Source organism: Pedobacter sp. MR2016-19, from assembly GCF_014947265.1.
Taxonomy (GTDB): Bacteria; Bacteroidota; Bacteroidia; order Sphingobacteriales; family Sphingobacteriaceae; genus Pedobacter.
Map to the genome: position 1 here is coordinate 57,672 of NZ_JADCNK010000013.1, position 57,671 is coordinate 115,342.

Annotated in this window: 46 protein-coding genes (2 of these 46 cut by a window edge); 18 read left to right on the plus strand and 28 right to left on the minus strand. The window is 40.9% G+C overall.

The annotated features are described in order from the left end of the window. The 3 genes in view from IM793_RS16620 to IM793_RS16630 are tightly spaced (at most 13 nt apart) and all read right to left on the minus strand, a layout consistent with a single transcriptional unit that may run on beyond the window. A protein-coding gene (locus IM793_RS16620; RefSeq protein WP_193423249.1) for a hypothetical protein crosses the window boundary here: on the minus strand, positions 1-2,355 show its 5' portion. Its footprint begins 1,722 nt before the window's first position; the window shows 2,355 of its 4,077 coding nt (coding positions 1-2,355); the start codon lies at positions 2,353-2,355; its stop codon lies beyond the left edge, outside the window. Positions 2,356-2,368: 13 nt separating this feature from the next. Beyond that, the gene (locus IM793_RS16625; RefSeq protein ID WP_193423251.1) at positions 2,369-3,316 is read right to left on the minus strand and encodes a hypothetical protein; all 948 of its coding nucleotides are present in this window, start codon (positions 3,314-3,316) and stop codon (positions 2,369-2,371) included. After that, entirely contained in the window at positions 3,306-4,835 is a 1,530-nt protein-coding gene (locus tag IM793_RS16630; protein ID WP_193423253.1) for a hypothetical protein, read from the minus strand. Before IM793_RS16630 ends, IM793_RS16625 begins: the two co-directional genes overlap by 11 nt. Before the next feature lie 781 nt (positions 4,836-5,616). Between IM793_RS16630 and IM793_RS16635 the strand changes: the two genes are divergently transcribed. After that, positions 5,617-6,789, plus strand: coding sequence for a hypothetical protein (locus IM793_RS16635; RefSeq protein WP_193423255.1), 1,173 nt, complete (start codon positions 5,617-5,619; stop codon positions 6,787-6,789). A gap of 666 nt (positions 6,790-7,455) precedes the next feature. Here the strand turns inward: IM793_RS16635 and IM793_RS16640 are convergent. Together IM793_RS16640 and IM793_RS16645 are read right to left on the minus strand one after the other, a co-directional pair. Then, the gene (locus tag IM793_RS16640) at positions 7,456-8,028 is read right to left on the minus strand and encodes a hypothetical protein (RefSeq protein ID WP_193423257.1); all 573 of its coding nucleotides are present in this window, start codon (positions 8,026-8,028) and stop codon (positions 7,456-7,458) included. Positions 8,029-8,174: 146 nt separating this feature from the next. After that, entirely contained in the window at positions 8,175-8,438 is a 264-nt protein-coding gene (locus IM793_RS16645) for an ankyrin repeat domain-containing protein (protein WP_370629804.1), read from the minus strand. A gap of 302 nt (positions 8,439-8,740) precedes the next feature. Between IM793_RS16645 and IM793_RS16650 the strand changes: the two genes are divergently transcribed. From IM793_RS16650 to IM793_RS16660, 3 genes are all read left to right on the plus strand, one after another. Further along, positions 8,741-9,397 carry a hypothetical protein gene (locus IM793_RS16650; protein WP_193423261.1) on the plus strand — a complete coding sequence of 219 codons (657 nt, stop codon included), beginning with the start codon at positions 8,741-8,743 and terminating at the stop codon, positions 9,395-9,397. Positions 9,398-9,915: 518 nt separating this feature from the next. After that, positions 9,916-10,431 (plus strand): hypothetical protein, encoded by a 516-nt coding sequence (locus IM793_RS16655; protein WP_193423263.1) that lies wholly within the window; start codon positions 9,916-9,918, stop codon positions 10,429-10,431. 10 nt (positions 10,432-10,441) lie between these two features. Continuing rightward, positions 10,442-11,236, plus strand: a complete 795-nt coding sequence (locus IM793_RS16660) for a hypothetical protein (RefSeq protein WP_193423265.1) — start codon at positions 10,442-10,444, stop codon at positions 11,234-11,236. Positions 11,237-11,902: 666 nt separating this feature from the next. Here IM793_RS16660 and IM793_RS16665 read toward each other — a convergent pair. Next, entirely contained in the window at positions 11,903-12,691 is a 789-nt protein-coding gene (locus tag IM793_RS16665) for a M48 family metalloprotease (RefSeq protein ID WP_132397111.1), read from the minus strand. 383 nt (positions 12,692-13,074) lie between these two features. On the opposite strand from IM793_RS16665, the gene IM793_RS16670 reads away from it, so the two are divergent. Continuing rightward, entirely contained in the window at positions 13,075-13,605 is a 531-nt protein-coding gene (locus IM793_RS16670; RefSeq protein WP_193423267.1) for a hypothetical protein, read from the plus strand. 65 nt (positions 13,606-13,670) lie between these two features. Here the strand turns inward: IM793_RS16670 and IM793_RS16675 are convergent, their stop codons facing one another. From IM793_RS16675 to IM793_RS16735, 13 genes are all read right to left on the minus strand, one after another. Beyond that, complete coding sequence (locus IM793_RS16675; protein ID WP_193423269.1) at positions 13,671-14,192, minus strand: hypothetical protein; 522 nt, start codon at positions 14,190-14,192, stop codon at positions 13,671-13,673. A 436-nt stretch (positions 14,193-14,628) separates the two neighbouring features. Next, on the minus strand, positions 14,629-16,188 hold the full coding sequence (locus tag IM793_RS16680; RefSeq protein WP_193423272.1) for a PepSY domain-containing protein: 1,560 nt from the start codon (positions 16,186-16,188) through the stop codon (positions 14,629-14,631). Positions 16,189-16,651: 463 nt separating this feature from the next. Continuing rightward, entirely contained in the window at positions 16,652-17,866 is a 1,215-nt protein-coding gene (locus IM793_RS16685) for a DUF4374 domain-containing protein (RefSeq protein ID WP_193423274.1), read from the minus strand. A 45-nt stretch (positions 17,867-17,911) separates the two neighbouring features. Further along, on the minus strand, positions 17,912-20,407 hold the full coding sequence (locus tag IM793_RS16690) for a TonB-dependent receptor (protein ID WP_193423276.1): 2,496 nt from the start codon (positions 20,405-20,407) through the stop codon (positions 17,912-17,914). A 268-nt stretch (positions 20,408-20,675) separates the two neighbouring features. Further along, positions 20,676-21,173, minus strand: a complete 498-nt coding sequence (locus IM793_RS16695) for a Fur family transcriptional regulator (RefSeq protein ID WP_193423278.1) — start codon at positions 21,171-21,173, stop codon at positions 20,676-20,678. 11 nt (positions 21,174-21,184) lie between these two features. Beyond that, a complete protein-coding gene (locus tag IM793_RS16700; RefSeq protein ID WP_193423279.1) occupies positions 21,185-22,060 on the minus strand; it encodes a cation diffusion facilitator family transporter in 876 nt (291 codons plus the stop codon). Positions 22,061-22,158: 98 nt separating this feature from the next. After that, complete coding sequence (locus tag IM793_RS16705; RefSeq protein WP_193423281.1) at positions 22,159-23,046, minus strand: AraC family transcriptional regulator; 888 nt, start codon at positions 23,044-23,046, stop codon at positions 22,159-22,161. Between the two features lie 80 nt (positions 23,047-23,126). Then, positions 23,127-23,549: a hypothetical protein gene (locus IM793_RS16710; RefSeq protein ID WP_193423283.1), complete on the minus strand. Its 423-nt coding sequence runs from the start codon at positions 23,547-23,549 to the stop codon at positions 23,127-23,129. Between the two features lie 131 nt (positions 23,550-23,680). Next, complete coding sequence (locus tag IM793_RS16715) at positions 23,681-24,541, minus strand: helix-turn-helix transcriptional regulator (protein ID WP_193423285.1); 861 nt, start codon at positions 24,539-24,541, stop codon at positions 23,681-23,683. Between the two features lie 110 nt (positions 24,542-24,651). Further along, entirely contained in the window at positions 24,652-25,515 is an 864-nt protein-coding gene (locus tag IM793_RS16720; protein WP_193423287.1) for an AraC family transcriptional regulator, read from the minus strand. A gap of 361 nt (positions 25,516-25,876) precedes the next feature. After that, positions 25,877-27,175 carry a TolC family protein gene (locus IM793_RS16725; protein ID WP_193423289.1) on the minus strand — a complete coding sequence of 433 codons (1,299 nt, stop codon included), beginning with the start codon at positions 27,173-27,175 and terminating at the stop codon, positions 25,877-25,879. A gap of 10 nt (positions 27,176-27,185) precedes the next feature. Then, complete coding sequence (locus tag IM793_RS16730) at positions 27,186-30,317, minus strand: efflux RND transporter permease subunit (protein ID WP_193423290.1); 3,132 nt, start codon at positions 30,315-30,317, stop codon at positions 27,186-27,188. Positions 30,318-30,376: 59 nt separating this feature from the next. After that, positions 30,377-31,408, minus strand: a complete 1,032-nt coding sequence (locus tag IM793_RS16735) for an efflux RND transporter periplasmic adaptor subunit (RefSeq protein WP_193423292.1) — start codon at positions 31,406-31,408, stop codon at positions 30,377-30,379. 675 nt (positions 31,409-32,083) lie between these two features. On the opposite strand from IM793_RS16735, the gene IM793_RS16740 reads away from it, so the two are divergent. The 5 genes from IM793_RS16740 to IM793_RS16760 all read left to right on the plus strand — a co-directional run bounded on the left by IM793_RS16740 (position 32,084) and on the right by IM793_RS16760 (position 39,872). Further along, on the plus strand, positions 32,084-33,346 hold the full coding sequence (locus IM793_RS16740) for a DUF2268 domain-containing putative Zn-dependent protease (RefSeq protein ID WP_193423294.1): 1,263 nt from the start codon (positions 32,084-32,086) through the stop codon (positions 33,344-33,346). A gap of 532 nt (positions 33,347-33,878) precedes the next feature. After that, positions 33,879-34,217: an NHLP leader peptide family RiPP precursor gene (locus tag IM793_RS16745; RefSeq protein ID WP_193423296.1), complete on the plus strand. Its 339-nt coding sequence runs from the start codon at positions 33,879-33,881 to the stop codon at positions 34,215-34,217. Between the two features lie 132 nt (positions 34,218-34,349). Continuing rightward, a complete protein-coding gene (locus IM793_RS16750; RefSeq protein ID WP_193423299.1) occupies positions 34,350-37,604 on the plus strand; it encodes a type 2 lanthipeptide synthetase LanM family protein in 3,255 nt (1,084 codons plus the stop codon). Beyond that, positions 37,597-38,823: a JmjC domain-containing protein gene (locus IM793_RS16755; RefSeq protein WP_193423301.1), complete on the plus strand. Its 1,227-nt coding sequence runs from the start codon at positions 37,597-37,599 to the stop codon at positions 38,821-38,823. The genes IM793_RS16750 and IM793_RS16755 overlap by 8 nt, the downstream gene beginning before the upstream one ends. After that, positions 38,823-39,872 carry a hypothetical protein gene (locus IM793_RS16760; RefSeq protein WP_193423303.1) on the plus strand — a complete coding sequence of 350 codons (1,050 nt, stop codon included), beginning with the start codon at positions 38,823-38,825 and terminating at the stop codon, positions 39,870-39,872. Before IM793_RS16755 ends, IM793_RS16760 begins: the two co-directional genes overlap by 1 nt. 62 nt (positions 39,873-39,934) lie before the next feature. Here the strand turns inward: IM793_RS16760 and IM793_RS16765 are convergent, their stop codons facing one another. From IM793_RS16765 to IM793_RS16775, 3 genes are all read right to left on the minus strand, one after another. Then, positions 39,935-40,975, minus strand: a complete 1,041-nt coding sequence (locus IM793_RS16765) for an FAD-binding oxidoreductase (protein WP_193423305.1) — start codon at positions 40,973-40,975, stop codon at positions 39,935-39,937. 180 nt (positions 40,976-41,155) lie between these two features. After that, positions 41,156-41,878 (minus strand): hypothetical protein, encoded by a 723-nt coding sequence (locus IM793_RS16770; protein ID WP_193423307.1) that lies wholly within the window; start codon positions 41,876-41,878, stop codon positions 41,156-41,158. A 3-nt stretch (positions 41,879-41,881) separates the two neighbouring features. Further along, positions 41,882-42,115: a hypothetical protein gene (locus IM793_RS16775; protein WP_193423309.1), complete on the minus strand. Its 234-nt coding sequence runs from the start codon at positions 42,113-42,115 to the stop codon at positions 41,882-41,884. 842 nt (positions 42,116-42,957) lie between these two features. Here IM793_RS16775 and IM793_RS16780 point away from each other — a divergent pair. Together IM793_RS16780 and IM793_RS16785 are read left to right on the plus strand one after the other, a co-directional pair. Further along, on the plus strand, positions 42,958-43,248 hold the full coding sequence (locus tag IM793_RS16780; RefSeq protein WP_193423311.1) for a hypothetical protein: 291 nt from the start codon (positions 42,958-42,960) through the stop codon (positions 43,246-43,248). After that, positions 43,249-43,947, plus strand: coding sequence for a LytTR family DNA-binding domain-containing protein (locus IM793_RS16785; RefSeq protein ID WP_193423313.1), 699 nt, complete (start codon positions 43,249-43,251; stop codon positions 43,945-43,947). It abuts the gene before it with no gap. 48 nt (positions 43,948-43,995) lie between these two features. Here IM793_RS16785 and IM793_RS16790 read toward each other — a convergent pair whose 3' ends face one another. From IM793_RS16790 to IM793_RS16810, 5 genes are all read right to left on the minus strand, one after another. Then, positions 43,996-46,185, minus strand: coding sequence for a peptidase domain-containing ABC transporter (locus tag IM793_RS16790; protein WP_193423315.1), 2,190 nt, complete (start codon positions 46,183-46,185; stop codon positions 43,996-43,998). Beyond that, complete coding sequence (locus tag IM793_RS16795; protein WP_193423317.1) at positions 46,186-47,220, minus strand: hypothetical protein; 1,035 nt, start codon at positions 47,218-47,220, stop codon at positions 46,186-46,188. 2 nt (positions 47,221-47,222) lie between these two features. Then, positions 47,223-48,581 carry a radical SAM/SPASM domain-containing protein gene (locus IM793_RS16800; RefSeq protein ID WP_193423319.1) on the minus strand — a complete coding sequence of 453 codons (1,359 nt, stop codon included), beginning with the start codon at positions 48,579-48,581 and terminating at the stop codon, positions 47,223-47,225. A gap of 75 nt (positions 48,582-48,656) precedes the next feature. Continuing rightward, positions 48,657-48,836 carry a hypothetical protein gene (locus IM793_RS16805; RefSeq protein WP_193423321.1) on the minus strand — a complete coding sequence of 60 codons (180 nt, stop codon included), beginning with the start codon at positions 48,834-48,836 and terminating at the stop codon, positions 48,657-48,659. Positions 48,837-48,988: 152 nt separating this feature from the next. Beyond that, complete coding sequence (locus IM793_RS16810; protein WP_193423323.1) at positions 48,989-51,298, minus strand: outer membrane beta-barrel family protein; 2,310 nt, start codon at positions 51,296-51,298, stop codon at positions 48,989-48,991. A 609-nt stretch (positions 51,299-51,907) separates the two neighbouring features. Between IM793_RS16810 and IM793_RS24835 the strand changes: the two genes are divergently transcribed. The 3 genes from IM793_RS24835 to IM793_RS25165 are packed head-to-tail and all read left to right on the plus strand — an operon-like array spanning position 51,908 to position 52,491. Beyond that, entirely contained in the window at positions 51,908-52,096 is a 189-nt protein-coding gene (locus tag IM793_RS24835) for a hypothetical protein (protein WP_227256289.1), read from the plus strand. A 10-nt stretch (positions 52,097-52,106) separates the two neighbouring features. Then, positions 52,107-52,391, plus strand: coding sequence for a hypothetical protein (locus IM793_RS24840; protein ID WP_227256290.1), 285 nt, complete (start codon positions 52,107-52,109; stop codon positions 52,389-52,391). Then, a complete protein-coding gene (locus IM793_RS25165) occupies positions 52,363-52,491 on the plus strand; it encodes a transposase (RefSeq protein WP_227256291.1) in 129 nt (42 codons plus the stop codon). Before IM793_RS24840 ends, IM793_RS25165 begins: the two co-directional genes overlap by 29 nt. On the opposite strand, the gene IM793_RS16825 is transcribed toward IM793_RS25165, so the two are convergent. Then, the gene (locus tag IM793_RS16825; protein WP_193423327.1) at positions 52,468-52,749 is read right to left on the minus strand and encodes a hypothetical protein; all 282 of its coding nucleotides are present in this window, start codon (positions 52,747-52,749) and stop codon (positions 52,468-52,470) included. The two genes, IM793_RS25165 and IM793_RS16825, sit on opposite strands and share 24 nt — an antisense overlap. A 519-nt stretch (positions 52,750-53,268) precedes the next feature. Between IM793_RS16825 and IM793_RS16830 the strand changes: the two genes are divergently transcribed. The 3 genes in view from IM793_RS16830 to IM793_RS16840 are tightly spaced (at most 27 nt apart) and all read left to right on the plus strand, a layout consistent with a single transcriptional unit that may run on beyond the window. Continuing rightward, positions 53,269-54,771 (plus strand): ferritin-like protein, encoded by a 1,503-nt coding sequence (locus IM793_RS16830; RefSeq protein ID WP_193423329.1) that lies wholly within the window; start codon positions 53,269-53,271, stop codon positions 54,769-54,771. Positions 54,772-54,790: 19 nt separating this feature from the next. After that, positions 54,791-57,052 (plus strand): hypothetical protein, encoded by a 2,262-nt coding sequence (locus IM793_RS16835; RefSeq protein WP_193423331.1) that lies wholly within the window; start codon positions 54,791-54,793, stop codon positions 57,050-57,052. A 27-nt stretch (positions 57,053-57,079) separates the two neighbouring features. After that, positions 57,080-57,671, plus strand: partial view of a radical SAM/SPASM domain-containing protein gene (locus tag IM793_RS16840; protein ID WP_193423333.1) — the start only. It continues 785 nt past the right edge of the window; 592 of the gene's 1,377 nt are visible here — the first part of the coding sequence; it begins with the start codon at positions 57,080-57,082; the stop codon falls past the right edge of the window.

The window sequence follows — 57,671 nt, forward strand, 5'->3', positions numbered from 1 at the left end:
ATTCACTTTCCATGATAGGAGATATGGCAGCCATGGGTTTTTGTCCCATTCAACAAAATAAACGGGAGAAGGTACCGTACCACTAATTTTTAATTTGCTTTCCGGACCAATGCCAGCAGAAATGAGAATGTATTGTAAACGTTTGAGTTCATTTTCCGGAAGATTTTTGACCACTAAATTTAACGAATAGCCATCATCTTTCTTCAGGTAAGAACCGAACAGATAATCATAATCTGCAGCACTTACTATACTTTGGATCTGATCCATGGCTGCTAACGAAAGCACCAACGGAAGCGTTGGAATTAAATACTTTTCTCGTTCATTCCTGAGGATCAGTTGAATGTCTTTTTGCTCCATTGTTGATCCGGCAGCCTTACAAAGCAAGCTTGTTACCAAAGGATTAAGCAAACAGCTTTCGGTAAAAAGTGCATAAAACTGGTTGGCATGAGGCAAGGGCATGTTGTTTGGCAGCTGCGGTGCATCCTTTCCTTCAAAAACAAACTCACCTTCATTTCCAACAACATCTTTTGGTATTACAAGCTTGTTCACCAACTGTGATGACAGGCGGCAAACCATGGATTTATTGGCCATGAAACGTCCATCGCCTCCATATCTTTGGGGAGGAGTGATTTCATCGCCCTGGAATAAAACAACTGGTTCGGCTGGTTGCCAATACCGTAGTGCCGAATTCCTGATCAATTCATATTCCTTTGGAATGAGTTTCTTTATGGCCTCAATTTTTTCTTTTATCAGCTCTTTGTCATTAGCATCAGCTTTTGCATTCAGCTCCTCTATCTGTTTAGCAATAAAGCCCTGTACATTGCCTATTTCCAGGTTATCATGATCATGGTTATCTTCATCTTTACGCACCAGCTGTATAAATCTGTACCAATCCATAAAAATCTGGATCCTTGCCGATTCGATTTCATTCAAATTGCGATCGTAATCAAACTGGATTTTGTTCAGTTCGTTAAGCAGGGTGCCTAAACTTTTGTTCAGACTTTTTAAGCCTGTTTTATCTTTGTCACTATCAATTTTAGAGATTTCCCAAAATTCGCCACCTCCGGAAGCGTTAAAACCGTTGGTGTGCAGCTCAATATTCAGCTGTTCAGTGCGGTCTACCTCTTTCAGCAATAAAAGGTCTTTAAGCTTGCCCAATTGCAGTGCATTCAATAACCATTCAACATCTTTTGGATTGGGCATATTACTCACCTTGCCCATGAGGGCGGCCAATGCCTCTGTTGCAGTATTGCCCACCGCAACCCTCATATTCTTGCTAAGCTCCCTAAAAGCAGGTTCTGTACCGTTCCATTTTACATTATTGATTGTGCCTGTATAAAGAGTATGGGTAACATTAGGTAAAGTTTCAGCAATGCTGGATGGAAGTGACCATTTGCACCTGTTCAATAAACCATCTAAAAAATTAAAGCCTGATGACGACAATGCATTAATCACACTCAGTTGTTCCCCTGCATCGATACCTTTTTTTAGCACGTAAGCACCATCCTCAATATAAACCGAATAATAGGCGTTTAAAATTTCCTGGTCTTTTGCCGTCGCATCTTCCAACAGCCTTTTAAAATCAGCCTGGTTAAACTGAAGTGGCAATTGGTTGATGGGATCGTCTTCTTCGTTGTGGTACCAACCAATTACCTGGTACGATAACAGGATAGCACCAGGAAATTCTTTGAGGTCTGCCTGTTTATCAAAAAAGCCGAAAGCACTTTTGCTGGTACTGTAAGATGCAGAAAATGTGGGCGAACCATAACCCAAAGCATTTAATCCGTTGGCGTATTCTTCATTTGTATTTGGTGTTATACCTTTCAGTTTTTGCTGATGGTTTGTCCGCCAGGTTTCATAAGATAAAACACGACCCAGGTAACGGTACAATGGTTTATTCTTACCGGGAGCGTCCGTGTTATAGGGTACAGCAGTTGCCGGCCGGCCTCCCTTGGCCTCGCTAGAGATATAGTTACTTTCTACCACCCAGGATCTGATTTTATTTACCGGACTGGCCGGATTTGAAAGGTCAGAAGCCACCCTTGTCACCAACCAGCGATCTGGTGTTTTTGGAAAGGTAACAGCACCCTCGCCATCCTGACGGGTTGCTCCCTTTGTTAATCCATCGGGCAGGGCCCAGTGTAAATGCACACCAGGGTCCTTTGGTTCTAATTTTGTGCCGGACACTAATGATTCTGTTATAAATGGCCTTTTCTCACTTTTTGACAAAGGCAACGTGCTAAAATCATAAGTTTCTGGCTGAAATTTCGCACCAACTGATTCGGCAACACACATGGCTTCGATATTCATTGGAACAACCAAACCCAGGCCGTCTGCAATTAAATTTGTTTTCATCTGGATATTCCGTTTATTTAATTATGAAATTAACTGCTTCTGCGCCGGCAACCATTTCGAGCGCAAACTCTGCAGCCGTAAACGAATCTTTATAATCAACTCCTTTATTAAGCGCGTTTTGCATGCCAGCCGCCAACTTATTGATTCTTATAATCCCGGTATTTCCTGAACGCATGTACGATAACTTTTCATCCCTGGGGTTGAGCACAATTGGCTTAATAACCTTTTCGTCTATTTGAGTACCAGGTTCCTGACCAACTCCCTTATTAGCCAGGTTCCTGAATGATTTCTGAAGCGTCTCTAATTTCTCAAATCCAAAGTGAAGTACTTCCGGATGCTCATTGATCCTGATTCTGTTCACTATGCCTTCGTACATGCAAAGCAGCACATTTGGACTCAGGTGGTCCATGCGCAGCAATTGACAGGGCACATCATTAGCTCCGAAAGCGGCAACCTGCATGCCTTCCCAATCTTTTACTACACCAGAGCGCAATAAGAAACCGGTAATAGTTTCTGATGCTTTATTAGGCTCGGCATTTAATAAACCAGATTCTTTTTTATTTAAATGGATAGACAGATGCCCTAAAGCTTTACCACGCTCTGATTTTAATGATTTGCGTGCAAATAACTTAAGCTTAGGAAGATGAACTTCATCGTGGGTGTAGTCTGATGAAGCGGTACGGCCAATGCTCAGCGCTCCATCTGCCAAATAACTTAACCAGGTAGTGTCACAGTGAAAAAACCTGATCGATTCCATGGGCAACATCTCCATATCGGGTACCAAATAGTTAAAAGGTACACCATGCAGCAACTTGAGTCGCCCAAGCCAGTCAGATAGTTTCTGCTCGGTAGAATCAGTTGGCGACGAGGAAGCCTTCAACGGTTGGTTATGGTTTAATAAATTCCTTAATTTATCCGGATTACTTAGCGTATCCAGCATCTCTGCTCTATCAATTTTCATCCGAATAGTTATCTTGATTGTTCATAAATCCTGTTAAAATTGCACTTAAACCTGCGTTCATCATGTTCAACATATTGGTTTGTGCATGTAATGAAATCTCATGTGGTGTACCACTGCGTAAAACTGTGAGCGGTTTCTTGTCATTTACAATCTTCTGCAGGGTATCGGTGAGCACTTCATTTTCAAATTTGGCAATGGCCTCCCGTGTATTGCTCCATTTCCAGTTGTAAAGCGTTTCTGCAAAATTGCCGTTCTGTAAGGCCAACAGCTGACCCAGTTGCCAGGCAGCGGCATAAGAAACATCTAACATCCCGGTATCTGGATTGTATGCAGTTGCACTATCCGGACCATTTACCGGAAACGTAACCTCACCAGCCTTTATATCATAGGGCACAAAAGGTCCGCGGTACCAGGATACGGTTTGATCGCCACTACGGGTATGGTGATTTAATGGAGCAAACCCCATCTTAAAAGCATTGTTGATGGCATCACCAGCCTTGCCAGGCTCGTAGTCGGCCGCAAGCTGCAACAGGCTTCCGGTATATTTTTTTTCTTCCTGATTGAGATTGGTGAGATAGCCCAGGAAACTTTCCTTCCTATCTATGGCATAGATATCCCATTGTTTGAGCAATACCAAACGTACATGCGTAATGTTAACCGCTATTTTAGATGATGGTGATTCTTCATTGGGCAGATAATCTTCCCATCCTTCCAGAGATACGAGGTAAGCTGTGGTTTTACCTCCCGGAAGCGGCAACCTATTACCAATAACTGTAGCAATTTCTGGCAATGTCTTTTCATTGGAAATCCCCTTTAAATGCTCAAGGTAACGTAATGATTGAGTATTGCTGGGTTGAATCTGCCGTACATGTGCCAGCCAGGGCAGATCTTGTTTGGTTGGGGCAATTGTATTAAACAGTGCTACGGGAATATCTACCACTAAACATTTATCTGTTAACTTTTCTGCCGTTGGGTTAAGCTCAAAATAGGGGTGAAGATAATTATCCGGAAGCCTGTTCGATTCATTTGTTGCAGTTTTTGCTGAGGCAATCAGTCCGCTTAGATCAATCTGTGAAACTTTTACAGCCTGATCGGTATCATATACACTAAGGATAGCCAACCAGGGAGCCTGATCTGGCGTTTCTTTTAACAGTTTAGCCTTTAGTTTTGTCGTTACAATAGAGCGTTCCCATGGAATAGTAGACCTGTTGAGACAAACGTGGGGCAATACCTTATCATAATCGCCTTGTGCATTTTCTGGCGGAAAAACCGAGGTAATAGCCCCAATTGGCAAACTAAATCGTGGGCCATTTACTGCAAATTTGTGAATGTTCTCATACTTTGTTTCTGGTACTATACCATCTGTGCTAGAACTGTCTTCCTTTTTCTTACTCGAAACAGTTTGCTGTACGGTAATGGTACCAGTACCTACATTTAAAGGTGAAAGCTGGTTTTGTTTGAAGACGATGTTTCCCGTAAGCGGGCTTTCGCCTTTTGAATGAACTTCCTTAACAAACATAAATATAATTGAAATGGGTTAATTTTTTTCGTAAAATCATATTGGGTAGTAATTATACACCGAACACTACTGCACCAATAAAAACGATAATATATTTTTTTAATCTGATGTTTTAAGTATGAGAAAAATCGAATAGTTAATGTGGAATCAACCTGATACCCCGGAAGGTGTACAATCACCTTTTTCATGGTAGTGGTTAAGGTATTGCAGCTTGAGCCTTTTGCATGGTTTGTAAAATTAGCGTGTAAATTTAGACTACTATATTGCTTTGATTACCCAAATCTAATTAATTATACTAAAGAAACAGGCTGACCGGAGGCTGGAGTTGTCTCCAATTATAGTACAGGACAAAGTAGTTTAATACAGCTTGAACCATAAGCTTATTTAAACAACTATTTGTTATTTTGACCTTAATGGCAATAGCGTTTATGCACAGAAGAATAGTTACAAATATCGCTAAAATCAGCAAGAGTGCGTTATGCTCTTTTATGGAAAGCTGCTGCCGTGAGCTTTCGATAATGCGTGCCTTCCTAAATAATAAAGGCCCATAAGCTATTTAATTATGGTTCATAAATAAAAGAAGCCCATAACAAAATATGAACCCTACTATCAGCACTTTTGGCACAGAAAACTGAAAGTAGCGCAAAGTGATATCAAATCTGAATAGGAAATCAGCGACGCAGGTTTACTTATCCAGATTACTTTATTTGGTAAACAAAATGCAAATATCTTTGTTTCGCGTATATAAAATACGCTAACCTTTAATAAACCAACAAAATCAATGCCCATCCACCACAAAAAAATATCCGGTTCAATCATCCTTACCTTACTAACCGCATTGCTGATATCGGCCTGCGGTAACCATTCCAATAGTACAGGTACACAACCACCAGCGAAAGACATTTCAGCCCCATGCCTTTCTTGCATAAAAGACATTTTAGCTATCCCTAATTTATATCACACTGTAAGTCTTGATGGTACCAGGCTAAATATTGACCTGCCTTATAATTATGAGCTGGAAAGTAAAGGTGGTACCTACGAATTTAAGTGGAAGTTATGCGACCTAAATATCGACAGTAATGATCCGGACTATTACTATGCAGGGTTCAAAGACATGTTACCATATAAGCATTTCCAGGGCTTTGATGGACGATTGCATATTGTAAAATCAAAAGATCCGAATGCTGTTACTACAGAGAAGTTCAAGTCAATGCAAAAGGATGGCGACGTCAAAATACTCTATTCAGACAGTAGCAGCGTTATCTACATTCAGAATGGTATGTATTGCACGTTATACTTTCAATACCTGAAAGCGCAACATGCCTTCGCCATCTACCTGAACGAAGAAAAGACCGTTACCTATGAAGCTTCACCAAAACAACTAACAGATCTCGCAGCCGTAAAACTGCGGATGGCTAAAAACTTATTTGTTAGCCACAAAAATCCGGAAGCATTTAATTGGGCGGCCTATAAAAAAACACTTTCTCTGCTGGAGTCTGGACTTTTTGATAGCATCAGTGACCAGCTATACGGCAATATTAATTTTCCGGACAAAGAAGAAATGTTCTCTACAACCCTTGAAGGGAATTACCAATTGGTTAGCATGATCAAGAGCCCTGCAACACTAACCTCTTTACGTAGTAGCCTGGATAAAATCCCCCAAAACAGTTTTGTAACGACAAAGGCTACTTTTGATCAGAAGGCTGTTTCCTCTATAGCCTTTCTACGTGGTGATGACGACAAGATACGGGTGGCCTATAAAGACAGCCAGGCTTACATATTGGAATTCAAAGGTTACAATGGTTATATCAGTTACTTTGTCTGTTGTTTCACTTCTATACAGGCAAAGCCCGTGCTACTACTAACAGGGAACTATGCCAATACCCAGGAATTACCCAACCTTGCGGCAGCCCGCTTATACTTAAATTTCTTTAAGGAAGGTATCCGTAAGTAAGCTCTTATATAATTTGAGAAAAATAGCTAATGGCGAATTCGTAGGTTTGGTAGTTTGTTATTATGGTGATTAAATTAGATTGCACATAAATTAATGGTAGTTATGAAATTGAATTTGTTTTTAAAGTCTGTCTTTACCATTTATAATAACATCAATAGAAATGAAAATAGGAGAGAAGCAACCATCAATCTTTTAAAAACTATCTGCTTATATCTATAATGACAAATGAAATTTAGGCCAAACAATACAACAGTGCAGCATATCAGAAAAATCTGGATCAATAGACTTGGTTTAACGATGCAATAGTACAAATCTATTAGGGTATGCTTACCGTTAAAACCGATGTAGGTAAATTTTAAATAGGTATTAACAAAAGGTAAATCATCTTTTAATATTTTAAAGTAAACTGGTTTATCATTGTAAATAATGGCTGGTTTTAACAAACTTAAGAGGCCATTCCCCTTGTTCTCAAAAGTGCATTTATATCCACTTAAATTAAATTTAAAATAGGATATCCGATTTGTGGACTTATTAACTTCGCTCAAAACACCTTCAATTGGTACCAATCGGTTATATTGAATCAGCATCGTAATTGGCAGGAACGTCAATCCTATAAAAGAAAGAATAAATGTTATGGTTTTTAGGTTTGATTTCATCAAATACTATTTATTTTTTCGATTTGTTTTTATTGTAAAGTGCAATGCATTTAGCCTGATAATCAAAATTTATCAAATCGCTAAACGTTTCCAAATAGGTTTTCGGAAACACTAGTTCAGCATTAATAATGGACTTAATAACTTTGCCCTTAATCTTGGTTCTAATTATACCCACATATTTATTAGTAATTAGGTTTACACTCGATTCGTAAATTCCTTCGTTAGCATGATCTCTTCCCAGCATATCATCACTTCTGCGCATTTGTACTAACCGCATTTTCTTAGCTATTTTATCGTATGCAAACACACTGATAAAACCTGAGCGATCGTAATCGTTCCAAAACTCAAAACCTTTGGTGGTTGCCACCAATGTATTACCGAAATTTAGGTGTGTGATTTCTTTGCTTTCTACTCGCTTATATTTTTGTGTAGATAGCCAAAGCATTAAAATATCTTTATCGCTATCTATAAATACGCTGTCTTTTTTTCCATCTCCGTCAAAATCTTTTACAATTTTACGGGTGGTTTGTGCGAAAGCACTGTTTACTAATAAGAGGAACAAGAAGGTGCTGAAGTATTTCATTTTTATTTTTTTTAGTTATTTATTAGGACGTTCTCAATAGGCGGGCTATCTACTAAATCTTTTTTATGAAGAATAAAAAAGGATATCGTTTCTATCCCTAACGCAAAAATGTATGATGTAGAAAACAAGTTTTACAGCACTACTTTTTACTTCAGTACTTCCACTATTTCTTCCAAATTATTGGCCTTCGCAATTTCAATGGGCAATTTACCGTAATAAATGACATCACCGCAATCAAAAGTTTCTGTTTTGTTTTTATCTACATCTATTTTTATCAGGTACTGTACCATTGCTATATTATTATTATTTATTGCAATTATTAATGCAGTTTCTCCATTGCATTCGTTAAAATCTAAATCATCCTTAGTTAATTTCAAGGCATTCAGTACTTTATAATCCGATCTGATGATTTTAAGGAACGAATTCTACCAATCATTCTTCAGCTGATTTCAAACTACGATTTATTTATCACTAGCTTATAAAACTATTATGAATAAAGACTGTTGTTAAACCATCTATGATTTATTCGAACTTCAACAAACAATGAATACGTTTAAATGGAATTTAATATACCATTAATAAATCATTAGCAATAATTGAACTTACAACCGGAATAGAGATTAAATTAATTTGAGTCATTAAACTCATTTAAAGTTAATTTCTCCAGCTTCCATACTATTTATCAAATCACCATCTATTAAAAATTAAACAAATGAAATTATTTCTATTTTGCGCTATTTTTTGCTTAGCCACGCCTTTTTATACAAAGGCACAGACAACTGCCGATATTGTCCAAACACTAGAGGAAAAATATAATTGGTCAAGGGCTAAGGTTATAGAGGAAAGCGTCACCATTAATGGCCCATCGGAAATGTTTACCAGAATTATGGCTGATAAGCGTTCTTTTGACATTTCAACTTTTTCTTATTTAAGTTCATACTTAGGCAAGTATTTTGATAAAGTTTATGGCACTGATATATTAAACTCTGCAGAAAAAACATCCGTAAACACAACAGCTGAACAAAAAGCTGCATGTGCCAAAGAAATTTCCAAAATCGCGGGCAAATTTCATATCACATTAAATGCAAAAGGTGTCAAATTAACAGATAATAGCTACGAACTCAGCATGACCACTTTAACCACTATAGGAGAATTCCTGAATCCTGAAAGAGGCGTTGGGGTTGCGTTAGGATGGAGGCCGATTGCGAAAAAAGTTGCGATAACTATTAATACGCTTAACAGAACAGGGCAACCTGTAGTTAAGTGGAGCAAGGACTTCAGTGCTTGTACAATAGATCTGCCTATAGTAGGAGACACTAATTATTCCAGTATAATCCTGGCTGGTTTGAAAAAGGGCGGGAAAATCTAGCACACAGCAACTGGCATTCTCTTGATAGCCTCTAAACCACTTAAAACAAATATTTTAAGTGGTTTTTCTTTGCACTCAAATTTTCCCTTTTTGTGCTTCTTTGCATAAATTTGTTTCTTATTTGTTCACGATCATCAGATTTTGTTCCCCGAACGTTTTAGCGCGGAAATGACTTGAATTATTTACAAATGGTATTAAAGATACCTACAGAGCCAATCTGTGGAAATTTCCATTCGGCACCTGAATTTTGGCTGTCAATGGTGGTCACGCGGGGGGGAAGCCGAAAGTAAGAGCGCATCCATCTTAACAAAGATTAACTGTGGAGGACTTATTTTTCCAATTGGGAATTAATTTTCATTACAGCTTGTTTTATTGCGATTCCATACCAAACATTTCGAATATAATTTGTTTATTCGTTTATGTACAATAACCTGATACCGGCGACGCGAAATTATTACTTTTCTTTACTATTACTTATTTTCGTGAGTTCACAAGCTATAGGGCAGCCTCCTCCTAAAATGAAGGTTGACGTTCCGGCTAGTTTAAAATCTTTTATCCCACGAGGATACGAAGCTCTCGACCTTTCTACGGGCGATTTAAACGGCGATGCATATCCTGACGCGGTATTGATACTTTACAAAAAAGGCGAAGAAAAAACATCAGATGTGATCTCTCATCCTGAGAAACGACCACTTCTACTGATGATTGGCCAGGCAAATAAAACCTATAAAATTGCTGCCCGAAGCGATAATGCTGTATATTGTTTCGACTGCGGCGGACAAATGGGCGATCCGTTTATGGGAGTAACCATCAAGAATGGTTATTTTTCCGTAGAACATTATGGCGGCAGTGGCTGGCGATGGACCCGCATTGTGACCTTCAAATATTCGCCAGCAGATAAAAACTGGTTCCTTCATAAAGATGGTGGGGAGCGATTTCAGGCCATTAGTCATGAAGAGGTGAAAACTACAGTTAAAACCGTTAAAAACTTTGGCAAAGTTCCGTTTCAAAAATTTGATATTTATAAAGAATAAACCAGCTAAAATGAAGATGATCAATCAAGCCATGCGTTATACGCTACTATGTACAATAGCTACGCTGCTTTTTATCAGCGGAACACATGCACAACCAGCCGGCACTACCAACTTTTATCCTAACATTAAGGTCTACAATTTATCAGCTTTATGGCAGAGTGATAAACTTTTGCTGCTTAGCCTGAACAAATATGAACCCTTCCCTCAACCATTGGGGATTATTGGAAAAAACTATCAACGGTTTTATATCCATTATACTTCAGTAATCAAAGACGCTGGTAATCCTTATCAGTACAAGGTGCAGGGAAAAACAAGGGTAGGTACCCAGGTTAGACCATTTACCGGCACGATCAAAATTTTGCAGGCTGGTATTTACAAATCCGGAAATGCCTACGCACCCGAAACCTATAAAGGCTATAAGCGTGGCCAGATGATTTGTAATTTAACAATCAATGAAGATAGTAAAATACCTGGAAGTGGAACCATAGCTGGGAATCTGACCACAAATTTTTGTTTGAATGCTAAAAATCAACTTCTTTACGATACATTGGATTTTGGGAGCGATGGTTATGGCAACAATCAGTTCAGCGGCAATTGGATCGCAAATGGCAGTAAACAATCGCAAAAGCTGCAATTCGGTGATATTACCATCTATGATTCTCCGTTTAGCGATATTGATGGCATCACGGTTCCGCCACAATATGAAAAGTATGGCTGGCAGAATTATGTAAGCGCAATCTCTAATGATAATCGCCCGGCCAGTAAAGCGGCTATAACTGAAGAAAAACGACAGTGGTGGAAGTAACTGTGCCATTTCTCAATATGTTTAGTTTGAAAGTTTTAGAACGCCATCATACGTGTATTCATTAGCCATCAAATGGCTAAAGATATCAAAGCAGTCCAATGCCCGAAGTGTGGCAGTGTAAACAAAAATAAACAGCTGCTGCCAACTTATAGTGCATATCCCAGCTGCAATGAAAGCGAGTGCGGATCAATCAGCTATATAACAATTCGCAGCGGCGTAATAGGATGAGTTTTGGGATCACTAGAAAAAAAGCTGGCAAACCTTAGGTTTGCCAGCTTTAAATTGCCATTAAGAGTACCCATCAGGTCTGTGGCATGAAAAAAATAGGAATGACATCCTGTATGCGCTTTCTAACTTATTAGGTTTAAGATTTTGCATCCTGTAAAACTCATTGAGCTAAGATGTCTAAGGTGGTCGTAGAATTAAAGACTACGCTGTTTAATTAACCACCTTAGACACCTAAGAACAGCTAATTCATTAAATAATCCTATAGGCTTTCACACCGTATAAGAAATATAAGCTTATATGGTCCTTAAATGTCTTATATGGTCAAAAAAAATAATACTGAATATCAGTTGTTTACATAAATGTCATTATAAGCAGAAGTATTTTTTAATTAGCAGAATTTTAAAGTGCGTAACTAAAAAACACGACTTATTACTGTATCTATCCTGCTAAACCATCTTTTTTCGCTCTTGCAAGCACTTTCGCAGCACGGTCGGCGCTATCTGGATGTGAGCTTAGCATCTTTTCTGAATTGCTCTTTTTGGTACCTGAAGAACTTTCCATTTCAGCAAACTTATTAAAGGCACTGGCCAGGGCTGTTACTTTATAGTTGTGTTTCTTCATGAAATTGTATGCATACTCATCGGCTTCACTTTCTTGTTTACGGCTATATTTGCTATCTAAAATCGCGGTAGCAAAACTTCCTAACTGACTTTCTGATAAGCTGTTAATTGCGCCGGATTGCGAGGCTGCTGCATCCATCATTGCTTCTCTTTTATAAGCACTTTTCACTGCATCACGAGAATCTTTATTGGCAACATGTCCAATTTCGTGACCGATAATTCCTAACAATTCGTCGTCGGTCATGATATCCATCAATGATGAAAATACGCGCACACTACCATCTGCACATGCGAAAGCATTGATATCTTTTACTTTATACACTTTAAAATTGAGCGCCAATCCACCTTCATTCTTGTGTTTGGCGAATATTTTTTTAAGTCTAATGGTATATGGATCTTTTTCCGACGCTACAGTATTGTGCGTATCCATGTAACCCACTGCTTCTTTAGCAAGCCTCGATGCGTCTGCATCTGAGAAAGTTGCTGCCTTTACGCCCTTTTCAAGTGCACCAATACCTTTGGAATTTAATTTAATTTGTGCCGATGCAAATGATACGGAGCCAAGCAACAATGCGCTAAGTGCTAAATGGGTAATTTTGTTTTTCATAATGATTTCGTTTATATAAGATTGATAGGATAACAGCGACATGGTATAAATGTTTGAGTTGTAGTTCGTAATCATCATTAAAAAGGCAAGGAAAAGGATAAAATTTTAAAACGGTTTAGTTGCTGGTTAAAGTTTTTTTGGAATTGAAAATATTTCCATGGTTTTGCTTCGGCCTTTCAGTAGATTTTGTAGTATGGCGATCGCCAGTGAGGGGTTGATTATGATGGATTTGATTAACCACAAAAAGTAAAACAGCACTTTCTATACGGTTAAATAGGGTAGGTACAGGTTTTTTAAAAGAATAGGTCGACAGCCTTTATTGAGAACGTTGAGGTAGTGGAAAATTAATTAAATCATTTTTGGACTTAATCTGTTTTAAATTCATGAAGAGGGTATTTTTAATCAGCGCAGCAAGTTTGATCATATTGAGCAGCTGCAGGGAAAAAACGGTGAGTCAGGATGCAATTCAGGCTCCTGCAAGTTCATTTTTTGCGACAAGTTACAGCGATCATAACGCCGAACAGCCATCTGAACAAAAAGCTGAGTCTACCGATGCGGCAATTCCATCAACCTGGGTCGGCAAATATTCTGCCTATTTCAGTTACGGCGATATCGCCGGGCAAAACGCAGGCTGGGAATTAGACATCAGGATCACAAACAAAAAGATTACTGCGGAAGGAAACGGTTTCCAAATGGCGTTTTTTGATGAGTTAAGCGCTACAGCAAAGGGTTCTAAGCTAATTTTAACTCATCTTAAAAATGTATCTGGCTATCAAACAGGTAAAAGCATGAATCCCGAATTTATTTTAATCAAAGATCATGGTCAATTTTATGTCCAGTCAGAATGGATAGATGGAGATGTGAAAGCAAAACCAGGACGATTTGGTCATAAAATCGATAAAACTGGTTTATAACCTATGAGCTGTATTGATCCTACGAAGGAAATGCCATCCACAAGGTGATAAATTTGCAGTCTCCATTATTTACTCACCAGCATACTATTTTTAAAAACCTTGGCCCATTTTTCTACGAACAGCACGCTCAGTGATGGTTGCTTCACAGCTACGAAATTGGAGTATAAAGCACTTTTACCCTGAATGATGTAATAGAGTTGCGACTCTGGGATGGCGCTATTGTTGAACTTTGGCGACTCGATGCGGAACAATATCCAGGGTGAACCCGATTTGGTTCCCTTTTCAATCATTTTGAGCTTTGCCTTAGGAGCGTTTTTTAGGGTTCGGTTATAGGTTGCGTTCATGGCCTGTTCTACCGAAACGGATGTAGACCCCATCAACGACAGCATGGTGCCGATGATGGTCCAGTTTTTAAAAGACTCATTTCCAGCTAACAGTTCAACCATACGCGTATTTCCACTTTTTTGGTCAGAACCTATTTTCCATTTGTACTCACCCGGCCATGCTATTTGTAAGTTTTCCTGTGCCTGGGCAGTGTTAACTATACCAGTTAAAACTAAACAGACAATAATGAATTGCTTTCCCATAATTACTTGTGTTTTATTGAATAACATTTTTATTATCATTTAGTGTTAAATTATTCACACACATGATGCTACTTCGTCTTTTAAAATAATCAACGATGGAATGAAAAAACGAAATAGCCTGGCCGCTTTCAACTCCATACCCGTTTTGCCTTAACACCGAATCACTCACCAATTTTTGTGAATTCGTGCGAATTTTGGTAATTCCCTAAAAGTATAAACCACTGCTAATCGTGCGATTGCAGGGGTTTATACGTTTTGATAGTCTTTGTTGTAATCCCGCTGGGATAATATCTTAATATTCCAATCCTTAGCCAGCGCAAGTAGTTGTCATGCAAACCGAGGCTAAAAAATTTTCAAGCCATTTAAAGTTCATTGCATTATTTAATATGGTTTTCCGAAAGCTTGAGGTGAAGTGTTACCACATTGGAGAATAATCTTAAAATTCAGTAATGCCACATTTATACAGAACAAAGAACAGCGATAAGCATACTACTGAAATTGAGAGCGACAATGCAAAGTACCTTACTGATCCAAATATGTCAAGCCTGGAGCGAAACGACACTATTCCTTTCGCCGACAATACCAGTATCAACGTAATTAAAGCCACTGCAAAATTCAGCATTACAATGCTGGTTACCAGGTAAAATGTTAATAAGGCAGGTTCGATAATCACTTTGGAGGGCAGGCCGTATATCGCTCCGGTAACCAGGCTGATTAGCGCAATCCATAAACCGTACCCACCACCCTGTTTGCTTGCCTTAAACCATGTTTGTCTGTAGGATTTTATTGTAGGAACTTCTCTATGCACTGATTCCTTAAGCGGGCCGGTAGTTGTTCCTGAAAAATTCTTAGGCTTTTGTTTATTATACCTCGGCCACCAAATTATCAGGCCGGAGATCATTAAAAGTAACGGCGAGAGTCCACCCACAAAAGCGAATATCTTGGTTGGCATACCACCGAAATTGCCATAATGAAGGGGTTGTACCCATCCCAGATAGGCTTTGCCTATTTGCTGGAAATCCTTTCGGCTATTGAAAAGTATTTTTCCCGAATACTGATCAATCAGTACGGCATCTCTTTTAGCCCATCCAATCTTACTTCTGGCATGCATCTGGAGGGCAAATGAACCTGCTGAGTCAGTGGGAAGAAATACTGAGATTACCCGTGCATCTGGCATTTCTTTAGTTGCACGATAAAGTATATCCTTAAGCGGCAACGGTGCGATTCCTTTGATGTAGTGAGATTTGGTTTGGATGAGCTTTTTTATAACGCCCAGGTCCTCGCCGCTCACTTTCATCAGTACGGGTGCCCCTAAAATACCCAGGTTCATGCAAAACCCGGTCAAACACAGTACAATTACAAATGGTGCGGTATAAAATCCTATGGCATTGTGCCAGTCGTAATTTTGCCTTTTCCAACTGCTTTTAAAACTGACGGTTAGCACCGATTTAAGCTGTTTCCATTTTTGAGGAATCCAGAGCCGTAGACCTGAAATAGTCAGTATAAGCAGCACTAATGTAGAGAGTCCGACAATGATTTTTCCAGGTAAGGAAAGCATCAGGTTCGCATGCAGCTCATTTAGTATCTTCACAAAGGAACTCCGATAAATTCTTTTACCGCATAGCTTCCCGTTATATGGATCGATAAAAGCTTCAATCGCCTCACCGGGTTTCCCCTTAGCAGAAAGCATAACGATATAGGCATCACACAGGTCATCTTTTTCACTTAGACTGATACTGGAAATTTGCCTCGCAGGGTAGCTACGTTTCATTATATCAAAAACCTCATGGAAAGCCAGCTTTGGCTTTCCTTCCAGAGTGCGGAAGAGGCCAGGATTTAAGGCACGGTCTATCTCATCCTGAAATACCAGTAAAGACCCGGTTGCAGCGATAAATGACACGACAATACCTGCGATAATCCCCAGGTAGGTATGCCATTTACCAAACCACCTTTTTTGGTGTTTTGCCCACCGTATAGTATCTATCTTTTTTTTCAATGTGATCTGTTTACTTCAATGAATAACTTTTAATAGCTTATTTTAGAAATGGCGCTAAAAAGTGCGACACCTTTTATTTCCGCTTCTTTCTTTGCCGATATAGAAAACACCATACGCATGAATGGTATATACTAGTTCTATTAAGCCGTTTTCGTTGCTGCCCATGCTAATTCCCCTTTTTGTAATAAAATAATTGCTCATTTTAGTTATCCATTCTTTATAGAAAATGAGAAAATCTCCTTGCCTGCATTTCCCTTTTATTTTTGACCGTTTCCAATGCACCAAAATCCGGTAACACGATGGGCTAGGCTTTATGGGACTTCCCCTGTAACTGCCGGGTGTGCAATTCTTTCTCCCCCGTTTTCGTTTTTGCAATGGAAAAAATACAACCCTAAAAAAAAGCTAACCAGGCCAAACTTACTGTCCTGGATACTTTTTTCATCTGCTGCATATAATTTACACCCTAATAGGTAAGTTTATTAATGGCATAAATATCCGCTGCGCCATTTACCACAAGTCCTTTTGTTATTGTAGCGTTGGAACCGTTAACCTGATAGATAGCGACCTGTCCGGTTGCGTCTTTTATCGGGATATTAACGGTATTCTTGTCACCTTCTACGTAAGTGGGTGTAGAGAAAAGGGATGGCGTATAAATTGGCGAATTGGCAACCCAGGTTACCGTTTTTGCGGCCACATCCAATATAGCGAGCTTTACCGTACCTGTTGATGCTCCTGCTTCAGCATACATTTCAGCAAGGAAACGAGTACCGCCTACGTAAGTACTCCTGGCGTATTTATGGCCACCAGAAGCTGTTTCTATATCGAAGAAATAACTCTGGTCAAACTCTTGCGAATTGGTATTTATTTTCAGTCCGGCTGAATGTTTGGTAGAACCTGTTACTGCGGTGGAAAAGGCATAGACCTCGCCATTGTCAATCTTGTTAAGCCCATTCTGTCCAGAGTAAGAACCAATGTAACTTGTGCGGTTATCCTTGAAGACCTTTTCAAGCACCATGGAAGGATAGCTGAACACGGCAACCCAGCTATTGTCAAGGTAATTGGAACCAAAAGTATTGTCGGTAGTTCCTTTAATGCTCATAAAAGGAGCATATATTTTATTGCCAATTTGTACTAAATGAGTAAAGTAAGCCAGTTCACCATTGTTTGCTACTGTTGTCAGGTTTACGCTGCCTGTACTTTTTATCTGGGGCTTTACTGCATTGACTACCGTAAAGGTAGCCGTTGGGCTGTTAATATCTCTGGGTATATTTGCAAACAATATATCGTCGTTATTAACAGTTGCCATGGCATGGGTTGTCATCATGTTGAGGGTGGTTCCCTGTACAATATGTCCCTGATTATTAAAATTAAAAGCTGTTAACGGCCCCTGATTGCTAAACCCGTAAACCTGGCCGAACAGCGTGTTGTTTTGGACAATATAACCGTAGTCGTCTGTCTCTGTACCATTGCCGGTCGTTGAGGTGGTACCCTTTGAAAGATGATCAGCAGTGAGCAGATAAGTGGTGGCGCCTCCGGCAGTTGTTGTTACGGCGAGTACATATTTAGCATTGCCAACCGGTTCGGGACCTGGTGAAGTGTTGTCATCATTTTTACTGCACCCGGTCATAGCAAGGCCAAGGAATAATCCTGCAAGCAGGAGAAAATTAAATCTATTCATATTATTTGATGTTTATGGATTAAAAAAATTAATAAAATGCTTTCGTTATTTTTGATTTCCGGCAATAAAATACCGCAACTTGATATTGAATGACCTGCCCGGTTTTTGCAGGCTAAAATTGTCGTAGATTTTTGCATCAAAGAGGTTTCTGCATTCCAGGCCAATATTATACCGTCCGTCTTTTATGCTATATACAGCATTAACATCGTGCTGGAATTGTTCAGGAATATTCAGCTTGCTGCCGGTTGACCCCTGGCTGGGCCAGTTTAGGTAATACTCATGCACATACGTCAGGTTGTAACCAATATTCAGCACATTGGTGGCACTTCCCAGCCCTTTGATGGAATATTGCGCATTCGCATTTCCATAGAGATAGGGCATATTGGGTATCCTGTCCTTGTATATCTGGCTGACCTGTGTTTCATTGGCTTCATATTTTGTCTGGTTACGGATGTTCTGCCAGGTCATGTTCACCCCCACAACCAGGGCATCCTTAAACGTGTACCGGATTTCTCCATCAATTCCCGTTGTCCTTACATCCTGTTGGTTGAGCATCTGTATCATGGCAACACCACCTACAGAGGTCAGGTTTGGCCGGATAAAATCCTTAGAGTTGCGATAAATGAAATTGGACTCTATATGGAGCTTATGCTCTTTAACAGGTATAAACTGATAGGCCAGCCCCAGGTTCGCATTTTCAGAACTTTCCGGGCGAAGTGAAAAGTTTTCAATCCGGTCTATGGTCGGATTACCGAATAGCTCATCGTTTTCGGGCAAACGGTAAGTCTTTTCGTAAGAAGCTTTAGCCTGTAAGCCGGTATTCAAAAAATAGGAAGCCGCTGCGCCATAGCCGGTTTTATTTACTGATTTTTGTTGTTCGGTGTAAGTGGGGAGCGTACCCCAGGGCGCATTAGGTGGTGTATAGCTTTGGAATGCGGTTGTGGATTGGTTGTAATTTTTCAGGAATACGGAAGCATTGAAGCGTTCATTCATGTCGTAACGGTAGCCCAGGCCAAAAATGTTTTTAAAGTTTTCTCTCGGCTGCATGTTCAGTTTATTGTCCGGGTCCAGCTCGTCCTTTCCTTTTCGGTTGAAGCCTAAAAAGGTGTTATTCAGTGCTAAGGAATGTTTATCTAAAAACTTATAGCCAAGGTTGGCGGTAACATTGGCATTGTTATTTTTATACTTGTACAAAGTTCGTCTGAGTTCGCCTCCAACTGCATTGGGGTCTGTAGACTTATCTCTGGATTCCCCCAGCCAGTTATATTGCTTAAAAACGGTATCCACCAATTGTTCATGGCCAAGATTGTAATTTGCGTTGAGGCTCAGGTTAAGGTCTTTTATGAAAAGGTTGTTTTTAAGGTATTTTAAGGAGGGCATGATGATATCGCCATTCCGTTTCCGCGCACCATACACGTCGAACATCCGGTTACCCGTCTGTATATCGGCTTTGTTTTGGCCAAGGGTAACCCCCAAAAGGAGCTTGTCGGCATATCGTTTTCCCACAACACCTATGTTGGCAATTACGGTCTCATTCCTGTAGGTATCGTGGAAGCGGCTTACCCGCATGGGTGTGTAAACCCCGGTGGTCAGGTTGGCTACGTCCACATCCACCTTATAATTATTGTCTGAATAATTCTGAAAGGCACTCATCTGCGCGGTAAAGCCCGATTTGGCAGTATATCCCGCATTAATAGCAGACTTGTGCGTGTTAAACGAACCATAGGAATAGGATACATCGAGGTAATCCCTTTTGTTGGGGTTAGTTACAATGTTAATAGCGCCACCAAGTGCATCGGCACCCAGCCATACCGGAACGACCCCTTTATACACCTCTATCCGGTCTGCCATATTGATAGGGATATTGTTCATCTGGAGGGATGTTCCGAAGTTGTCCATAGGGATGCCGTCCAGAAAAAATTTGACCTGGTTTCCGGTAAAACCGTTCAGGGAGAAATTAAAAGCTGAGCCAAGCCCGCCGCTTTCCCTTATTCTTACGCCGGAAACTTTGTTCAGCGCCTGGTTCAAGTCATAAGTGGTATTATGGAGTTTGCGTGCATCAATGGCGGCCACGTTATAGGCCTGTTGCCTCACTTCTGCAGCCTGCGTTATGCCGGTTACGGTTACCGATTCCAGAACAGTAGATATTTCGGCTAGTTTTACCTCTACTTTTATGGATTGTCCGGCCGAAAGGCTTATTTTTTGACTATGTGGCTTATAACCCAATCCATTGAACAGGAATTCATAATTGCCGGGTTTCAGATTGTTCAGCTCAAAAGTTCCATCTTCTTTCGACAGGGTTCTTACCTCATTGCCCTTAATCCTTATGTTGATACCAGAAACTGCTTCTCCCGAAATGCCGGTTATTTTTCCCGTAATGGAAGTTTTGTTTTGTGCCACAGCATATTTTGCTGTAAACAACATGAACAGCGTAAAGAACAGTATTATGCTGTTTATTTTCTTAGCGCAATTTTTCCCCCGGACAGTATGATAAAATACACTATTTTCTATTGTGCGTTCTATGATGATAATACGTTGCATTTTTTGTATATTCCACATGATGATTAGAAATGGTAAAGTTTTTACAACTGCTTTTGTGTTTATTTAGACTCAATATAAATACGGTGCAAATGTATGGCTCTACTTTTCTTTTTTAATCTCACCAATCACGGGATAAGTAGGACAAATGGCAGTTGTTTCTTATAGAAAACAAAGCACGAGGAGGGATAGAACACCGTAAAGCGAACTAATACGAGCTTCTTAAAGCCCTGAAAGATGTGTAGTAAAGTTAAAAAATCGCAATTTCAGACTACGTCAAAGGCATTTTCAGTTCTCTTCTTTTTTTATCGCAGAAGCCATTTGCATGGTTCATACATTTACCAAAAATATTAAGAACCTGTTGTTGTATCTCAAACCCAAACCGGGGCACCTGTTTTTCTTCGGCACTTAAGCGGGGAAACTCCTCATTAATATCCACTACCTCATGGCAATCAAGACAAACAATGTGGCAATGCTCTCCTTTTTTTGTCGCATGTTCATATTCAGCCATATTTTTGTTGAAATGCAACTCCACAATCAGGTTACAGGCAACCAGGATTTCGAGTGTATTGTATATGGTTGCCCTACTTACCCTGTATTTTTTGTTTATCATGTCGATGTAGAGTATTTCTGCATCAAAACGTTTGTTGAAATAATAGATCGCTTCCAGTATTGAAAAACGTTCGGGGGTTTTCCGATAGTTGTTCTTCATTAAATATGCCTCAAGGATTTCCCTCATTTCTGCCAATGTTTTTTCCCCTGTATTCATGCGATATATTTTTAGCAGTGTATCAAGGCACACGATTCTCCTTCAAATTCAAATTGTAGGGTGGGATGATGTATCTCTAAATGGGAAAGTACATGATATGCCTCATTTCTTACCTTACGCAGGTCTTCCATATTCGCGTCGCTATTCAGTACCAAATGAGTAGTCAGCACATTGTACTCGCCGTCCATTGTCCAGGCGTGCAGGTCATGTATATTGGTTATACCTGGTATTTTAAGCAATGCGGCCTTTATTTCCATGTCGTTAAAATTGTCGGGTTTTACCTGCAACAGTATTTTTATTGTCTGCATGATGTTTCGTAGGGTATTGTAGAGGATAAAGACAGCCACGCCTACAGACAGTAAAGGATCTATCCACATCCAGGAGGTAAAATACATGATAAACCCGCCGACCAGTACAACAATCCATCCCAGCGCATCTTCCATCAAATGCATCATTACGGCTCTTTGGTTAACGGATTTGCTCTTGCCTTTGAACAGTCTGAAGAATGCCAGCCCGTTGAATATCACACCGATTACCGCCAGCCACAGTACGCCTCCCGTATTTACGCTTTCCGGATGGAAGAAACGGGGAATCGCCTGTGTGAGGATGACCACCGAACCGGCAATCAGTATGAGAGAGGTAAAAAATGCTGCCAATACCGAAAGCCGTCTTTTTCCGTAGGTGAACAGTTGGGTTCTTCCACCTGTCGATTTCTTTTCCAGCACCAATGAGCATACGATGGCAATACTGTCGCCCAGGTCGTGGATAGCATCAGATAATATAGCCATCGAATTCGTCATTATTCCCCCGACAAACTCAATGATGGTAAATGATACATTGAGCAGTAAAGCAATGCGCATGTTCTTAACAATGGGGTGTACATGCATGCCTCCTGCGTGATGGTGATGGTCATCTTCGTGTCCATGTTCGTGACTGTGGCTATGCTCGTGGTTGTGTGCTGTTTCTTTCATGATTTTTATATTTACTATTTTGCCCTATTTATTTCCTGTTTCCGAAAGGCTCCGGGCGAAATCCCGGCAACCTTGCTGAACAGGCGGTTGAAATACTTATAGTCCTCATATCCCAGTGAAACTGCGATTTCTTTCACGCTGAAATGGGAATGGTACAATAACCGTTGTGCCTCCCGTAGCACTTCCTGCTGTATAAGGTAGGTCAACGAAAAACCCGTCACAGCTTTTACCGTGTCATTCAGGTGGCTTACCGAAAGGTTCAAAATTTCGGCATAGTCGCCGGGACGCTTTAATGCCTTGAATTGTTGTTTCAACACCTGTTTAAACTTTTTGGCAATATAGATGCTATTTGCGGAATGATGTAACGTAAAGCGCTGTTCCCTTCCCTGGTAAACGAAAGCCACCTGCTGTATAAAAGCAGTTGCCAGCGTGACCTGTGCCTGGGAATTAATGACCATACCCAGGTCTTTTGAAGCAGTACCTGCTATTAATTCCAGGATGTTTTTAAACCATCTCGATTCTCCGGGCCCTAGCTCCAGGTTGATGACTTCTGAAAGCGATTGTTGCAATATTGAACTTACGGTATCATCCACGAGCTTGTTATCTATAGCAAGCACCCAGCCCGTAACACCCGTTGATTTTACCAACTGGTGTACCTGTCCGGGATAGGAAACAAAGAGCGAGTTTTTACGGATAATGGTTTTTCTGAAATCAACTGAGTTCTCTATATAACCCTTTTCTACCAGTATGCAAATGTAATGTTCATGCCGGTGCGGTTCATGAAAATCTGAGGGCGTATTAATGATACCGTCGTCTATCGGCTCTGTTCGGATGCCACTGCCGTCATGGTCGTTTTTCGGTATAGTTGGTGAATTTTTCATCTTCAATTCCTTCGTTATCATCCTCACTGGCATTTAGGAAATCATAAAAGTCTTCATCGCATTGGGTGCCCATTTTGCTGCTCTTTCCATTTAAACAAAAGTTATATTGCTTCCGTTTTGCCAGTAGAAACTTCCCCTAATATTTGTTCGGCCTTTTCAATTGCTTTTTCTTTTGTTTCGGCAAAAAGAAGTGGATTCCCCCAAAATTTCTCATATACATTTGAAAAAAGTCTCATACCCATACGCTTTACGATGCTCGGCTCTACCTGTATGGTCGCCTTTGTATATTTGAGTTCTTCCTTATGGATTTTCCTCCAGGCATTTACCTGTTTGGTTTCCTCCCTTGAAGGTTTGTGCTTTTCTTTGGGTGTCTCGCCGGTGCTGATCATCACAAAAGGTTTTTTCCGCTCGAAAAGGCTGGTAAATGCCGCAATGCCATTCTCGTGGCCATGGGCTTCATCTACTGAGTGGCTGTGCTGAAAGTTCACAAAAACAACCGGAAATTTTGAATCGTCTATAATCATAATTTTATAATCTCTAACTGATTACAAATTTAGAATGAATATAAATAGCAAAGGTAGACGAAACGGTGTTTGTATTGGACGAATGGCGGTTTTGCACAAAAATGTATCTCGTGCAGAACGCTCTTTATGCCCTAATGAGTTATTTTATTTCGAAAGGCCAAAGCCGTTGTTCCGGTTATCCTGGCAAAAATCCGGCAAAAGTAGGGGTAATCGTCGTAACCCAATTCGGTCGCGATTTCTTTAACTGATTTATCGGAATAAAACAGCAATCGTTTGGCTTCTAAAATGACGCGTTGGTAGATATGGTGGGAGACAGGTAACCCTGTGGCGTTGCGGACACATTCATTAAGGTAAGATGTAGAGATATTCAGGGCGTCAGCATAATCCGAGGGTTGTTTAATCAGGATAAAATCCCGTTCCAATAATAGTTTAAATTTTTTGGTAAGGATCTCATAGCGTGAAAGGTTGTCTGTACTTTCTATTTGCTCCAGATACTGTGAAACGATCAAACCTACAAAAGCATTACAGCAATCTTTTAGTACGGAAGCAAATAATTTATCTGTTTTCCGTTCAAAAATACTTTTACATAAAATGATGGCTCGGTCTAAAATTGTATAAATAGCGGATTTTACCGGTAATGACCTTGCATGTAGAATAACTTGTTCCAATTTTCTTAAATAATCGGGATTCAGGTTCTCACTATTTATTCCAAGAAGAAAAACATCCGCTTTTTCAATCTTTATGATGCGATGAATCTGGCTGGGATGAATGTAAAGTACTGCAGGCGCTTTTATTTCATAACGCTCAAAATCGATTTCAATATGAAAAGTTCCTTTCCTTACTAATGAAAAGATATGATAATCATGCCTGTGTGCATGTTCTGTTTCATTAAGGGCACTTAAATTTTCAGGCGTTACTTGTTTAACAACAAAATCTTGCTGATATTCTTTGGACAAAGAATGGATAGGGATGGATGTTGTCTTTTTACTCATTTTTTTAATCACTACACAAAGATAGTTTTTCGGAAAGCCAGTTAACCTGATTTAGAAATAATTTGAATTACATTAAATGGGAAAACCTTAATAAGCATACCGATGCATATCTATTGAACGGAGCTCCCCCGAAAGGAACCCGGAGATTGTCTGGATGTCTTATTGAAGACACGATGAAAATAGCTATAGTCGTTGAATCCCAATCGGTCTGCGACTTCTTTTAAGGGTAGGTTCGAATAGACCATTAGCCTCTGGGCTTCCTTGATCACCTCGCTATGTATTAAATTCGTTACTGAAAACCCAGTCACTTTTTTTACTACATCATTGAGATAACCAGTGGTGATGTTCATTTCAGACGCAAATTCGGATGGCTTTTTCATGACAGTATCCCGTCGTAACAGTTGCCAAAATGTTTTGGCAATTTCTATATGTCGTGGTGAATACTTAATGAGTTCCTTGTTTTCCTTTAATGCATATACCGAGGAAATCTGATAAACATAAGCCATCAGCAAAGCCTGTATGGTCTGCTTTCTAAAAATATCTGTTCTTCCATCATGATAGACCGTATCCATAGTACCAAGCATATTTCTTATTAGTGCTGCCTGACTGGTGGACAGATCCATTGGTATCGTTTCGGCCAGGAATTGATCGAGTAATGTCCTGGCTTTTTCACTAATAAGCGCATGCTCAAAAAAGAGCACCCATCCCAGACACTCTTTTCTTGACACGAACTGAAGTACCTGTCCAGGATAAGATAGGAATAAAGTATTTGCCTTGAGGGTCACTTTGTTGAAATCGATCAGAAATTCCATCTCTCCGCTTTCGAGCAGGATACAGAAATAATGGCCATGTCTGTGCGGAAGCGAAATATCGTGTGGTGTCACTAAAGATTCTTCAGGTTCAATTTTCACGATGTTCATTCCTGAAACAGATTCGGTGACCGAATGGGTCGGAATCTTCTTGTTTTTAGCCATTTCTATTGATCTTAATTGCCTGTGACAAATGCTGATTTTGTGAATACGCAAATATACTTTATGATGGGGATCTTTCCGTCAGTAATAACCCGGTCAAAATTAGATTGTTTCTATTGGGAGCCAGGGCGCTGAATAGTAGTGGTGCCCGGTACTATAAAGCGCTACCTAATCTTCCATTCTGTTATGCCTCCAGGCAATGTAAATGCCTGGAGGTTCGTTCCAGGGAACCATTAAATATAACGATACCCATTTTGTGATATTTTTACTCCTAATAATTTATTGTTTCCTGTTAATGCTTTTCCTGGTATAGACCGTTCTTTTGGTTTTAAATGGCATCCGTATTATTTACACAACATTGATGTTAACGTTCTATTGAACCAGTTGCTTTCTGGTATGCGGCCGCATCAATTTTATATTGAACCTTTGCTTCAAGCAGGTTACTCTTTGCCTGCTGCCAAATTGTTAGTGCTTCCAATACATCCTTGCCTACGATCGTTCCGGCCTTGAAACGGTCATTACTCAGTTTAAGGTTTTCCTCTGCCTGGCTTAGTGATAGGTTAGAAAGTCCTATCCGTTTTACACTCTGGCCAAGTTGAAGAAATGCTTGCTGTACTTCAAGAGTAACCTGTTCTTCCCGTTCCTTTAACTGATAGCGTTGTGAGGAAACTTTGAACTGTTGTTCCTGTATTTTTTTTCTTTTTCTACCCCAGTCGAAAACAGGTATGTTTATGCTAAGCATACTGTAATATGAAGCCATGAAATTATCTTTATTAGTGGGATTGATCCCGCTTTTTCCAAATGCTGTTATCCCGTTCAATGCCAGGCTCACACCAGGCCTAAGATCAGCCGCTAACATTTTTTGTTGCAGCTCTGCTGTTGATACCGACGTTTGAAGGATCTTTATTTCCGAACGATTGCTTGGCGCCTGTTGCATCGGGGAATTATCTATTACAGTATTTATTGGCGCGTCCAGGAAATCCGACACTGTAAAATCCGTGCTGTCTGTCAACCCCGTAACCTGTGCCAGGTATAGCTTTGCCATGGTCAGGTTGTCCTCTGCACGTGAAATATCAAGCTCATTTGCATTTTGTTGTACCTGAGCCTGCAATACATCATTTTTATAGGTAGTTCCGGCAGTGAAATTGTTATTGAGATCGGTATAAAGGGCAGCCAATTGTTTTTTAGTTTGCAGGGCGAGTTTGATCCGTTCCATGGCAGATACCACCAGCCAATAGGCTCTTTCGGTGGTGAAGAGCACCTCAGTTGTAACAAGAACTTTCTGCTCCTGCCGTATCTCTACACCATTTGCTGCAATCTCCTTGCCAAGTCTAACTTTGCCACCTGCATAGATGGGCTGAGTGATCCCCAGGCCAGAGCTTACCCCATATTCGGGAATAATAGTATTTAATGGTTTCCCGAAATAAAAACCGGTTATCGAGCCATCCACGGAGGGCCTGCCACCAACATCCTGTTGTGCCTTTTGCGCCCTTGCAGCATTGATGTCTTCCATTGCTGCCTTGATGTTATTGTTCCTTTCCAGGGCCATCTGCCTGCAGCGTTCCAGTGTCAGAACCTGCTGTGCCCTTGTTATTTGCGGGAGTACGAAGCCGATAAACAGCAGGGGCATATAGGCTAATATTTTCTTTATCTTGAATTTCATTTTATTATTTTTAGTGATGTGCCGGTTTATACTGTATGTGTTCATCTGCATCAGGTTGTCCATCTTCTTCGTGTGCCTTGACCGGTTTGATGAATTTATAATAAAGCACCGGGACAATGAAAAGCGTCATGACCATAGAAACGATCACACCGACAGCCAGCACACTTCCAAGTGGTGCCCACATTGGCGATTGGCTTGCGATCATCGGTATAAGGCCAATGGCAGCAGCAGAAGAGGTAAGGAAGATTGGGCGCATTCTTCTTTTTGCAGCGGATAAGGCAGCGGCCTTTATCGTATAACCATGTTCAAGTATGAGCTCATCCGTATAATCCACCAGAATAATACCGTTGCGGACCACGATGCCCATCAGGCTGATGATTCCCATGAATGCAAAGAAGCCCATAGAGTTGCCCGTTAGATACAGTCCCAGCATGGCACCTAAAAGACTCAGTGGAAAGGTAGAAAGTACGATTAGTACTTTGCCCATGCTCTTGAACTGGAATAATAGCACCAGAAAGATCATGATCAGACTGATCATAAGGGAGGTGCCCATGTCTGGCCCGCTCTCCTGGGAAGCTTCGTCTTCACCACCATAACTGATCCTGATGCCTTCGGGCAGCTTCAATTTGTCTATTTGAGGACGTATTGACGCGATAATGGCACTGGCCTTTACCCCCATCTGTGATTCTGATGAAACAGTAAGGGTACGCAGCCCATTACGGTGAGCAATAGCACCAGTGTGCCAGGATGGCTGAAGGTCAACTACCTCTTTCAGTGGTATCTTGGTATTGTATCTGGACGTGAGGCTAAGCTGTTCCAGGGAGCCAAAATCCGATCTGTTGCTGGTATCCAGTCGCAGTAGTATATCGACCGGTTTATCTCCTTCCCATAATCTGGATACCGGGTAACCGTTTATTTCGGCACCCAGGGTTTGGGTAATCAGCGCCTTACTGATACCGAGCCTGCTAGCCTGGTCTTCCTTGATGCGCGCATTGATACCGAAATAATCACGTTGGTAATCTGTCCTGATCCAGTTTGTACCCTTAGCGTTGGATAGGATGGACTTGACCTGAAGAGCGACTTTTTTCTGATCGGCCAAATCCTCACCGATGATACGTATCTCGACTGGTGCCGGCTGTTCTTTGATCGATAACTGGCGTACGCGTACATAACCATTCGGCAGGAAGTTTTCAAATTTCCTGAGATATTCTTTGATCATCTCTTCAGTTGCATCTTCACTTACCGTATTGATGAAGATCTGCGCATAGTTTTCTCTGGCTGGTTCCGGTGCATAGGTCGAATAGAAACGCGGCGAGGATGTGCCAATAAAACTTGCGGTCGTCACGATACGTTTATCTCCCTTTATAGCAGCCTCAACCTTTTGGACCGCTTTCTCCGTTTCAAGGACACTGGTTCCATTCTGCATCCATAATTCGAGGTTAAACTGGTTCCTTTCTACGATGGGAAAGAACTCGGTTTGTACATGGCCACCGATAAAGAAAGCAAGGAAGACTGAAAGAACCCCTGCTGTAAGTGTACTCTTTGGCCAGCGCATACAGAATTCCACGGCCTGGTTATATCCGTCTTGTAAACGATCCAGTATATTCTTTTTTAAAGGACGTTCACTTATCTTGTGTTTGAGTCCCTTTTTCAAAAAGATATAACAGAGATAAGGAGTCAGGAAAATTGCCACCAAAAATGACGCGGTTAGTGCTACACCAATGGCAACAGGCAGTGCCTGGATGAATTCTTTCGACATGCCATGCAGGCAGATTGCTAGCGGGGCAAAAGCAAAGATAATGGCGGCCGTGGCTGTAAATACGGGTACCATTAACTGTGTAGCACTTTGCCAGGCAGCTGTCCATGAAGCTACACCCTCATCAAGTTTTTCGATATAATTATCTACGATCACGATGGCATCGTCTACGACCATGCCGAGTACAATAATTAATGCTGCAAGCGTGACCTGGTGGAGTTCGATGCCAATTATGTTAAGCACAGCAAATGTAATCGCTATAGAAACAGGTGCCGCAATGGCGGAGATCGCGGCAACACGTAGTGGCAGCAGCAGCATTACAACCAATATCACGGATAGGATGGCGATACCAAACTCCAACATGAAATGGCCAAGGCGTTCTTTGACCACCGTAGGTTGGTCCACAATTGTCTTTACACTGACATCACCAGGAAGGTTGCTTCTTACTTCAGCGACCTTTTGCTCCAGTTGCTTCCCCAGTTCCACGATGTTGCTTCCAGGCTGCATTTCCACAGTCAGCATCATCACATCGTTGTTGCCAACTTTGATCTTGTTTTTGAGTTCCTCATAACGGCGTTCGATCCTGGCCACATCTTTTAGCCTTACCACGATTCCCGCAGGTGTACTGTATATGATCTGGTCGCCGATGGCAGTTTCGTTTTTGAAACGACTGCCTGCAAAAATAGGTATCTTGCTCGCTTCCAGGGTAAGGTCGCCAGTAACCTGGGTCACATTTTGCGCCTGTAAAACCGTTGCTATAGTATGTAGGTCAAAACCATACTGCCGTAACTTTTCATCCTGTACTGTGATGTATATCTGTTGCCGCTGCCCGCCATAACGTTTGATCTTGGAGACTGCCGGAATCGTTTTGATACCATCCTCCAGCCGGTCAAGATATTTTTCAATATCGGCATAAGAGCGCCCTGGGGCAGTAACGGTTATCATCTGGGCTACCACATCCCCAAAATCGCTGTTGACCACGGGGCCAAGTACCCCCTCGGGTAGTACGCCCCTCATATTCATGTTGAGGCCATGCTGCAGGGTGCTCCAGAACTTCTTAGTGTCTTTTACATTGTCGTTCAACTCCGCGGTAATGATCACCTGACCTTCCTTCGTTTCCGATTTGGTCTTACTTTTCCGGATTTCTTCGAAACTAAAAAGATATTGTTCTATTTTGTTGGTAACTTCTTTCTCCATCTGGATCTCATCTGCTCCAGGGTAGGCGGCTATGACAAGCGCTTGCCGGACAGTAATCCTGGGATCTTCGCTCCGGGGCATGGTAAATAGGGCAATGACGCCTGCCATAACCAGTATTGCTGTTATTGCTAACGTTATCTGAGGGTAACGCATAGCTGCCTCGATAACATTTATTCTTCTTTTCTTCATTTTAATGAGCTACAATTGATGTGCACTGGTGAATAGGTACTTGTTGTATCCGATAATTTTTACAGGCCAACTTTCTGGCCGTCTTTGATATTGTCCTGACCTGACACGATGATACGGTCGCCGGCCTGAAGTCCGTTGGTCACCAGAATGGAACGGTCTGACAATCCCCCTGTGCCGATACGTTTGCGGATCGCCCTGTTTTGGCCGTTCACTGTAAAAACATAGGCCAGGTTGTCGGCATCGTGTACAACTGATTCGATTGGAATGGTAATAGCGTTGGTCTTTCGGGAAGTGCCGATACTGATATCAGCAATCATTCCCGGCAACAATGTGCCCTTTGGATTGTCAAGCCTTATCTTTACGGAAAAGGTTTTTGATGTGGGATCTGCAAGCGGATTGATGATGGTGATAGTACCGTTGAGCTGCTGGTTCAATGTCGGGATAGTAATCCTGGCGATCATCCCGTTTTTCATTGCACCCACTTCGCTTTCCGGTACGGCAATCCTCGCATAGACCTGATCCGTCCTGACAATGGTAAACGCTGCGACACCCGGTGCGGCAGCGCTCCCGTTTTCGATCATTTTTGCTGCGATGATACCACTCATAGGTGAATAGAGCTTGCTGTCGGCAATATGCTTTTCGTTTATCCCTTTATTGGCCCTGGCCTGGGCTAGTCTGGTCTTGATATCCATATAGTCCTTTTCCGGAAGGCTGCCTTTCTTATATAGCTCATCTAACCTTCTGTATAGATCTTCGGCCTGTTCCAGGCCAGCTTTAGCTATGGATAACGCGTAGGTATATTCTGTAGCGTCAATACCGGCCAACAATTGGCCTTTAACTACATGCTGTCCTTCGTTAACCATGATCCGGTTTACGGTTCCGGCTACAGAAAAACCGACCTGAGCGGTATTGTCTGGTTCGATTGTTCCCGAATAGCTCAGCATTTGCTGACTGTCGATTGAAGCTACAGTCGTTACCGTTACTTTGGCAGGGAGAGTGCTTTGCTTTATCTCGTTTTTTTGTGTACAACCAACTAGAGTAATCAGTCCGGCAGACAACATCCCCAGGCAGGCATGGTTTGTTATTTTCATTTTTGTGATTTTATTAATTAAAATTTATAGCAGATTTTCATCCCGGCAATCAAGTATTGTTAAGCTTTGCATTTGAGGCAGGTTTAAAAAATGTGCTGTTTTGACCCGGGCAAAGGTCATGTTTGATTTAGTAAGATTTGGTGATAATCACGGGCATTCTATGGACGAATCACGTTTTTTAATACCTGGTGGAGATACCGATTAGGCATCAGGGAGTAGGAGTCATAGGTATTATAGGATTTCAGTCGACAAGGAAGGGAGGGGATTAGTTTGGTGCTTTAAGAAGCATACGACGACCGATAGATTTTGAATCGTCTGGAGAAGGTGAAGTTGGGTCTTTTATAGAACTTTCCCTTTAAGATGGTTTGTCAGATATTGGGTATTTCATTAAAAGTGTGCGCCAGATTCATTCCAAACTATGTAGCCAGCTTTTTACCACCAGGCGTCTCGTCCTGAAATTACTTGTGGTTTTTGAGTTGTAATACTAGAATTAGTTTACATCATTAAAGTCCGAAAAATTGCGTTTATAAGCTAAGTTTTTTGCAATTTAGAAGGACTAAATTGATCACCATAAAATAAATTTCTTCCTGGAAGCAACGTTGAATAAATTAGATTGTCTTTTTAAGATATAATTTCTGAAAAATGACTTTTATAACCATCTCAATAAAAAGGCTTATGCTTAAACAAATCTATTTATCACTTTTATTATTACTTAGTACCTGCGCATTTGCGCAAAACATGCAGAGCAGAAAGGCTGATAGCTTATACGCAGTCAAAAGTTATATTGCTGCAGGTCGTTATTATTTGCTTGCAGCCGGCACCGACGAATTTAAATCCTTAAAACGTAATGAATATTACAATGCTGCCTGCTGTTACGCGTTAAGCGGTAAAGCAGATAGCGCCATGCTGCTGCTTAAAAAAGCGGTTGAAAATGGTTATAAAGATGGAGCACACCTAAAGGTAGATACCGATCTTGATGCACTGCATTCCATGCCCGAATGGACTACATTAGTTGCCAGGATTGGAAACATCAAGGCCAGTACAAATGATCCGATGAAAGCTAAACTCGTTACCACCGACATCAAAAATTTCTGGAAGGCATATGACCTTGCACATCTGGACACCGCCAACCGTTTAGCTATTTATAAAAAATATTACGTAGAGCCAGGCACTGTTGGCTTGCAGGACTATTTTGCCATAAAGGTAGGCAGCGTAAAAAAATTCGTGGAAACGCACGATGGTAAGCCTAATTTTTACGCCGCAATCCGTAAAAACACTTTTATGGTTGAGTCGCAAAAGCCACAGATGATAGCTAGCTTTGTGAAGTTTAAACAACTCTATCAAGCGGCTAGTTTCCCCGACGTTTATTTTGTGATTGGCGCGTTTACATCGGGTGGTACATCGACCGAAAGCGGGCTACTCATAGGTCTTGATCAGGGCGTGCGTACGTCCGATATCCCGGTAACAGAACTTACGCTTTGGCAAAATAACAATTTTAACAATCTATCCGGTTTGCCCAACACAATAGCGCATGAGTTGATCCATTTTAATCAGAATGGGATGAAACGAGATACTTCGCTTTTACACGGTGTAATGGTAGAAGGCATGGCCGATTTTATTGGCGAACTAATATCGGGTAACAATGCTAACCCACGTTTGCACGTATGGGCCAAAGGTAAAGAAAAACAAATATGGACCGATTTTGAAAAGGAGATGTACTTGAAACGCAGTTATAACTGGATAGCAAATTCGAACCAGGAAACTGCTGATAAACCGGCTGACTTAGGTTACTGGGTAGGATATCAGATTTGCAAAGCTTATTATGATAAAAGTGTCGATAAAGCCAAAGCCGTAAATGATATGCTGAATATCAAAGATTACAAAGCTTTTTATCAGGAAAGTGGTGCGCACATGCTATTTATGAATGCAGCAAATTGATGAAGTAATCAACTTGTCAGAAGAAAATGGCTAGTCTGCAATGCCTGGCAGGGATGTCGCGTTTTGGCATTGGTCAAAATACTTATCTTTTAGATGTTAACGACCTCATTTGCGTCAGTAGCACCTCGATCGGATTATAAATACAAATTTCTGGGAAGATGTCTACATTGAGTTAGGCCTCAAAAAGCAGTGAGATCGTAAAATTGGTATATACCGTCTTTCAGAAACACATCGATTTAACCAGTTTTTTATTCACTGAGCAAAGAGCTTACATAAATCTTTTACAAACGCCCGATAACAATAAATTTGAATTCGATGTTGACAATTTAATTGGGCTTTACATATGTCAGATGCTAATTTTTTATACTATCTAAACTATCTGCTTAAATATTTAGCCCTAAATTTTCCGCTTGATCCTTAGTGTTTACTTGTCCTGTTTTATTTTCATCCAATTTCTTGTTAATCAAATAGATTTATTTGGTATTGATCCAATAAATTTTTACTTTCAAGTAAAATTAAAACTTTCAAATTTATGGATTCACTAGACCGTGCTTCAGCAGAAGCGCAAATTATCAAAAAAGCGATGAAAGACAGTACTTTCCGCGCAAGCCTTATCGCAGACCCAAAAGCAGCAATTGAACAGACCTTAGGCATTACGTTGCCTGCCAATGTTTCAGTTAACGTTTATGAGGACACTGCAACTTCCTTCAACATGGTATTACCGGCAGCAAGCGGATCAGAGCAAATGGGTTCCGATATCGGTAGCGCAGCAGATTGCAGCGGCTGGTCGTCAGCGGCTGAGTGTGCTGTTGAATGTACGCAGTGCGGCAACAACGATACCACTTGCCAGCCTGGCCCAACTGAAGAATAATTTCTTTTTTCTCGGTTTAAGTAGCACATAGCCTCTCTTTTCAGCGAATTTGATTAATTGTCGCGTTTAAAAAAAGTGGAGTAGTACTGTTTTTGCCATTTTTTATCAGTCCGCGATTAACAGTTATTTTTAATGAACGAACAATTATATCATACAGATACCGCAATCAAGGCTCTGAATTTGTACGAGCGGCTTATCTTACTAAAAAATACAGACGATGCGTTATTGGCCGATTCTTTGGAAAAGGACCGCATTGATCGTTGGCAGCAAGTATCCGCCCTGGGTGATGAAGCAAAATTTAAAAAAAGGCTGAGCCAGGATGGTATTGCCGAATGGGAAGCTTATGCTGTATTAAATCCCGAAAACCTTGTCTGGCCGGAGTCAGAAGACCCGGCCTGGCTTGCTTTTTTCGATGAGGTAAGCAAATTGGCCAAACAATTGCAGCCTATCGAAATTTTTCGACCGGAGCATGATAAACATGCTTTCTTTCATATTGCTTTACCTTTTTACCTGCACGCATTGCGGCAGGTAGAGAGATTTTTTGGCCATTCTGATGAGATTCCTCTTGATGGTGCTTGTAACTACCTGAAGAGCCTGCTTACGGGTTGTTTGGCTAATGCTGCAGCACTTGAATTCAATATATTTAAAGCCGGGCGTGAAAGCGGGCTAGGGGCTTTGCTGCGCAAAGCAACGGCACCGGAAAACAATAAATCATTATACCGAAGTTTCATTAGGGAGATATATGTCAACCGATGGGCCACTTTTTTTTCTGAATATACGGTGCTTACACGACAGCTGTGCGAAGTTGCCCAAAATTGGATTACCTCCATGCATCTTTTCATGGAGCGGTACCGATGTGACCGTTCCGGTTTGGAACAGTTATTTAATAATGGGCAGTCGCTTGGACAGATCAGCAAAATCAGCTTTGGTTTGTCAGACAGGCATAACGGTGGAAAAACGACTGCAATACTGACATTTGACAACGCTGTTAAAATAGTATATAAACCCAAACCTTTGTCTACCGAGTGTGTGCTTGAGGCCATAGTAAACTGGGTTAACCTTGAAGAAGAGCTTATCGGCCTTAACGTAGCATCGGTGATCGATAAAGGCGATTACGGCTGGCAGCAGTTCATTGAAAACAATGGTTGCGATACGGAAGAAGACGTAAAGAGATTTTACATCAGGGCCGGTTACCTGATGGCGATTGTATATGTAATGGAAGGTTATGACTTTCATTATGAAAACCTTATTGCAGACGGTGCTTTTCCATTTCTCATCGATACGGAAACCATTTTTAACCCTTACAAAGAAATGGAGATGGCAGAAACCGGCGTGCTTAACGCGGCCCAAATGGCCAGCGAAAAAGTTTACTATTCGGTATTGCGCACCGGGATGCTGCCGAGTTGGAATATTCGTAAAGAAGGCGCAAAAAAAGACATTAGCGGATTGGGCGGTGAGGAAGGCGCAGGCATTGAAAAGATGCAGCGCTGGGTTGATGTGGGTACAGATGATATCAGGTTGGAACCGGTAGAAAGGCCGGTAAGGAAGATGGGCAACCAGCCTTTTATTAAAGGGGAGGACCCTGGCTCATCGGAAAATTACATAGACGAGATAACAAAGGGCTTTTCCGATATGTACACCTATATCATGCGGAATAAAGAAAGTTTTGGCGAGTTAATACGGCAGTGGGAACACGTAGTGGTACGTTTCGTGCGTAAGCCTACCAGGGTATATTCAGACATGATCGCGAAACTGACAGAACCAGAATTTTTGCGGGATGGTATGGATTGGAGCATAGGGTGCGAAAGTATGGCGCGACTATACCTGGCGGCCGACCTGGGTAATTACGGCCAGTGGAACCTGCTAAGATCGGAATATGAATCTTTGATCAGGTCAGATATTCCTTATTTCAGACTAAAAGCAGACAGCCTTGATATACAAGATGGCGAAAACAAGACACTGGTAAAAAACTATTTTACTATGCGGTGTTTTGAACGCATTATAGAAAAAACGAAAGCACTGAACGAAAATGACCTGGCCCTGCAGGAGCGGTATATTCGCTATGCTTTTTATGCCAGGGCTGCCAAAAGCTTCCATGACGATACACGTTCAGCGATCTTAAATAATGGCTCTAAAAAGCGGGATATTGGTGATATACTTGCAATTGCTCCCGATGATTGTATCTCGGTTGCCAAAATCATAGCGTCTGAACTTGAACAAGAAGCGTTAAGGTCTTCGGATGGCTCCATGGCGTGGATAGCACTTGAATACCTGAAGGAGGCCGATATTTTTCAATTTAAACCCATCTCTTATAACTTATACAGCGGCGCAGCCGGGATAGGTTTCTTCTTTGGTGCATTGTTTAAAGTCACCGGCGAAGAAAAATATCATCTTTTGGCAAAAGCGGCCATGACCCCGATCATGCGTATTGTTGATGAAGAAATGAACGAACTGGTGCGCTACAGTGGCGTAGGTGGCGGCATAGGGCTTGGCTCCCTGATATATGCTTTTGCATCGCTTGCTGTTTTTTTTCAGGATGCGGAGTTCGGCAAAACTGCAACTGATTATGCGCTCAAATGCATGACACGCATAGACAGCGAAGTGCTTGAAGCTGATAAAAAGCTTGATATTATTTTTGGCTCGGCAGGCTTGTTACTTGGGCTGATCAAATTATTCCGTGTAACAGGCGATGCTGAAGTCATGCATAAAATAACGATGACCGCAGATCACTTGTTGAAAAACTGTAGAGACACGGCGCAGGGCGAGGGCCTGGTGCCAACTTATGGCAACAAAGTTATTACAGGCATGTCACATGGCGCATCGGGCGTTGCAATTGCATTAATGAAAGCATTCGATTTAACTAAAGATGAGCGTTACCGGGCGACAGCAATGGCCCATATCGATTTTGAAGAAAAAATGTATGATGCCAATGCTGCAAATTATCCTACTTATCAAAGTACACCTACGGAAAATAAATTTATTACGGCCTGGTGTCATGGTGCACCTGGTATCGGCCTGACGCGGTTAATAGCTTACCAAATAACCCATGACGAAAGTCTGAAACCCCAGATTGAAAAAAATATGCAGTTTACAACCGCATTTTCACTGGAACACCTGGATCATATCTGTTGCGGCAACTTTGGGCGGCTGGATATCGAGTTAGAATATGCCCGGTTTATTAAAGACGAAGCATCGATCGGCCGGATTAAAAGAGAAGCGGCTTATATTGTGAATCGCTTCTATGAAAATGATGGTTTCCGGCTTTTTATAGACGCGCCGATCAAAGTGTTTTCGCCCGGCCTTTTCGTTGGCGCAACAGGCATCGCATATAGTTTATTAAGAATTGGTTTCCCTGATCAACTTCCAAGCGTTTTGGCCTATGAATAATCAGTGTGATATCAATCAACTTTTTGGAGAAATCTCCTGGCAAGGCTTCATTGAGCAATATTGGCAAAAAAAAAGCTACTATGTACAAGGGCAAAACACTGAATATTTCGCCAGCCTGATATCGCGGCAAGAAATAGATACCCTCATCAAAACGAATGGAGGAAAGACCGATTTCGTTATTTCCCTGATCGGGGGGAAGATTGTCAACCCGGAAAAAGGCGTGGGTCACAAAGCACCAAGTTACTGGACCGCCGAAAATGTGTTTGAAAGCTTTGAAAAAGGAAGCACTATCAGGCTTGGAAACATCGCAAGTCATTGCCTAAGCATACGCAAATTGCAACAGCATTTCGAAGCCAATCTTCAAACTGATATTAATATTAACCTTTACCTTACACCTCCCGGTTCACGCGCATTTGGAGCGCATTATGACGACCACGATGTTTTTATTGTCCAAATAAGCGGCAGTAAGATCTGGAAATTATTTTCACCTGCCGAAGAGTCGCCTGTCGAGGTACTTCACCGCGGCAGGGCAGGGTGGTTGAAAAAAGAAATGCCTGGCAGCAAAAAAGTGCGTCCGCTCCCGATACCGGATGAAGAGTGGTCTGTTAAGATGCAGGCCGGTGACTTGCTGTATGTACCCCGTGGGCATGTGCACCAGGTATATTCGGAAGATGAAGAATCGCTGCATCTTACTGTAGCTGTTACCGTAGTTACCTGGTATGAGGTCGTGGTACAGGCGCTGCTCGAAACTTTAAAAGAAAGCGATGCACTGCGTGAGGCGCTACCGCCTGACATTAGCAATAGAAATTTTAACACACCGTACTTCAACAACCGGATTGCTGAGGTTAAAGCGGATCTTGAGAAACACCTCACACCAGAGATCATGCGAGATTCAGTTAATGAAATAGCTCGTCGTTTCGTTGTTTCCAGGAACCCCGTGCCTGACAAGTCGGCGCCCGTACCTGAGTTCAGCTTAATAACCAGAATGCGTATCCGGCCAGACATGGTGTACCGCGTTGAAGAAAATCGGCGCGAGATGGTATTTTATTATTCGGGCAGCTATTTGTTAGTTCAATATGAGTTGTCCGGTGTGCTGGAATATATACTGGCTCAAAAGGAATTTATGATCGCTGATCTGCCGCAAGAGAACAGTGAGTTGGTAAGGATAAATTTTATCCGGAAGCTGTTTGAGGGCGGATTTTTAGAGATAACAAGCTGATGCGCGACGAACGGATGCTGGATGATTATTTGCGGGAACTTGTTACGCAAACACCTCAAGATCTGATAGGAAAAAAATCATTTAAGGGTATATTGGGAACAGCGCATTTGTTGCCAGGCTCCGTGGTGCTAAGTACTTTTGGTTTCGAATGTCCCTTGAGTAGCAAAGAAGCCGAGGCCGATTTCCTGGTGTCATTCCAAAAGAAAAATAATGGACCGTTTCTGTTAAAGTTATCGGCGGAGAAAAATTTCGGACGAAGCGCCGTTTGGAACGATGTTGGCAAGTTGGCCGATTTCTGGGCCGGTAAACAATTGATAGATGATTTCTGGCTTGAGTTTGATATACAAGGGGAAGCACCCTTGGTACCAAGTCTTTTTTTTAGGCCATTATACAATAGTTTAGCCGAACTCGAAATTATTCTCAATTATTCTTTGAGCGCGCTTACCGGCAACGAAAGCACAGTACAACTCAGCTCACAGGTATTGCAATTGGTTGCTTTATTACCCGATCGGGCACGGGTATTTCAGATTGGCGCCATGCGTTCGCGCCCTGTTCATGGTATCCGCTTGTGTATTCACGAAATTTCGCTTGATGCAATTTTAACTTTCCTAAAAAAGATACCATACCCCGGTTCCGTCGAAGAGCTCAAAGAGATATTGATATTTCTTCAGCCGCTAGTGCACGACGTTGCCTTCAGTATTGATTTGAGTGAAGGTATCGGTGCAAAGATCGGCCTGGAATGTTATGTGAACCCCAATTTTTCGGCAGTTGAGAAACAGTCCGCCTGGACGAAAATGATAGATAAGTTTGCAGAACGCGATTTGATAGATGCGGCAAAGAGTATTGCTTTGAAAGAATTTGGTGCTTATACTGCCACCGGGCAACTATTTAAGGAACTGCCGGAGGAGCTTGTTCGGGCTATGGCCCTGATGGAACGCCACGCGGTAAGTACCATGTGGCAATACTTGCATCATTTAAAAATAACCTATGATCCGCGTCGCCCCCTGCTGGCAAAGGCTTACCTCTCGGTGCAGCATACGTGGCGTTAAGTTATTGCTTTACAGTTTAATGTGCTTATCTAAATGACTTTCAGTAGCTCGGCCTATACCTTTTATCGTATAAGGTTTGTGAAAATTCCCTGCGGATCGAGTTGATGTTTTACCTTTTTGAAACCTGATACCACATCGCTACCAAAGTATCCTGTATAATCAAAATCTTCAAATGTAAACTCAGCCTGCACATATCGGCGGAAATATGGTTTTTCAAGAATGAATTCGGCAAAATCAGCTTCGAGCAAACGTAACAGCCTGATATCAAAACCTTTGTCATGCCACGGCTCTCCCCATATCCCGAGAGCCACCAGGCTTTCTTGCTGCGGGTAAATAAGCGGTGGATTGAACTTTTTGAAAGCGATATCATACCTGTATAAGGGCAAATTTACCCAGGTACGTTTGTGCACATGGCTGATCGTTTTCAATCCCTGAATGGCTTCTTCTGCGTGCTCAGGCGTGGTGAACAGGTTATACCAGGCCAGTTTATTCCAGTGATGATTGTTTGAGGATATTTCACCAGTAATGTCCTGCGGATATTTTTCAGTGCCTTTGATTGGCCTTATCTTCAGGCATACTTCATAAATGTAACCCAATTGGCTCATTGAGCCAAAAAGCCATTCAAATACACCATCACCAAAAGAGCTGCGTACAGCCTCTCCACAACCGTTAACCAGTATCACGTGCTCGACTGTTTCCCAAAAACCTCCGTAACGCTGACTTGTAGCGCCAATACCGCCTGCTGATAGATAGCCGCCCACTGTAGAAGCCGGTGCTGTACCATCGTTGTAAACCAATAGCTCATAACCATAATTTTTGAGTGTTAGGTTTACGTTCCATATCGCTGCACCGGCTCCTACCGTAATCGTACCTGGTTTTTCAAAACGAAAATGCCTGATAGAAGTTGTCAGTAACAGTAACTCGCCATCCCTGGGTAAAGACGAACTGTTCATAGAATGCCCATTGCCGCGAATGCGAAGCGGTCGCTTTTGACGATATGCCTCTGCTATCACTTGGGTAATGTCCTCTAAAGTTTGAGCATTCGTTGTATCATAATTAGCAGAACTTTGATGATGATCGCTGTAATCGGTTAGTTTTTGCATGATAAGGAAAATTTTAATCATATGTACGAAAATATTGTCGACTTAAAATATGGAGCGGCTAAGGTTGGTTTTATTTCGTCAGGCCCAAAGAGCTGGTAATCTCCGGTATATATTTGCTTATTGATCAGCTGTAATAGTTTAAATCAAGCTGGATGAAATAGCGTATTACACAAGATCTCTTTACTCCAGAAAATAGCTCAAAATCTTATATTCTCCGTTTATTCTGCCAAAGTCAAAGTGGACATGATTGTATTTAGTTTTTTGAACAGGTATTTCGATACTAACAGAATAGATACTGCTTCCTTTGTCAGTATAAGCCTGTAATTGAGCTTCATAATCATTATCAGGCTTTACATCACCAGGGAGCCTTCCGATGATATCTTTTTGTCTAGTTTCAGGGATGTTTTCTAATATCTCATTTGTGAAAATTTTACTATACTGCTCATTAAATTGTTTTTCGTTCATCATTCTACCTTTCCAATTTTCTGAGCCTACCACCTCGTATTCATTGTTTTTCTGATTGTATTTCAATTTTTCTCTGGTGGTTTGGAATGGAAAATGGATCATCGCTGAGATTTTTACTTTATCTTTAGTTTTAGCAGCAGCCATGAACTTTAAATAAAATAATGCATAATGATAACCATCGCCAGCTGTGGTGTCATATATGTAATTTTCTACTGGAAACATACCTTTTTCAAATTTAAGATCATCGACGGTTTTATAGAACGATTTTACGTTCATGTTAATTTTATCTGTTACTCTTTTTACTTCCTGAAGACTATCCTGAACATGTGTTTGGGTTGTATTCGTTGTGCCATTTTCAATGGGTATGGTTTGTTTAGGATGATTATTGCATGCTATAATGAACAGAGGCAATATAAAAAATAGGAGTTGATATTTCATAATTTAACTCTTTGCTACAGTCACTTTACCCAGTTGCTCCATTCGTTTAAGTATCACAGCTGTACCTAGTTGATCGGATATTTTATCACCATACCACTTAGTCTTATAATTATTTTCTTTCAATTCTAAATATGCGCCTTTGCTGTAAAAATCTGATCCACCCCAAAGGTATGGAGAATTTACTTTGTGGTACATCTCATAACCAAAACCATTATATTTTTCCAATCGTATTAGCATGTTTTTAAGATCCCAATGATCGTTCCAACCGTCTTTTTTCCCTGGAATATAAGCGCATCAACAGCAACTTTCTTCAAAACTAAATGGGGGAGCGTGCAGAACATAAGGTCTATGCGCTGGTACTTTTCTGGTAAAATTCTTTAAACTATCACCATTATGCAAATGCCTTGAGAAGTCATTTCAAGATTCTCTATAATGTACAAGTGCTATAAAATACCATGGAATTATAGCACCGAGTGTATCAAAGTTCATCATCGGTTTGCCGTTAATTCGTGTTTTTAGTTCAAGGCTTAAAGGATTATATTTTCCGTCTTTACTATCCGGCGGGGTTTCTGGTAGTCCATGCAAGGTTCTATTTATTTTAATTCTTTCGTCCACAGGTATACTGGGTTTAGCGGATGGGAATAATGGACATCTGTACATGCTTGGGCGGTTTAACTCTTCTCTTACAAGTAAAGCAATCTCTTGGTATCTACGTTGATTTGGCAGTATTGAGTTCTGGATAATGTTGTCAGCCTGCCCCTGAGTAGCAAGGGTAGCGAGCGAAGCGAAGACATTAGGTTTGAAAGGTTTCCGGCAGCCCGCTACCTTAGCTGCGCTTTTGCCATTTCGCCTGGAAAAAAGTACTTGCCGGAAAACTCACCCAACTACATCATCATATCCTGCTTAGAAACAGCTGGACTAAAAGCGTTAGGGATAGAAGAGGAAAGCCCACAGCGAAGCGCGGACTTGGAACGGATAGCCCGCCCTATAAGGGAACGGGCTGAAAAACAGGGAATAATTACGTTAGGTTAATTGATAAAAATTATTAATTTTAAAATATAATCTAACGCCCTCCAGTAATGTCAGAAAACCTATTTCTTTTTTCTCCAAGAAGAGAAAACAACGGCACCTTATTCAACAATAACATTCATATCCTGGAAGACGCTCTGGAGCTTACTTGCGGGTGGGAAATAGGCGGCATCCAGGACTATGATATTCATAGATTCTTAAGTAAAAGATATACGTGGGAAAAGAACATTGTCTATTTCAATACCGATGTATGCACGATAGCCGAAACGGGGGATATTGCCTTTAATGATGCTGCCGGTAACGACTTAAATAGAATTTCTGAATACTTTTTTAGTTCATAAATGATTTGTATAATAATTGATGATGAGCCACATGCACGTGAAATCCTAGAAGACTATATCAGTCAGATACCTGGTCTGGAATTAAGAGGGAGTTTTAATGATGCTATTGGGGCTATTGCGTATTTACAAGAGCACAGCATAGATCTGGTATTCAGTGATATCTCCATGCCTGAAATGAGCGGTACTGATTTTTTGAGATCACTCCAATCCCCACCGCTTGTGGTTTTCATCACTGCTCATTCCGATTTTGCAGTTGAATGTTTCGAGCTGGATGTCTTAGACTATATTTTAAAACCCTATTCTTTCAGCCGTCTTAATAAAGCAGTGAATAAAGCACTTGAATATCTCCGTCATCATCATAGTACTGGATTTGACCAAGACTGCCTGAAGATTAAAGATAGGAACAAAACGGTCATCATAAAATATGATGATATCCACTACATCGAAGCAATGAAAGATTATGTCAGGATCATTAACGCTGATAAAACTATTATTACCATGTGTACAATGAAAGAACTGGAAAAGATTTTGCCCGGGAACAGGTTTATCCGTATCCAAAAATCATATATCATCAGTATAGAAAAGATCAGGAGTGTAGATAAAATCAAGGTGATATTAAAGGAGAATAATAAAGAGGTTCCAATTGGGTTGCAGTATAGAAATGCCTTTTTTAAAAAAATAAATATACAGCAAGATTAACTAATTAGAAGAAAATTTAATTTACCGGATAGGCATTGTCAGACGAAATCAGTTTCCCAGTTCGAGCTGATTCCTGACCAGATCAAAGTAATCTGATTTATTGCTAACCAGCTCTTTATGGTTACCCCGTTCCACTATCTTTCCCTCTTTTAACACGATAATCTGGTCCGCATTTTTCACCGTACTTAGTCTGTGCGCAATAATCACTACAGTCTTGCCGCTAAAGAATTCCTGCAGGTTATCATGTATGATTTTTTCGTTTTCTGCATCCAGCGCACTGGTGGCCTCATCAAAGAATATATACTGAGGGTTTTTATACACCGCACGTGCTATCAGTATCCTTTGTTTTTGTCCGCCTGAAATACCATTTCCAGCAGCACCTATTTTTGTATGGTATTGCAATGGAAGTTTATTGATAAATGCTCCAATATTAGAAATTCGGACAGCATCCTTTAACCTTTCCGGATCAATTACTTTATCACCAGTAGCAATATTCCTATCGATCGTATCTGAAAATATAAATCCATCTTGCATAACTACCCCGCACTGCTTGCGTAGTGCTCTCGGAGATAAATTCAGGATATTCGTTCCATTATAAAAAATTTCACCATTGGTGGGATCGTAAAACTTTAACAGCAATTTTAGTAACGTAGATTTACCACTCCCGCTTGCGCCTACTATAGCTGTAATCTTCCCTTCAGGGATATTGAGATTGATGTTTTTCAATATATAAGGTGATTTTGGCCCTTCGTATTGGAAAGAAACATTCTTTACATGTATTGCTGTAGATACTGCTGAAGGGATTAATTGGCTGCTGTTAATTAGTTCTTCCGGTTCATGTTCTTGGACCTCCGTTAACCTTTCCAAACTTAACCTTGCTTCCTGCAGTGAAATGAAAAATTGCAGTAACTGATTGACAGGCGCATTCATTTGTCCTACAATATAAGAGACACTTAGTAGTTCTCCCAGGGTCATCATACCTCTTACTACAAAGGTTGCGGAAAGGTAGGTTACCAGAATATTTTTCAACTGATTAATAAACTCGAAGCCAGCTAACTGAACCTGCTCAATCTTTAAAATCCTCATATTTATTTTGAACAGTTTTTCCTGTATTTGTTCCCATTTGTTGCGCTTAAAATCTTCAAATTGGTTAAGCTTGATTTCCGTTACCCCGTTAATGATTTCAAAGATGCTTTCCTGATTTTCGGCGCGGTGCTGAAACTTAAAATAATCCAGCACATACCTTTTGGTGAGCCAATAGAGCGACCAACCTACAGAAAGTGCCGTAAGCAGCAGGTAGACCAGTAAAATCTTAAAGTCGTAGTACCATAGCACTCCAAAAAATACAAAAAAGGTCATCATAGAAAAGAGTGTCAGCAAACTTTGGGAAGTCAGGAAATTTTCAATCTTTTCATTGTCCTGTATCCTTTGGTTAAAATCTCCCATCAACTTGGTATCAAAATACCTTACAGGCAATTCCAACAGTTTTTTCAGGAAATTTGAAATAATGGAAATACTGACTTTTGTACCTACAAATAGCATTATCCAGTTACGTAACACCTGGAAGATCAGTACTCCGCAGAAAATAGATAGTTGTGAAAGCAGGATAATCGTAATGAAACCCAGGTTTTGCGCGTTAATCCCCCTGTCGATCAGGCTTTGCGTTAAAAAAGGAAGAGCCAAAGTGAGTAAACTACCAAGCAGCATCAGGCAAAACACACCAACCAGTTGTTTTTTGAACGGAGTGAGAAAACCCATTATATATTGGAGTGTAATTGTCTTTTTTACCGTACCCTCATATTCATGAAACTTTTCAGATGGCGATAATAGCACAGCAATGCCTTTATGGTCGTCAGTAATCCATGATTTTTTGAAATTTTCACTACTTAAAACCAGTCTGCCGTGCGCCGGGTCACAAACATGAAAATGGTAACTATTGGTCAGTACCCGAAATGAAATCTTGTGCAATACTATAAAATGGTTTTGGTTCCAGTGAAGGATAAGGGGCAGCCTTTCCTTTTCGGTAATCAATTGTTCTACAGTTAGTTTGACCGCTAAAGTTTCGAACCCGATTTGATGCGCCGCTTCGGTTAGGCCCAGCAATGAAACACCTTCTTTTGTTAAAAACGAGTGTTCCCGAAGATATTGCAATGAATAGTGTTTTCCGTAATAGCTTGCCACCATAGATAGACAAGCCGGGCCACAGTCCATCTGGTCGTGCTGGTGCATAAACTTCATTTATAAAGAATTAGCTGTTACCGGTACTTTTCTTAACTTTTCATCCTGGAGCAACCTTTGAATGAACAGGCTGTAAACCTTGCTTTTTTTGGTAGACTTAAAAAAAAGGATTGCCTCTTCATAAAGCTGGCTATCGCTGTTGTAAAGCCTCTCAACGATCGTTTTGTAAAAAATATAGGCGAAACTATTGCAAGTATTTTTGTTCAGTAATTCCGCAGGCAGATTTACTATCATTGTAAAGAAGTCCATATCCGCTTGCCGGTAAATCATTTCCAAACCCTTAAACGTCATCAGCAACTGAGTATTTACCTCGTCTTTCACCGGTACCACTAAAACACGAAGCATCTGGTCAATAAAACTTATAGCCACCTCTTCATTTTTCCGAAGCGTATGTTTATTAATCAACAGGTACGCACTGCAGATATCAAACAAGTAGTTGAGGTAAGAAACCAGTTCCGCTTCGCTTAGGCAAACCGCTCTGAAATTGCAGTCAAAATGATAAAAACCATCCTGCGAAATGATATTGGTCACCAGTGTTTCGATGATCCATAATGCCTTATCTATCTCGCCCGTATGGATAAAAATCCTGAACTCATTAATTTTTTGTTCAACAAAATTGAACACTACATTTTTGTAACCTTGTTGGTATAAAACATCAAACTTCGCATAGGCGGTTTTCAGGTTATTGTCCGCATTTTCATAATCCTTTTTCTTATAATAATAATAGGCGACTACCGGGGAATAGAGACTTTCCATGCAAATCGCAGACCGGCTGTTGGAGTATTCAATCTTTTTGTCCGCAATATACTTCAGGTTGTATTCAGCCAGTATAATGTCGCCCACCCTTAAAAAGTGAAGGATTTTTTTATACTTATTATACTCAAAATACATCTTGAAAATATCCTCCTGAGTTGATTGTGTTTTAGAAAAATCCAGCAGTTCCGTAAAGATACTTTCCCGGTCAAAATCTTCCACTTGTTCAAACGATGGGAGTGTTGCGATAATGGTATTAAAAAGCGTACTGTCCGTAATCATATTTATAGAATTAAAGCATGGTTTTTGTTTAAATAATCAATCAGTAACCTGTCGCTGAAATTAAATTTAAAGCTCGGGCAACCCGTCTCCTCGTTGTACCAGTTTTTAACGCAGCCGCCGCCGCATACAGGTAGCAGTTCACATTTATTGCAGGTAGCAAAATCATCTTTTCTGATATCCGTATACCAGTTGCGGGTGGTGGCAAACTCATTCGGTGTAAAATTCTCATCCAGTAAGTTCCCGACCTTATGAATATCATCTTTATAAGCAGGGGTATACGTGAATTCATAACAAGGGTATACGTTTCCAAAAGCGTCAAAAACCTCAGAATCTTTAGCTACGACCATGCAAGGCATATATTCTCTTTTTGGGAGCAGCGAACCACTGATGAGGAAACCTTTCTGGTGCGCATACAGCATTAGGTCAATTTCTATAGCGGCAAAATCTTTTTTCGTAAAGCCGTCGGACGACCCATATTTTTTATCTCCCCAGTCTACTATCGGCGCAAAGCTAAATTGTATTTTTCCCTGTGCACCGTTTGCTGCAAATAAGTCCACCAAAGGCTTTATCCCTGCAAGATTGGTCTTGTCGATATTGGTCCGAATTAAGATAGGCTGCGAATTTTTTTCTTGGTAAAAAGGCAGTTGGATGATATCGATGATATTTTTAAAGATGATATCAAAGGTTTCTCCGCCAAGCTTAAGGATCCTGCGCAAATCATGATATTCCGCCGTACCATCAAGCGTAATCTGGTAATTGAGAACGTTGTGCTGTAGATACAATTCTTTAAATACCGCAGGTTTCAAACTTAATCCGTTTGTGATAATAGAACCATCATAAATTACTTTATTCTTCTCACAGAGCCCAATGATTTCGGTACTGATCCTTTTTAGCTGTGTAAGAGCGTTTAATGGTTCACCTCCATACCAGGTCACAGACAGGTGCTCAAATTTTTGTGATTCAAGTTTGGAGCGTACGCGTTCCAGTGTTTTATCATAAACATCATCTGCCATATTTACCTTAGAGTGTTCCTGTGCACAATAGTGGCAACCAAGCTGGCAGTTCGCCGTAGGCTGAATAGTTAGATCCAGATGAGAATTGACGGTAAGCATTGAATTATTCTGGACCATTACTTCCTCGAACTCATTTTCATTTTCGGGAATGATGATTTCCATAGAAAACAGCAGGTCGAGCAATTCGCTGTCAATATCATTAAAGTTGTTAATCAGTAATTTTTCAAAAACTATTTCATCAATTAGCGCTGTTACCGATGTCCTGGTAGAGTAGATCAGCCTTTTTTCCCGGTTAGTTTCTTCAAAAGGCACAGAGAAGGCCATATATCTTGATGTTACAAAATTCATATCAATTCAATTAAGTACATGTACACTTATAATTGAAACATTGGGCTTTTTTATCAGCCCAATGTTTCCGGATTTTTAGCTTTGAGTTGTCGGTGGTGTGACAGTTTGTTTCTTTTTACAGTTCGAACAACCAAGTGGTGCAGTGTAACCACCTTTTACGGATTCTAAAGAACTAATTACCTCAAAATTTTTAGCGCTATCTTGTTTGATTGCACTCAGTGAGCTTAAAGCTCTTTTTAAAATTGGATTTTCCATTTTGATAAAATTTGACATTTTCGACTGTGAATCAAAGTTTACATACATTAGATTCTTCATTGGTATCGCTTGCAAGCAGTATTTTTATCCATAGCATTCCATGCATGGTGTTTTTAGTCACTATGCTTTACCTGGAAATAGGGTTTTATCATTTAATTTGTCCGCTCTTTCTCCTCTGCATTGCCGACTTCCTTTTTTTGCACACTGACAGACTTGTTGCCAAAAGAGTAAGAGAGGGATAGGCGGACAGACCTAAGGTCGTAGTAATTTTTATAATCGATTCGGATTTGATTGGTATAACTTGTATAAACCGGCGTATTACTCTTAAAAATATCAGTCGCGTTTAATGAAACCTGCAATTTTTTGTTTGGTGTTATGTATTTAATAGCCGCATCAAACTGGCTGTAGGCACTATTCCTGTCTAAATCTGATGTACCTTTAAAATTGTACCAGTATGAGACGTTCAGCAATAAAGCCTTATTACGGGTCAGGATAAAATCGTTGTTAGCAGAAAGGTATGCATTTGCGCCATCCAGGTTTTGATTCGTGATAGGGATGAGCGATTTAGAGCGGCTATAATTCCAGTCGAACGACAAGGTGGCCGACAACCATTTGAGCTTGGTAAAAGTATACGATTCAGTAACCCCTAAAACAGCAGTATTAAAAAAATTCTGTGCTACAGTCCGCTGAATATTAGTCTGGTCGTCGATAATCGTAATTTGCTCAAACCCATTTTTTGTATGGGAATAGTAGACACTGCTCGAAAAATTATCATCTAGCGTATAATTCAACTCGATATTATCACTGAAAGAAGGTTGCAAAAAAGGATTCCCTTCAGTATATGAAAACGGATTGCTATACCACCTGAACGGGTTCAATCTACTGTAGGAAGGCCTGTTGATCCTCTTATTGTAATTGATTGCAAAAACGTGTTTCTCAATGGGCGTGTACGTCAGGTAAAACGTAGGGAAAAGCTTGGCATAGTTGTTTTTAATTGATGGTTCGGCTAACTCGGATATGCCTTTGGTCTGTGTATTTTCTATCCGGACACCCAGCTGTGTTTCCCAGGCCTCATTTATTTTTTTATCTGCCTTGATATAAACCGACTGTGTGTTTTCCGTATAATTGAACCGGTTACTTTGTAATGGATCAAACACCGGTATGCCTGAAGTGGTCTCAAAATATTTCACATCGTTTTTCGTCTTTACCGATGATACCTTTGCTCCATAGCCGAGTATGACCCATTTTAGAGGATGTTCAAAATCTGCCTTTGCGGAAAAGTTCTCTATCTGCTGTGCACTTATATTATTTGCTGATAACAAACCTGCGCTATTGAAATTTCTGTAATCATTGTTATTAAACTGGAAATAATCCAGGTTAAAAATCGCCTTTTTGCCTCCTGTATCTAGATCTACAGTGGAATTGATATTAAAGGAATTACTGTTGTTCCTTCCCTTGTTTTGCGCTACGGTATTGATATACGAATCAATTTGTGTATAGGCGGGATTATAGATAGAAGTTACGCTGTTTTCTTCAATCCGTGGCCTGTTATTGCTTCCCAGGTATTGCATGCCTAGGCTCCATTTCTTTGTTATCTGGTAATCAGCACCAATCCTGCTATTGAAAAAACGTTGAAAGACCTGTCTGTGTGTTTCCTCATTCCAGCTGCCTGCCGGATAATAGATCCTGCTGGTTTCAACCGGGGCGGTTGAGCCATCCTTGTAATTGAGGTTGGTATAAAATGAAAGTTTATTTTTTTGATAATCAAAACTGCCGCCCAGTGATCCGGTCTGCTTTGCGCTTTGGATATAAGAACTTCTAAAAGCGGCATTCCACTGGTTCAGCTTTGATTTTTTCAAATTAATATTGATCATGCCGCTATTGCCCTCCGCATCATATTGAGCCGGGGGTGCGGTGATCACCTCTATGCTCTTTATCTGGTCTGAAGGAATACTTCTTAGGAAATTCAGCAGGTCAATCCCTGATAATAAAACAATTTTTCCATCTATCATCGCCGACATACTCTTTTTACCGATCATCGAAACCTGCTCATTCTGTATTTTTATCCTTGGGGTTACACTTAATGCATCCAGTGCAGTTCCCCCTGTAGCAGCCGTAGAATTTTCAACATTAAAAATCAACCTGTCAATTTTCCGCTCAATCAATTTCTTTTTTGAAACGATGTTTACTTCCTGCAGGTCTTTTGTATTGACCACCTGTATTGTTCCTAAATTTATATCCTTATCTACCGTTATACTTTTATTGAAAAGTACAGCGCCCATTTGTCTGATCTGTATCCGGTAAACACCCGCAGCTGTAATGATCTCAAAATCTCCTTTTTCATCTGAAAAGTTTAATTTCACAGCTACGCTATCCTTGTTATATAAATGTATTTCTGCCATGTCAACTGGTTTATCCGCATCCTGTACCACTTTACCAGAAATTTTTAATTGTGCTTTCAAAACAGTTGGTATAATAATAAATAATAGAATTGCAAATAGTATTTTAACACAGTAGCTTTTTATCATAGATCACTTTAAGTAGGTTAAATTATTTCTAAGCGTAAATATAAGAATCAAATATTGTGGATTCAGGTAGACAAATAATTATATCATTTGTCTACTTGAATTTAAGGAATATTCCATCAAAGCCAGTGGCTCAGCCAAATTTAATCGACCAAATTGAGATCTATCTGGACGAAATCATTTAAGTGCTCCTGCTGATAGTCGTCAATTCGGCATCTGCTATTTACCTCTTGATTAATAATTTGGTGAGTTATAGGAATGAGTAAGGCAGCTATTGTAATGGAGCTGTTAAGCAGCCTGTCTTTTGTAAGACAACACCTTTTTCTGATGAAAATGCTATTTTAGCTGATGAGTTAAAAGAAGCAGTTGAAGATCTTAAACTGGTGCTTCAGGGCAAACTAAAAGCACGTCCTGCAAGAGATCTTATCAAGGAGTTATAAAGTATCCACCTTAAGGCCTGGTATAAAACCCTGAATAAATTAATCGGCTCTATTTATTCTAATACTGTACATAAGATTTATTACATTTGATTAAAATAATACCGATATGAGTACTACAACTGATCGTACAAATAAAGTGCATGAAGGTAGAAATGTGAAACATTTCCGTGAAATGATGGGAATAAAACAGGAAGGGCTTGCCGTTTCTTTGGGCGATGATTGGAGCCTGAAAAGGATTTCGGTATTAGAATCTAAAGAAAAGATTGAAGATGCTCTTTTAGCCGAAAATTGCTAAAATATTAAAGGTGCCAGAAGAGGCAATCAGGAATTTTGATGAAGAAAGAGCTGTAAATATAATTGCCAATACTTTTCAGGACGATTCAGTTGCATACGCAGAAAATTATAAATACACATTCAACCCATTAGATAAACTAATGGAAACAGTAGAAGAAATTAAAAAACTCCACGCAGAAAAAGAAGCACTCTACGAGTGTTTATTGAAAGCACAAGAGAATAAATGCACTGCCCCCAAAAAGTTAGACGCTATTTGGGGGCATTTTTATGCGAAGAAAGTACTCAGCCGAATTTAGGTTGAAGCTAGTCAATGAATATCTAGCAGGGCAATCCAAGAAAGGATTAGCAGAACTTCATGGAGTTCCACGAACATTACTGAGAAGGTGGCTTTGCTAAATGCTGAACTCTCTTTTGAGCTATTTTGTATTTCAGTTGGTAGGAGGATGGAATCCTGTTCAGGTTAGTTCGACTAATAATTTTAATGAATTCGTTGTAGTCACCTTTTTCCCATGTTTTATCAGCTGCAGTTAAAATTTGGTCATTTAAAATTTGCTGAGTGTACGATCTACCTTCTTGTTCGCTATGTAACTTAAGTTCTGGAAATTTAATGATATTAGCTTCTAAAAGTGGTTTGCCCGCACCTTGTAAAGCCATAAGAATAGAAAATTCTAATTATACTTTGACTTCCCTATTTCTGTCCAACAATATTTAACTTTAGTTGCAAAATAATAAGCGTTAATTGTATTTTATATTTTACAATTTGTTAATACTTAATTTGTAGTATTTTTAATATAAAAATACTACATTAGATGATAACTTAAAAAAACGTCTCATTATTATGCTCTCTAATCAAATCATCCATCAAGATAATGGCAGGTATTATAAGCTTGTCTTATTTCACTGCCATTCAAGTTATCTTGTTCCCTTTTTTAAAATTTCTTTCGAAAGCTCTATTAGTTCCGTGCATATTGACTCTATTTTGCCGTACCATCGTTTCTATCCTACCACCTGAACGTGAGCATAACAAATAATATGCTGCTATAGACGGCTTTAAATAGGAAGTATCTGTTTAAAAACCTTGTATATCCAGTGAATTTAAAATGCCTCCCCTCACCATAGCCATCGTATTAAAGAAATAAGGATTATAAAATTTTAACCTCTAAAAACCAAACCATGCAAAACAATTTTGAAAGATTTTTAAAGCCTGTGTTTCAGTTGGCCGAAAGCAATCGGACGGCGGCTGTAATGAAGGCCAACGGGATTAAAAGTTTCCAGGCTGTTGAAACTGTTGAAGATCCGGGTATTCGGGGTCCCAAAAGCCTGAAAGTTGAAATACCATACGAGTTTAATGCCAAAGATTACCTCTCCTTTTTGCTTTATATCAATGCAGAAATTGAACATGGGCTGATGCTCCAGTATTTATATGCAGGCTATAGCATTGGTGGCTCAAAAATACCTGAAAAGTATCAGCAGAAGGTGAAAGGCTGGCAGGATATTATCCTTGGAATTGCGAAGGAAGAAATGGGTCATTTTATCTCAGTTCAAAACGTTCTCAAACTAATAGGTGCCCCATTAAACTTTGGTAGGATGGATTATCCCTGGGATACACCGTTCTACCCGTTTCCATTTAAACTCGAGCGGCTAACTTTAAATTCACTCGCCAAATATGTATATGCAGAATCTCCTGAAGAGTGGATCAACAGCGATGATCCGATTGCGGTGGAGGTGAAGGAAAAAGTATATAAAGACACCAAAGATCCACACCGGGTTGGTGCTCTTTTTACGGTCATTCTAAGCTTGCTCAATGACTCGGAACAGATTCCTGACGAACTTTTTCAGGCTAATACCTACCCTTTTCAGGCCAAATTCGATGAATGGGGGCGTGGATATACGGGAGGACAAAGAGGTAGTTCGCATTCGGGTCCAAAGGGAGCGCCTGATGTGCTTGTGGCTCCCTTGACCTGTAGGGATGATGCCTACGCCGCGTTATTGGAAATCTCTGAGCAGGGTGAGGCGCCAACAATCGAAGAGAATGCAGATAAGCCTTCGCACTTCGAACGGTTCCTATTTGTTTACAAAGAACTGCGTGAACTGGAGAAAGAAATAGGTGATTCATGGGAGCCCTCAAGGAATGTGGCCACCAATCCATTTATTGCTGAAAGGAAGTCTGATGATAGTTTAGAATCTTCCATTAATGTTGGAACGGATTATCAGAAAGATGCGATAACCAATCCCGAAGCCAGGGCATGGGCACATCTCTTTAATGTCCGCTACAGGATGCTGTTAAATTATCTTGCCCACAGTTTCCTGTTGGATAATGGTTTTAACAATAACGGCGCTACTTCACCAAGGGCAACAATCATCAATGCTACATTTGGAGAAATGTACAATTTAAGAAGTATCTCAAATGTACTTGTTCAGACCCCTCTTAATCCGCCAGGAACAGATGATAAAATGGCAGGCCCGCCCTTCAGTATTCCCTACACGCTTGATCTGCCGATGGGGGAAACAAACCGTTGGCGGGAACATCAGGATCTTATTGACGCCAGTGAAACCGTTATCGAAAGTCTTATACCTTATGTTTCGCCCGCCAACCTTAAATATCTATATGTATTAAGGGAAGCCGACCAGGGACTTTCTGCCATTATAAAAGAACTTATTTCTACCTCTAAATAATAACCTAAATTTTATTGTTATGAAAATTTTAGCGCTGCGCATCCTTCCACCGATTGCTATCGGCCGTTTAGGCTCCTCTACTGTTCCTCTCTCTGCATATGATCTTGGTCTGTCCCGGGAAAAACCGCTTGATTTCAGGAATATCCTTCCAAAACAGACTTTTAGTGTTGATCCAGTATCAGGAAAAATTACCGGTGAGCTACCTAAACAGATCAGTTTTAAGGACGTGCCCGCCATAGATTCAAAGGATGGCAGAATCCATCCTGTAGCTCCTTTTCTTGAAGTTTTTGCACTTACGGATGAAGATGGCGATACACTTGTGCCTTTAACAGAATCATTATTGTCAAAAGCTGGCTATAGCTTAAAGGACATCAGTTGGGACGTAGAGGTAGGGAATATCAAGATTTTTAGAAGAACCGGAAAAGATGGGGATAAGATATATGCAAAGACTTTTGGCATCAATAGCCATGCTGCCTTGCCTTTGCTAGGTAAGAGTGAAAACTTCCTTCCTGGAAAGACCTTGCCATTGGGATCGGTACAATTTATTTCGCCTACAGATGAATTTCCAGAAGTTAGGTTCCGTTTCACCCCTGGGGCGGGAAAAGTATATGGCTCAAGCCGTTTTAGGAATGAAAGCGAGACAAAGCTCGACCAGCCGGATCCGATTATCAATTCTGATGATCTGGTAATCTACGATAAAGAAAAAGGTTGGAGGGGTTATTGTGAAAAGGGGGTAGGTGAACCCACTTACACCAACCCTGCACAGATTTTTGCCGGATATTATCTTGCCAATAATGATAGGATCAGCTGGGGTTATCTGGATGATGAATGTGATGGTTTTGTCTCCGTTCACTTAAAGAATGAAAGCCACACGCTTACTGCGAGGGCACATATCAGCGCAGGACCTCCTGCATTTGCACCTGATACCCTTCCGGTACGGGTAGTTTCTGATGAGCTTGAGCAGATCCTGCTGGGGCCAGAAGTTAAAGGTGAGGTTGAAATTGAAGAGGCAGAAGAAATTGTCAGAAGGGCACTGGAAACAATCAGACTGATGAATACCAGCGTGATGAACGGCAATTCTTTTGAGGGCATACAGAATGCGGCCAGTACAATGGTGAGACAGAATACCAATGACTTTGGCCGCCTTTACGAGCCGATCATGGCTACATCAATTGTAGATAACCTGGCTTTGCGCGCCCTGCATGAAAGGGTGTTCGGTGGACTCAGTACAGGGGCTGCTGCATGGTTTGCCGATGCGCTCCGCCGTCCCGATGAAATTGGTGACCTTTCAAGCCCGACACTCCGCAAGATGCCCGCGCTGATGCGCGGTGCAGATGGGCGCTCACTGACATTAACCCATCGTCAGATCAATCTGGTAATCCAGGCCGCCGCCGGGGCACTTTTTAAGGATGGTCAGGCTGCGGGAGCGGTTCAGAAACCTTCCTTAAAGGATAAAGCCCTTGAGGCATCGAATCTTACTGCCCAGTTGCATTACCTTGGTGAGGGAAATCCTTTTTCTATTTTGCCAAGGGCAGCGATTTCTAACTGTTTTCCTGGTCTGGAATTTGATTTCAGGAACCTTTGGCGCCGTGCATTCGATGGAATCGTACTCATAGAAAACAACAACTACGTTGTCGAAACTGGTCCAGACTTCGAACACTTGAAAGACTGCCGTCTTGTTGCCATAGCGCATAAACCAACCATGGTCGCTACCTCTGGTCCTGTGTTTCCGGATGGAGACAGTATTCCCTTGATTACTGCTGCCAATCCAAACGGGGTTTCCTTTATGGAATGGTCAAATTCTATGGCCCAGGTTCTTCAGAAACAGGGACAGGAAGTGATATGCCACTTTACTATCGGGCCTTCCAAAACAGAGGTTGTTGCTTTAGAAAAAGACCTCGATAACGAAAAAATGTACCAAAAGGTAAGCCTAAAAGTAAATCATTTCTTTGAGGCCGATACAAGTGTTTTTTCTCAGGAGATCATCAAACCGGGAGAAATGACCCAAGGGCTTTGTGCGCCCTGGCAGAACGATTACCGTGAATGCGCCTGTTATTACTGGGCGGCCAGCCGTCCGGATTTTGTAAATGTGGTACCGGATGAAAAAGGGCTGAGTGCCGGCGACAATTGGATGGCCAAGAAAAGAACGGGTGAATATATCCCGGATAACAGGACAGATTCACGTCTATTAAGTTATGATGACTTGTTCAGGAACTGGGAGGGTGAGCTAAGTTTCATCATTAAGGGAAATGATGCGACCGGAACAGATCAGGAACTGTAAATATATCTATAAGAAAAGCAGATACTTATGTCAACGCTTATACAAACAGATTCTCCTGCTAGCAATATAGCTGGCAGGATGGCGAAAAAAAATGCTGCTGAATCCAGGCCCGCATCTCCTCAGGTACACCTGGTTAAGGGCGGGCAACAAACGCAGTTGTTGATTGCCAATGGCACTATGCTTTATAAGATTTCTCCTCAGACTGAGGAAGAATTCCGGGTGCTCCTGAAATCAAAAGATGAAAAAGGCATTAAAAACAAACTGATCGATATGGGGCTTGACGCGCCGCTGAAAATAGATGATGAGCCATTGAAAAGCCCAAGAATTTATGCCCTTTCATTGGCCATAGCCCAAAAATGTAACATGGGCTGTACCTATTGTTATGCTGATCAGGGTAGCTTTGGTGGTGCGATGAAAAGCATGCCGCTTAATGTGGCCTTAAGATCGATCGACCTGCTGCTTAAAGACTGTCCGGAAAACGGCAAAGTACAGCTCACTTTTCTTGGTGGGGAACCCTTGTTGAACCGCAAAGCCATAAGGGCTGCAACTGCATACGCAGCCGAAAAAGCGGCTGAAAAAAATATTAGCGTTGGGTTTTCAATTACCACCAATGGAACAT

What these genes read in the sequence shown, in the direction of transcription:
- IM793_RS16625 (WP_193423251.1), bottom strand. Translation starts at nt 3,316, where the DNA reads ATGAAAATTGATAGAGCAGAGATGCTGGATACGCTAAGTAATCCGGAT.
- IM793_RS16630 (WP_193423253.1), bottom strand. Translation starts at nt 4,835, where the DNA reads ATGTTTGTTAAGGAAGTTCATTCAAAAGGCGAAAGCCCGCTTACGGGA.
- IM793_RS16635 (WP_193423255.1), top strand. Translation starts at nt 5,617, where the DNA reads ATGCCCATCCACCACAAAAAAATATCCGGTTCAATCATCCTTACCTTA.
- IM793_RS16640 (WP_193423257.1), bottom strand. Translation starts at nt 8,028, where the DNA reads ATGAAATACTTCAGCACCTTCTTGTTCCTCTTATTAGTAAACAGTGCT.
- IM793_RS16650 (WP_193423261.1), top strand. Translation starts at nt 8,741, where the DNA reads ATGAAATTATTTCTATTTTGCGCTATTTTTTGCTTAGCCACGCCTTTT.
- IM793_RS16655 (WP_193423263.1), top strand. Translation starts at nt 9,916, where the DNA reads ATGAAGGTTGACGTTCCGGCTAGTTTAAAATCTTTTATCCCACGAGGA.
- IM793_RS16660 (WP_193423265.1), top strand. Translation starts at nt 10,442, where the DNA reads ATGAAGATGATCAATCAAGCCATGCGTTATACGCTACTATGTACAATA.
- IM793_RS16665 (WP_132397111.1), bottom strand. Translation starts at nt 12,691, where the DNA reads ATGAAAAACAAAATTACCCATTTAGCACTTAGCGCATTGTTGCTTGGC.
- IM793_RS16670 (WP_193423267.1), top strand. Translation starts at nt 13,075, where the DNA reads ATGAAGAGGGTATTTTTAATCAGCGCAGCAAGTTTGATCATATTGAGC.
- IM793_RS16675 (WP_193423269.1), bottom strand. Translation starts at nt 14,192, where the DNA reads ATGGGAAAGCAATTCATTATTGTCTGTTTAGTTTTAACTGGTATAGTT.
- IM793_RS16685 (WP_193423274.1), bottom strand. Translation starts at nt 17,866, where the DNA reads ATGAATAGATTTAATTTTCTCCTGCTTGCAGGATTATTCCTTGGCCTT.
- IM793_RS16690 (WP_193423276.1), bottom strand. Translation starts at nt 20,407, where the DNA reads ATGCAACGTATTATCATCATAGAACGCACAATAGAAAATAGTGTATTT.
- IM793_RS16695 (WP_193423278.1), bottom strand. Translation starts at nt 21,173, where the DNA reads ATGAATACAGGGGAAAAAACATTGGCAGAAATGAGGGAAATCCTTGAG.
- IM793_RS16700 (WP_193423279.1), bottom strand. Translation starts at nt 22,060, where the DNA reads ATGCATGTACACCCCATTGTTAAGAACATGCGCATTGCTTTACTGCTC.
- IM793_RS16705 (WP_193423281.1), bottom strand. Translation starts at nt 23,046, where the DNA reads ATGATAACGAAGGAATTGAAGATGAAAAATTCACCAACTATACCGAAA.
- IM793_RS16710 (WP_193423283.1), bottom strand. Translation starts at nt 23,549, where the DNA reads ATGATTATAGACGATTCAAAATTTCCGGTTGTTTTTGTGAACTTTCAG.
- IM793_RS16715 (WP_193423285.1), bottom strand. Translation starts at nt 24,541, where the DNA reads ATGAGTAAAAAGACAACATCCATCCCTATCCATTCTTTGTCCAAAGAA.
- IM793_RS16720 (WP_193423287.1), bottom strand. Translation starts at nt 25,515, where the DNA reads ATGGCTAAAAACAAGAAGATTCCGACCCATTCGGTCACCGAATCTGTT.
- IM793_RS16725 (WP_193423289.1), bottom strand. Translation starts at nt 27,175, where the DNA reads ATGAAATTCAAGATAAAGAAAATATTAGCCTATATGCCCCTGCTGTTT.
- IM793_RS16730 (WP_193423290.1), bottom strand. Translation starts at nt 30,317, where the DNA reads ATGAAGAAAAGAAGAATAAATGTTATCGAGGCAGCTATGCGTTACCCT.
- IM793_RS16735 (WP_193423292.1), bottom strand. Translation starts at nt 31,408, where the DNA reads ATGAAAATAACAAACCATGCCTGCCTGGGGATGTTGTCTGCCGGACTG.
- IM793_RS16740 (WP_193423294.1), top strand. Translation starts at nt 32,084, where the DNA reads ATGCTTAAACAAATCTATTTATCACTTTTATTATTACTTAGTACCTGC.
- IM793_RS16745 (WP_193423296.1), top strand. Translation starts at nt 33,879, where the DNA reads ATGGATTCACTAGACCGTGCTTCAGCAGAAGCGCAAATTATCAAAAAA.
- IM793_RS16750 (WP_193423299.1), top strand. Translation starts at nt 34,350, where the DNA reads ATGAACGAACAATTATATCATACAGATACCGCAATCAAGGCTCTGAAT.
- IM793_RS16755 (WP_193423301.1), top strand. Translation starts at nt 37,597, where the DNA reads ATGAATAATCAGTGTGATATCAATCAACTTTTTGGAGAAATCTCCTGG.
- IM793_RS16760 (WP_193423303.1), top strand. Translation starts at nt 38,823, where the DNA reads ATGCGCGACGAACGGATGCTGGATGATTATTTGCGGGAACTTGTTACG.
- IM793_RS16765 (WP_193423305.1), bottom strand. Translation starts at nt 40,975, where the DNA reads ATGCAAAAACTAACCGATTACAGCGATCATCATCAAAGTTCTGCTAAT.
- IM793_RS16770 (WP_193423307.1), bottom strand. Translation starts at nt 41,878, where the DNA reads ATGAAATATCAACTCCTATTTTTTATATTGCCTCTGTTCATTATAGCA.
- IM793_RS16775 (WP_193423309.1), bottom strand. Translation starts at nt 42,115, where the DNA reads ATGCTAATACGATTGGAAAAATATAATGGTTTTGGTTATGAGATGTAC.
- IM793_RS16780 (WP_193423311.1), top strand. Translation starts at nt 42,958, where the DNA reads ATGTCAGAAAACCTATTTCTTTTTTCTCCAAGAAGAGAAAACAACGGC.
- IM793_RS16785 (WP_193423313.1), top strand. Translation starts at nt 43,249, where the DNA reads ATGATTTGTATAATAATTGATGATGAGCCACATGCACGTGAAATCCTA.
- IM793_RS16790 (WP_193423315.1), bottom strand. Translation starts at nt 46,185, where the DNA reads ATGAAGTTTATGCACCAGCACGACCAGATGGACTGTGGCCCGGCTTGT.
- IM793_RS16795 (WP_193423317.1), bottom strand. Translation starts at nt 47,220, where the DNA reads ATGATTACGGACAGTACGCTTTTTAATACCATTATCGCAACACTCCCA.
- IM793_RS16800 (WP_193423319.1), bottom strand. Translation starts at nt 48,581, where the DNA reads ATGAATTTTGTAACATCAAGATATATGGCCTTCTCTGTGCCTTTTGAA.
- IM793_RS16805 (WP_193423321.1), bottom strand. Translation starts at nt 48,836, where the DNA reads ATGGAAAATCCAATTTTAAAAAGAGCTTTAAGCTCACTGAGTGCAATC.
- IM793_RS24835 (WP_227256289.1), top strand. Translation starts at nt 51,908, where the DNA reads ATGAGTACTACAACTGATCGTACAAATAAAGTGCATGAAGGTAGAAAT.
- IM793_RS25165 (WP_227256291.1), top strand. Translation starts at nt 52,363, where the DNA reads ATGCGAAGAAAGTACTCAGCCGAATTTAGGTTGAAGCTAGTCAATGAA.
- IM793_RS16825 (WP_193423327.1), bottom strand. Translation starts at nt 52,749, where the DNA reads ATGGCTTTACAAGGTGCGGGCAAACCACTTTTAGAAGCTAATATCATT.
- IM793_RS16830 (WP_193423329.1), top strand. Translation starts at nt 53,269, where the DNA reads ATGCAAAACAATTTTGAAAGATTTTTAAAGCCTGTGTTTCAGTTGGCC.
- IM793_RS16835 (WP_193423331.1), top strand. Translation starts at nt 54,791, where the DNA reads ATGAAAATTTTAGCGCTGCGCATCCTTCCACCGATTGCTATCGGCCGT.